This is a genomic window from Mesorhizobium sp. CAU 1741 (assembly GCF_039839275.1).
GTDB lineage: Bacteria > Pseudomonadota > Alphaproteobacteria > Rhizobiales > Rhizobiaceae > Aerobium.
Genome location: NZ_JBDOQP010000001.1, coordinates 1 through 56463 on the forward strand (window position 1 = coordinate 1; position 56463 = coordinate 56463).

The 56463-nt window shown below is 63.8% G+C and carries 56 protein-coding genes, 1 tRNA gene and 1 pseudogene (1 of these 58 only partly in view); 42 read left to right on the forward strand and 16 right to left on the reverse strand.

Annotation, left to right across the window (positions count from 1 at the left end):
* The first annotated feature begins 232 nt into the window (after positions 1-232).
* The gene (locus AAFN84_RS00005) at positions 233-1693 is read left to right on the forward strand and encodes a phospholipase D-like domain-containing protein (RefSeq protein ID WP_347512277.1); all 1461 of its coding nucleotides are present in this window, start codon (positions 233-235) and stop codon (positions 1691-1693) included.
* Here the strand turns inward: AAFN84_RS00005 and AAFN84_RS00010 are convergent.
* Positions 1667-2605, reverse strand: a complete 939-nt coding sequence (locus tag AAFN84_RS00010) for a lysylphosphatidylglycerol synthase domain-containing protein (RefSeq protein ID WP_347512278.1) — start codon at positions 2603-2605, stop codon at positions 1667-1669. The genes AAFN84_RS00005 and AAFN84_RS00010 overlap by 27 nt on opposite strands.
* A gap of 122 nt (positions 2606-2727) precedes the next feature.
* Here AAFN84_RS00010 and AAFN84_RS00015 point away from each other — a divergent pair, with 122 nt between their 5' ends.
* Entirely contained in the window at positions 2728-3534 is an 807-nt protein-coding gene (locus AAFN84_RS00015; RefSeq protein ID WP_347512279.1) for an endonuclease/exonuclease/phosphatase family protein, read from the forward strand.
* A complete protein-coding gene (locus AAFN84_RS00020) occupies positions 3522-3833 on the forward strand; it encodes a hypothetical protein (protein WP_347512280.1) in 312 nt (103 codons plus the stop codon). Before AAFN84_RS00015 ends, AAFN84_RS00020 begins: the two co-directional genes overlap by 13 nt.
* A gap of 64 nt (positions 3834-3897) precedes the next feature.
* On the opposite strand, the gene AAFN84_RS00025 is transcribed toward AAFN84_RS00020, so the two are convergent.
* The gene (locus AAFN84_RS00025) at positions 3898-4878 is read right to left on the reverse strand and encodes an SDR family oxidoreductase (protein WP_347512281.1); all 981 of its coding nucleotides are present in this window, start codon (positions 4876-4878) and stop codon (positions 3898-3900) included.
* A gap of 138 nt (positions 4879-5016) precedes the next feature.
* Between AAFN84_RS00025 and AAFN84_RS00030 the strand changes: the two genes are divergently transcribed.
* The 6 genes from AAFN84_RS00030 to AAFN84_RS00055 are packed head-to-tail and all read left to right on the forward strand — an operon-like array spanning position 5017 to position 9758.
* Positions 5017-5379, forward strand: a complete 363-nt coding sequence (locus AAFN84_RS00030; RefSeq protein WP_347512282.1) for a metalloregulator ArsR/SmtB family transcription factor — start codon at positions 5017-5019, stop codon at positions 5377-5379.
* Positions 5372-5908: an arsenate reductase ArsC gene (locus AAFN84_RS00035; RefSeq protein WP_347512283.1), complete on the forward strand. Its 537-nt coding sequence runs from the start codon at positions 5372-5374 to the stop codon at positions 5906-5908. The genes AAFN84_RS00030 and AAFN84_RS00035 overlap by 8 nt, the downstream gene beginning before the upstream one ends.
* Before the next feature lie 7 nt (positions 5909-5915).
* Positions 5916-6737 carry an arsenate reductase (glutaredoxin) gene (arsC, locus tag AAFN84_RS00040; protein ID WP_347512284.1) on the forward strand — a complete coding sequence of 274 codons (822 nt, stop codon included), beginning with the start codon at positions 5916-5918 and terminating at the stop codon, positions 6735-6737.
* Between the two features lie 25 nt (positions 6738-6762).
* A complete protein-coding gene (arsB, locus tag AAFN84_RS00045) occupies positions 6763-7824 on the forward strand; it encodes an ACR3 family arsenite efflux transporter (RefSeq protein WP_347512285.1) in 1062 nt (353 codons plus the stop codon).
* Positions 7825-7832: 8 nt separating this feature from the next.
* On the forward strand, positions 7833-8591 hold the full coding sequence (gene arsH, locus AAFN84_RS00050; protein WP_347512286.1) for an arsenical resistance protein ArsH: 759 nt from the start codon (positions 7833-7835) through the stop codon (positions 8589-8591).
* 15 nt (positions 8592-8606) lie between these two features.
* The gene (locus AAFN84_RS00055; protein WP_347512287.1) at positions 8607-9758 is read left to right on the forward strand and encodes an MFS transporter; all 1152 of its coding nucleotides are present in this window, start codon (positions 8607-8609) and stop codon (positions 9756-9758) included.
* Between the two features lie 56 nt (positions 9759-9814).
* On the opposite strand, the gene AAFN84_RS00060 is transcribed toward AAFN84_RS00055, so the two are convergent.
* The 3 genes and pseudogenes from AAFN84_RS00060 to AAFN84_RS00070 all read right to left on the reverse strand — a co-directional run bounded on the left by AAFN84_RS00060 (position 9815) and on the right by AAFN84_RS00070 (position 12534).
* Positions 9815-9891 (reverse strand) — tRNA-Arg (locus AAFN84_RS00060).
* Positions 9892-10035: 144 nt separating this feature from the next.
* Complete coding sequence (locus AAFN84_RS00065) at positions 10036-11523, reverse strand: HAMP domain-containing sensor histidine kinase (RefSeq protein WP_347512288.1); 1488 nt, start codon at positions 11521-11523, stop codon at positions 10036-10038.
* A 237-nt stretch (positions 11524-11760) separates the two neighbouring features.
* A pseudogene (locus tag AAFN84_RS00070) lies at positions 11761-12534 on the reverse strand (class I SAM-dependent methyltransferase).
* Positions 12535-12739: 205 nt separating this feature from the next.
* Here AAFN84_RS00070 and rpmH point away from each other — a divergent pair.
* The 16 genes from rpmH (at position 12740) to AAFN84_RS00150 (ending at position 28682) form a co-directional block, all read left to right on the forward strand.
* Positions 12740-12874 carry a 50S ribosomal protein L34 gene (rpmH, locus tag AAFN84_RS00075; RefSeq protein ID WP_347512289.1) on the forward strand — a complete coding sequence of 45 codons (135 nt, stop codon included), beginning with the start codon at positions 12740-12742 and terminating at the stop codon, positions 12872-12874.
* A gap of 20 nt (positions 12875-12894) precedes the next feature.
* The gene (rnpA, locus tag AAFN84_RS00080) at positions 12895-13242 is read left to right on the forward strand and encodes a ribonuclease P protein component (RefSeq protein ID WP_347512290.1); all 348 of its coding nucleotides are present in this window, start codon (positions 12895-12897) and stop codon (positions 13240-13242) included.
* 8 nt (positions 13243-13250) lie between these two features.
* A complete protein-coding gene (gene yidC / locus AAFN84_RS00085) occupies positions 13251-15083 on the forward strand; it encodes a membrane protein insertase YidC (protein ID WP_347512291.1) in 1833 nt (610 codons plus the stop codon).
* Between the two features lie 151 nt (positions 15084-15234).
* A complete protein-coding gene (gene yihA / locus AAFN84_RS00090; RefSeq protein WP_347513750.1) occupies positions 15235-15897 on the forward strand; it encodes a ribosome biogenesis GTP-binding protein YihA/YsxC in 663 nt (220 codons plus the stop codon).
* Between the two features lie 140 nt (positions 15898-16037).
* Positions 16038-17075 (forward strand): BMP family protein, encoded by a 1038-nt coding sequence (locus AAFN84_RS00095; RefSeq protein ID WP_347512292.1) that lies wholly within the window; start codon positions 16038-16040, stop codon positions 17073-17075.
* A gap of 177 nt (positions 17076-17252) precedes the next feature.
* A complete protein-coding gene (locus tag AAFN84_RS00100) occupies positions 17253-18776 on the forward strand; it encodes an ABC transporter ATP-binding protein (RefSeq protein WP_347512293.1) in 1524 nt (507 codons plus the stop codon).
* Positions 18766-19815: an ABC transporter permease gene (locus AAFN84_RS00105; protein WP_347512294.1), complete on the forward strand. Its 1050-nt coding sequence runs from the start codon at positions 18766-18768 to the stop codon at positions 19813-19815. The genes AAFN84_RS00100 and AAFN84_RS00105 overlap by 11 nt, the downstream gene beginning before the upstream one ends.
* Before the next feature lie 4 nt (positions 19816-19819).
* Entirely contained in the window at positions 19820-20764 is a 945-nt protein-coding gene (locus AAFN84_RS00110; RefSeq protein ID WP_347512295.1) for an ABC transporter permease, read from the forward strand.
* Positions 20761-22047 carry an amidohydrolase family protein gene (locus AAFN84_RS00115; protein ID WP_347512296.1) on the forward strand — a complete coding sequence of 429 codons (1287 nt, stop codon included), beginning with the start codon at positions 20761-20763 and terminating at the stop codon, positions 22045-22047. The genes AAFN84_RS00110 and AAFN84_RS00115 overlap by 4 nt, the downstream gene beginning before the upstream one ends.
* Positions 22048-22105: 58 nt before the next feature.
* A complete protein-coding gene (locus AAFN84_RS00120; protein WP_347512297.1) occupies positions 22106-22363 on the forward strand; it encodes a hypothetical protein in 258 nt (85 codons plus the stop codon).
* A gap of 228 nt (positions 22364-22591) precedes the next feature.
* Positions 22592-23572, forward strand: coding sequence for an ABC transporter substrate-binding protein (locus tag AAFN84_RS00125; RefSeq protein WP_347513751.1), 981 nt, complete (start codon positions 22592-22594; stop codon positions 23570-23572).
* A 153-nt stretch (positions 23573-23725) separates the two neighbouring features.
* On the forward strand, positions 23726-24550 hold the full coding sequence (locus tag AAFN84_RS00130; protein WP_347513752.1) for an ABC transporter permease: 825 nt from the start codon (positions 23726-23728) through the stop codon (positions 24548-24550).
* Entirely contained in the window at positions 24550-25338 is a 789-nt protein-coding gene (locus AAFN84_RS00135; RefSeq protein ID WP_347512298.1) for an ABC transporter permease, read from the forward strand. The genes AAFN84_RS00130 and AAFN84_RS00135 overlap by 1 nt, the downstream gene beginning before the upstream one ends.
* A gap of 8 nt (positions 25339-25346) precedes the next feature.
* Complete coding sequence (locus AAFN84_RS00140) at positions 25347-26408, forward strand: ABC transporter ATP-binding protein (protein WP_347512299.1); 1062 nt, start codon at positions 25347-25349, stop codon at positions 26406-26408.
* Positions 26409-26430: 22 nt separating this feature from the next.
* The gene (locus tag AAFN84_RS00145) at positions 26431-27765 is read left to right on the forward strand and encodes an amidohydrolase (protein ID WP_347512300.1); all 1335 of its coding nucleotides are present in this window, start codon (positions 26431-26433) and stop codon (positions 27763-27765) included.
* On the forward strand, positions 27762-28682 hold the full coding sequence (locus tag AAFN84_RS00150; protein WP_347512301.1) for a nucleoside hydrolase: 921 nt from the start codon (positions 27762-27764) through the stop codon (positions 28680-28682). The genes AAFN84_RS00145 and AAFN84_RS00150 overlap by 4 nt, the downstream gene beginning before the upstream one ends.
* A 15-nt stretch (positions 28683-28697) precedes the next feature.
* Here AAFN84_RS00150 and AAFN84_RS00155 read toward each other — a convergent pair whose 3' ends face one another.
* On the reverse strand, positions 28698-29873 hold the full coding sequence (locus AAFN84_RS00155) for a M20 aminoacylase family protein (RefSeq protein ID WP_347512302.1): 1176 nt from the start codon (positions 29871-29873) through the stop codon (positions 28698-28700).
* Between the two features lie 80 nt (positions 29874-29953).
* Between AAFN84_RS00155 and AAFN84_RS00160 the strand changes: the two genes are divergently transcribed.
* From AAFN84_RS00160 to AAFN84_RS00180, 5 genes are all read left to right on the forward strand, one after another.
* A complete protein-coding gene (locus AAFN84_RS00160; RefSeq protein ID WP_347512303.1) occupies positions 29954-30634 on the forward strand; it encodes a phosphoribosyltransferase in 681 nt (226 codons plus the stop codon).
* A gap of 82 nt (positions 30635-30716) precedes the next feature.
* Positions 30717-32048 (forward strand): tetratricopeptide repeat protein, encoded by a 1332-nt coding sequence (locus tag AAFN84_RS00165; RefSeq protein ID WP_347512304.1) that lies wholly within the window; start codon positions 30717-30719, stop codon positions 32046-32048.
* Positions 32049-32140: 92 nt separating this feature from the next.
* The gene (gene xylB, locus AAFN84_RS00170; protein ID WP_347512305.1) at positions 32141-33595 is read left to right on the forward strand and encodes a xylulokinase; all 1455 of its coding nucleotides are present in this window, start codon (positions 32141-32143) and stop codon (positions 33593-33595) included.
* A complete protein-coding gene (xylA, locus tag AAFN84_RS00175) occupies positions 33592-34902 on the forward strand; it encodes a xylose isomerase (protein WP_347512306.1) in 1311 nt (436 codons plus the stop codon). Before xylB ends, xylA begins: the two co-directional genes overlap by 4 nt.
* 146 nt (positions 34903-35048) lie before the next feature.
* A complete protein-coding gene (locus AAFN84_RS00180) occupies positions 35049-35288 on the forward strand; it encodes a hypothetical protein (protein ID WP_347512307.1) in 240 nt (79 codons plus the stop codon).
* A gap of 6 nt (positions 35289-35294) precedes the next feature.
* Here the strand turns inward: AAFN84_RS00180 and AAFN84_RS00185 are convergent, their stop codons facing one another.
* Positions 35295-36086, reverse strand: coding sequence for an IclR family transcriptional regulator C-terminal domain-containing protein (locus tag AAFN84_RS00185; protein ID WP_347512308.1), 792 nt, complete (start codon positions 36084-36086; stop codon positions 35295-35297).
* Between the two features lie 60 nt (positions 36087-36146).
* On the opposite strand from AAFN84_RS00185, the gene AAFN84_RS00190 reads away from it, so the two are divergent.
* Genes AAFN84_RS00190 through pcaF form a run of 3 tightly spaced genes read left to right on the forward strand, consistent with a single transcriptional unit; the run spans position 36147 to position 38744 of the window.
* Complete coding sequence (locus tag AAFN84_RS00190; RefSeq protein WP_347512309.1) at positions 36147-36863, forward strand: 3-oxoacid CoA-transferase subunit A; 717 nt, start codon at positions 36147-36149, stop codon at positions 36861-36863.
* Positions 36863-37534 carry a 3-oxoacid CoA-transferase subunit B gene (locus tag AAFN84_RS00195; RefSeq protein WP_347512310.1) on the forward strand — a complete coding sequence of 224 codons (672 nt, stop codon included), beginning with the start codon at positions 36863-36865 and terminating at the stop codon, positions 37532-37534. The genes AAFN84_RS00190 and AAFN84_RS00195 overlap by 1 nt, the downstream gene beginning before the upstream one ends.
* A gap of 1 nt (position 37535) precedes the next feature.
* Positions 37536-38744: a 3-oxoadipyl-CoA thiolase gene (pcaF, locus tag AAFN84_RS00200; RefSeq protein WP_347512311.1), complete on the forward strand. Its 1209-nt coding sequence runs from the start codon at positions 37536-37538 to the stop codon at positions 38742-38744.
* 9 nt (positions 38745-38753) lie between these two features.
* Here pcaF and AAFN84_RS00205 read toward each other — a convergent pair whose 3' ends face one another.
* Entirely contained in the window at positions 38754-39134 is a 381-nt protein-coding gene (locus tag AAFN84_RS00205; protein ID WP_347512312.1) for a RidA family protein, read from the reverse strand.
* 12 nt (positions 39135-39146) lie between these two features.
* Complete coding sequence (locus tag AAFN84_RS00210; protein WP_347512313.1) at positions 39147-39728, reverse strand: TetR/AcrR family transcriptional regulator; 582 nt, start codon at positions 39726-39728, stop codon at positions 39147-39149.
* Positions 39729-39878: 150 nt separating this feature from the next.
* Between AAFN84_RS00210 and AAFN84_RS00215 the strand changes: the two genes are divergently transcribed.
* A complete protein-coding gene (locus AAFN84_RS00215) occupies positions 39879-40175 on the forward strand; it encodes a helix-turn-helix transcriptional regulator (RefSeq protein WP_347513753.1) in 297 nt (98 codons plus the stop codon).
* Positions 40176-40189: 14 nt separating this feature from the next.
* Positions 40190-41305 carry an alkene reductase gene (locus tag AAFN84_RS00220; protein WP_347512314.1) on the forward strand — a complete coding sequence of 372 codons (1116 nt, stop codon included), beginning with the start codon at positions 40190-40192 and terminating at the stop codon, positions 41303-41305.
* On the opposite strand, the gene AAFN84_RS00225 is transcribed toward AAFN84_RS00220, so the two are convergent.
* Positions 41287-42300 carry a GlxA family transcriptional regulator gene (locus AAFN84_RS00225; RefSeq protein WP_347512315.1) on the reverse strand — a complete coding sequence of 338 codons (1014 nt, stop codon included), beginning with the start codon at positions 42298-42300 and terminating at the stop codon, positions 41287-41289. The genes AAFN84_RS00220 and AAFN84_RS00225 overlap by 19 nt on opposite strands.
* A gap of 86 nt (positions 42301-42386) precedes the next feature.
* Between AAFN84_RS00225 and AAFN84_RS00230 the strand changes: the two genes are divergently transcribed.
* Genes AAFN84_RS00230 through AAFN84_RS00260 form a run of 7 tightly spaced genes read left to right on the forward strand, consistent with a single transcriptional unit; the run spans position 42387 to position 50142 of the window.
* A complete protein-coding gene (locus AAFN84_RS00230) occupies positions 42387-43304 on the forward strand; it encodes a 3-keto-5-aminohexanoate cleavage protein (RefSeq protein WP_347512316.1) in 918 nt (305 codons plus the stop codon).
* Positions 43305-43319: 15 nt separating this feature from the next.
* Positions 43320-44333, forward strand: a complete 1014-nt coding sequence (locus AAFN84_RS00235) for a carnitine 3-dehydrogenase (RefSeq protein ID WP_347512317.1) — start codon at positions 43320-43322, stop codon at positions 44331-44333.
* A gap of 2 nt (positions 44334-44335) precedes the next feature.
* Positions 44336-45499 (forward strand): acyl-CoA dehydrogenase family protein, encoded by a 1164-nt coding sequence (locus AAFN84_RS00240; RefSeq protein WP_347512318.1) that lies wholly within the window; start codon positions 44336-44338, stop codon positions 45497-45499.
* Positions 45500-45511: 12 nt separating this feature from the next.
* Positions 45512-46234 (forward strand): DUF2161 family putative PD-(D/E)XK-type phosphodiesterase, encoded by a 723-nt coding sequence (locus AAFN84_RS00245; RefSeq protein WP_347512319.1) that lies wholly within the window; start codon positions 45512-45514, stop codon positions 46232-46234.
* On the forward strand, positions 46231-48414 hold the full coding sequence (locus tag AAFN84_RS00250; RefSeq protein ID WP_347512320.1) for an acetate--CoA ligase family protein: 2184 nt from the start codon (positions 46231-46233) through the stop codon (positions 48412-48414). Before AAFN84_RS00245 ends, AAFN84_RS00250 begins: the two co-directional genes overlap by 4 nt.
* 3 nt (positions 48415-48417) lie before the next feature.
* Positions 48418-49200: a carnitinyl-CoA dehydratase gene (locus AAFN84_RS00255; protein WP_347512321.1), complete on the forward strand. Its 783-nt coding sequence runs from the start codon at positions 48418-48420 to the stop codon at positions 49198-49200.
* Complete coding sequence (locus AAFN84_RS00260; RefSeq protein WP_347512322.1) at positions 49201-50142, forward strand: alpha/beta hydrolase; 942 nt, start codon at positions 49201-49203, stop codon at positions 50140-50142.
* A gap of 3 nt (positions 50143-50145) precedes the next feature.
* Here AAFN84_RS00260 and AAFN84_RS00265 read toward each other — a convergent pair whose 3' ends face one another.
* The 6 genes from AAFN84_RS00265 to AAFN84_RS00290 form a co-directional block, all read right to left on the reverse strand.
* Positions 50146-50988 carry an alkaline phosphatase family protein gene (locus AAFN84_RS00265; RefSeq protein WP_347512323.1) on the reverse strand — a complete coding sequence of 281 codons (843 nt, stop codon included), beginning with the start codon at positions 50986-50988 and terminating at the stop codon, positions 50146-50148.
* A complete protein-coding gene (locus tag AAFN84_RS00270) occupies positions 50989-52647 on the reverse strand; it encodes an ABC transporter ATP-binding protein (RefSeq protein ID WP_347512324.1) in 1659 nt (552 codons plus the stop codon).
* Entirely contained in the window at positions 52640-53470 is an 831-nt protein-coding gene (locus tag AAFN84_RS00275; RefSeq protein WP_347512325.1) for an ABC transporter permease, read from the reverse strand. The genes AAFN84_RS00270 and AAFN84_RS00275 overlap by 8 nt, the downstream gene beginning before the upstream one ends.
* A 10-nt stretch (positions 53471-53480) precedes the next feature.
* On the reverse strand, positions 53481-54440 hold the full coding sequence (locus AAFN84_RS00280; protein ID WP_347512326.1) for an ABC transporter permease: 960 nt from the start codon (positions 54438-54440) through the stop codon (positions 53481-53483).
* Positions 54441-54454: 14 nt separating this feature from the next.
* On the reverse strand, positions 54455-56041 hold the full coding sequence (locus AAFN84_RS00285; RefSeq protein ID WP_347512327.1) for an ABC transporter substrate-binding protein: 1587 nt from the start codon (positions 56039-56041) through the stop codon (positions 54455-54457).
* Positions 56042-56211: 170 nt separating this feature from the next.
* Positions 56212-56463 carry the end of a CocE/NonD family hydrolase gene (locus AAFN84_RS00290; RefSeq protein WP_347512328.1) on the reverse strand. Its footprint extends 1743 nt past the window's final position, so only the last 252 of its 1995 coding nucleotides appear in the window; its start codon lies beyond the right edge, outside the window; its stop codon occupies positions 56212-56214.

The following is a 56463-nucleotide window of genomic DNA, read 5'->3' on the forward strand; positions in this document are numbered from 1 at the left end:
AAACGCCGCGGAGGCTTTTTGCGTTCAAGAAGCTGCTGCCTCTTCAGCGCACCTTGACCAGAGCCCAAACCCCAACACCCGTCAAATCATCGCCTCAATCAAAAACGGACCCACACCCAAAAGCCCAACGTCCAATAGACGTGCGGGCGCTTTTTCCTGTCCGGCAAACGATCCCGGAACCTAACGCAGCTCTGCGAGTTGCCGCATAGGGCAATAAATTCCGGAACCAAGCATGAATCACGATGTCGCGGATGCGTCGCAGCGAAGCATTGTCACTCCTGGCCGCAATGCGTGGCGGGTGGAGCAGGCGACAGCGCTGGCATTTCTCGTCGACGGGCAGAATTATTTCAAGGCACTGGACAGCGTTCTCAGGCAGGCGCGGCGCTGCATCCGCATAATCGGGTGGGACTTCAACCCGGATATCCTGCTGCGACCGGGACACAGTGAGGAGACGCTTGGCGCCCTGCTGCGGAGTTTGGTGGAGGAGCGGCCGGAGCTCGAAGTGCGGATCCTGGTGTGGTCGATGGGGCCGATCTACTCCGGCCATTCGCTGAAGCTGTTTCGCGAAAGCGGCTGGTCGAGCCATCCGCGCATTCACCTGCGCTTCGATACAAGGCATGCGCTTCGCGGCTCGCATCACCAGAAGATTGTGACCGTCGACGACAGTACCGCCTTCGTGGGCGGCATCGACCTCACCGGAGGGCGCTGGGATACGCGCGAGCATAAGGCGCAGGATGACCGCCGCATCAAGCCGGACGGCGAGGCCTATGGTCCTGTGCATGACGTTCAGACGCTTGTCGCCGGGCCCGCCGCGGGCGCCGTGGCGGAGCTGGCGCGGTGGCGATGGGAAAAGGCCACCGGAGAGCAAGGCGAGGCACTGGTGCCCTCAGGCGAGCCGGCATGGCCCCAGGACCTTCCGCCCGACATGCGAGGCTGTTCGGTCGCGATCGGCCGGGCGGTGCCGGCGCTTGCCGGGATCGGCGGGCGCAGGGAAACCATCAAGCTGACGCATGATGCGATCGCCGCGGCGCGACGGCATATCTACATCGAAACACAGTATCTCGCCTCGTTTGGTGTGGGGGAGGCCATCGCGAAAAGGCTGCGGGAACCGGACGGGCCCGAGATCGCGATTCTGGTGACGAGCAGTTCCCGAGGCCTGCTGGAACAGTTCGTGATGGCGCATAATCGCGACCGTCTGCTCCGGCGCCTCAAGAAGGCCGACCGGTATGGACGTCTGCGCGTGCGCTATGCCGTGGTGCCAAGGAAGGGCGGCGGCGATTGCGAGGTGCTGGTCCACGCCAAGGTGCTCGTCGTCGACGACAGCTTCATTCGCGTCGGTTCGTCGAACCTGAACAATCGCTCCGAAGGGCTCGACACCGAGTGCGATATCGCGGTGGAAGCGGCAAGCGACGCGGAGCGCCGCGCCATCTCGGCCTTCCGCGACCGGCTTCTCGCAGAGCATCTCGACGTGTCGGTGAACGAGGTCTCGGAGTTGATGGCGAAAGGCTCGCTCGTCGCGGTCATCGACACGCTCAACACGCGTGCACGCGGCCTTCGGCGCTTCCGGATCGACCTCGAGAAGGGCGGCACCTCCCCGCTGCCGGGCACGAAGCTTCTCGATCCGAAAGAGCCGTTCCGTCCGTTCAAGAAAATCCGCGAGGCGATCTCATGGCTGGGTGGCGGAGCCTTGTGACGGAGGTTCGACGTCGCGCAGGGCATACTCGCTCGCCACAAACATCGGCACGCCCAACGCCAGCGGGATGAAGAAATAGACGACGCGGAACGCCACAAGCGCACCGATCGCCGATGATTGCGGCAGCAGGTAGAGCACCGCGGCCTCGAGCACGCCAAGCCCGCCCGGTACGTGGCTCACGATCGCCGTGACGTTTGCGACGACGTAGACGGCTGCGACCTTCAGATAGGCAACCGGCGAGAATGCGAGCAGCAACTGATGCAGGCAGGCGGCGACGAAAGCGAAGTTGACGGTGCCGATCGCGACCTGTCCCGCGGCAATGGGCAGGGACGGCAGTTCCAGCGTCCATTCGCGAAATCGCAGTTGCTTGCGCATGAATGCGGCCAGCACGAGATAGATCGCGGGTATTGCGAGGCACGCGACAGCCAGAGCGGTCAAGGCGGCGCCGTCGATAGCCATCATCCTCTCCGCCTCGGCGGGATACAGCAGAAGCCCTATGGCGCCAAGCGTCGACAATCCAAGGCCGACTGTAAGCCCGCAGAACACGATCACCTTGGCGACGTCGGCCTTTCCCAGGCCCCAGCGCGTGTAGAACCGATAACGGATCGCCCCGCTGGACAGGGCGGCGATGCCGATATTATGACCGATGGAAAGACTGGTGAACGAGGCGAGTGCCGTGCGCCGCCATGGCAAGGGCTTGCCGGCATAGCGCACGGCGAGCCAGTCGAAGCCGGTCAGGCACAGGTAGGATCCGGCGGCAAAGCCGATCGCTGCGGCTATGCGCGGAGCAGGAATGGCGGTCGTGGAACTGACGACCTCGTCCAATGTATACTGGCTGAGCGCACGATAGAGCAGGAAAAGCGCACCTGCTATCGCCACGAGGATCACAAGCTTGAACAATAGTCTCGACACCGCGGTTCTCACCCGATCCTTCATGACAGACGCCTGTCACCGGAACGGAACGCGGCCCGGCGGGTTCCCCTGTCATGGATGAAATACCGCCAGAAGCCCGACCCAGTGTGCGGACAGTCAAGATGTTGACGTACAACGTTCATTCGTGCCGGGGCGGCGACGGCAGGACGGACCCGGCGCGCATTGCGGAGGTGATTGCGGGCGAGGCCCCAGACATCGTGGCGCTGCAGGAACTTGATGTCGGACGGGCGCGCAGCGGCGGCCTGGACCAGGCGCAACTGGTGGCGACGCATCTGAATATGAAATCGCATTTCCATCCGGCGCTGCACGTGAAAGAGGAAAAATACGGCGATGCCATCCTCACCGCGTTTCCCGCCACCGTCATGAGGGCCGGTGCCTTGCCCTCGATCGGAGAACCGCGAGGAGCGATTTGGCTGTCGATCGATATTGGCGGCGCGCACCTGCAGGTCATCAACACCCATCTCGGATTGCGCCGGCGCGAGCGGCTGTCACAGGTGGCGCAGCTTCTCGGGCCCGGCTGGCTGGGAAGCGGGGAATGCAAGAACAAGCCCGCCGTACTGCTCGGCGATTTCAACGCGGTGCCTTCGAGCCTGGCCTATCGCAACATTGCGCGCGGTTGGCGTGACGCCCAAGCCAAGGCGGTGGAGCGCCCCAGTGCGACGTTCCCTTCGCGCTTCCCGCTGCTGCGGCTCGACCATATCTTCGTCGGCAACGGCGTGGAGGTCATGTCGGCGCAGGTTTGCACCAGCCTGCTGGCGCGCAGCGCGTCCGACCATCTGCCGGTGGTGGCGACGATCGGCGTGCCGATCGTGGTGCCGCGCGCAGCAAAACAAGACAGCAATATCGGCGCGGCGCGCGCGGCCGACCATCAATCCGAGCCCCAAGGAGAGACATCATGGCGTCGATAACACTCACCGACCATCAGGCGGTCCGAGACTGGGCTGCGGCGAGGATGGGCGCGCCCGCCATCGTCGACATTTCGCCCGCCGGCGGGACCCAGCCGATGCTGCGTCTGGTCTTCGACCAGGCCGCGTATCAGGATCAGGACAGGGCAGAGCGCCCGCAGAACGCCGGCGGCGTCGAGTTGGTCGAGTGGGACGAGTGGTTTGCCGTGTTCGACGAAGCCAGTCTGGCGCTTGTCGTCAACGAGGATGTGCCTGGCGTTCGCGAGAACCACTACGAACTCGTGCGACGCGACGACCGCTGAGTGTTCACACGGTCGGGCCATGCAGGCCACGGCTCCCCTTACCGCTGCCTGCCAGCCTGTCCGTTCAGTAGCCGCCGATGACGGGCAGGATTTCGCCTGTGATGTAGCTTGAGGATTGCGGCGAGGCGAAGAACACGTAAGCCGGGGCGATCTCCTCAGGCTGCGCCGGGCGTTTCATCGGCGTCTTCGCTCCGAATTGCGCGACCTGTTCGGCGGGACGCTCTGACGGATTGAGCGGCGTCCACACCGGGCCGGGCGCGACGGCGTTCACGCGTATTCCCTTGCCGACAAGGTTGGACGCGAGCGCGCGTGTAAAGGCATGGATGCCGCCCTTGGTCATCGAATAGTCGAGCAGTTCGCCGCTGCCGTCGATACCGGTCACCGATCCTGTGTTGACGATCGCGGAGCCGGGTTTCATGTGCCGCACGGCCTCGCGCGCCATGAAGAAATAGCCGTAGAGGTTGGTTTTCAACGTCATGTCGAAATGTTCGCTCGTCAGGTCTTCAAGCCCGCCTGCGTGGTACTGGAAGGCCGCGTTGTTGACGAGCACGTCAAGCTTGCCGAAGCCTTCCACTACGGCTTCGACGGCCTTGCGGCAGTAGCTCTCGTCGCGGACGTCGCCGGGCACCAACAGGCATTTGCGGCCTTCCGCTTCGACTGCGCGGCGGGTTTGTTCGGCGTCCTTTTCCTCCGCGGCGAGGTAGGAAATGGCGACATCGGCACCCTCGCGGGCAAACAGGATCGCTACGGCGCGGCCAATCCCCGAATCGCCGCCCGTGATCAGCGCCGCCTTGCCCTCCAGCTTGCCTGACCCGCGCCAGTAGGGCGCATCGTAAAGCGGTGCCGGGTCAAGCGTGCGTTCGGCGCCGGGCTTGGGCTGGTGCTGCTCGGGGAACGGAGGCTCGGGGTAGGCGCGAGCGCCGGCCTGCATGGCCTTGTCTTTCTCGCCGCTGAAGGCCCGCTTATCGGCACTGTCGACCTGCTTCTGAATGTCGCGCTGCCCGGCTACCGCGGCTGCCGAGCCGGTGTCTCGGTCGTGTTCCATCGTTAGTGCTCCTCGAAAGTCTCTCTCTTTGCGTCAAACAGCGATCGAGACCCATAGTTCCTTCCTCCCGGAGACGATGGGACTTGCGGGATGAACGTTGATGTGCCAATAACTCAATAACTGTTGAGGTATTGAGTTATGGAAGAGAAACGAGCACTCGACGCCTTCTCTGCGCTGTCCCAGGAAACCCGGCTGCGGATCGTCCGTCTGCTCGTGGAAGCTGGGCCCGGGGGACTGGCCGCCGGCGCAATCGGTAAGGCCATGGATGGCGCTTCGACGTCGCGGATGTCGTTCCACCTGGGCCAGCTCGAGCAGGCCGGCCTCGTTGCCTCGCGCCGTGAGGGCCGCTCGATAATCTACAGTGCCGCCTATGCGACCTTGTCTGAACTTGTGGCCTTCCTGATGCGCGATTGCTGCCAGGGTCACCCGGAGGTTTGCCGACCGGCGATCGCCGCGCTCGATTCATGTTGCTACCCCGAGGGAGAAATCGCCCATGCCTGAGTCCGCCTCCAAGAAAATCTACAACGTGCTGTTCCTGTGTACCGGAAACTCCGCCCGCTCGATCATGGCGGAGGCGCTGCTCAACCACATCGGTGAGGGGCGCTTTCGTGCCTATTCGGCCGGCAGCCAGCCAAAGGGCGAAGTACACAGGCTTGCGCTCGAGACATTGGCGCATTTCGACTTCCTGATCGACGGGCTGCGCTCGAAGAGCTGGGACGAGTTCGCAGTGCCAGGTGCGCCGCAGATGGATTTCGTGTTTACCGTCTGCGACAATGCGGCGGGTGAATCCTGCCCTGTATGGCCGGGCCAGCCAATGACGGCGCACTGGGGCATAGAAGACCCCGCTGCCGTCGAGCCCGAGACGGAACAGCGCGTGGCTTTCGTGCAGGCGCTGCGTTATTTGCGCAACCGCATCACGGCGTTCACCGCATTGCCCGTCGCCAGCCTCGACCGTGCCTCGCTGACGGCAAGGCTGTCGGAGATCGGCCATGGCGAGGGGTCGACGGCGAAGCGCCCGGATGTGGCGTGATCCTGACATGGACGTGACCATCTACCACAACCCCGATTGCGGAACGTCGCGCAACACACTGGCGATCATCGAGGCGGCGGGGCTGACGCCGACCGTCATCGAGTATCTGCGCGCGCCGCCCTCGCGGCAACGTCTCGTCGAACTGCTCGGTGAAATGAACATGCGCCCTCGTGACCTCATTCGCGAGAAGGGCACGCCGTTCAAGGAACTCGGGCTCGATGATCCCGCCTTGACCGACGACGAGCTGGTTGACGCGATGCTTGCCAACCCGATCCTCATCAATCGTCCGATCGTGGTGACCGACAAGGGTGCCAAGCTCTGCAGGCCCTCGGACTTAGTCCTCGAATTGCTACCTGAAGGTGCGGTGGCACTGCGCAAGGAAGAGGGCGTCCCGTTGCTGCGTGCCGTTCCGATCGAAGCCGGTCCGGAACTTGTCGCGGCGCTCGACGCGGAGATGCTTCCCGTCCAGGACGTTCACGACGAGGGACGTCACTGGTTTCGCTTCAATCGTACCGACGGAGAGACGGTCGGCTTCGGCGGGTTCGAACCTCATGGTCGCGACGTTCTGCTGCGTTCGATCGTCGTGTTGCCCGCGCACCGGGGAAGCGGCGTCGGCAAGAACATGATGCTGCTGCTGATGCGCAAGGCTTTCGACGCCGGTGGACGCGCCGGATACGCGTTGAGCAGTTCGGCCGACGGGTGGCTCGACAGACTTGGCTTCAAGCCCGTCGACCGTGCCGAAGCGCCGGAATCCATCCTTGGCACCCGGCAGGCGAGGGAACTGTGTCCCTCGACGGCCTCCCTTCGCAAGCGCTCGCTGCGCCCCTGATATCGACATGCACCGGAGCACCTCCATGGCCACGCCACCGCCGGCCTCGCGGCTTTCCTTTCTCGACCGCTACCTGACGCTCTGGATTTTCGGCGCCATGGCGCTTGGCGTTGTCCTTGGCAGCACGTTTCCGAGCCTCCCGGGAGCACTCGACGCGATGTCCGTCGGCACCACCAACCTGCCCATCGCCATCGGCCTGATCCTGATGATGTATCCGCCGCTGGCGAAGGTGAAGTACGAGGAACTGCACCAGGTCTTTTCCGACAGGCGCGTCCTGCTCCTGTCGCTCGTGCAGAACTGGCTTATCGGGCCGACGCTCATGTTCGTGCTGGCGATCGTCTTCCTGCGCGACTACCCCGAATACATGACTGGGCTAATCCTGATCGGGCTGGCGCGGTGCATCGCCATGGTGCTGGTATGGAACCAGCTCGCACGGGGCGACAGCCAGTATGTCGCGGGACTCGTGGCGTTCAACTCGATCTTCCAGATCCTGTTCTTCTCCACCTACGCGTGGTTCTTCCTTTCCGTTCTTCCGCCGCTCTTCGGGCTGGAAGGCAGCATCGTCGACGTCGGTTTCTGGACGATCACCGAGGCCGTGCTGATCTATCTCGGCATTCCGTTCTTGGCCGGCTTCCTGACGCGGCGCATCCTCATCGCGAAAAGGGGTGAGGCCTGGTACGAACAGGCGTTCCTGCCGCGCATCGGCCCCATCACACTTGCCGCGCTGCTGTTTACCATTGTCGCCATGTTCAGCCTTAAGGGTGGCGACGTGTTGCGGCTGCCGCTCGACGCACTGGTCATCGCGGTCCCGCTGACGATCTACTTCTTCGTGCAGTTCATCATCAGTTTCGCCATGGGGCGGCTGATCGAATCGGACTATCCGCGCACAACCGCGATCGCCTTCACGGCAGCCGGCAACAATTTCGAACTCGCGATTGCGGTGGCAATCGCTGCATACGGGCTTGCCTCGCCGGTCGCATTCGCTGCCGTCATCGGGCCCCTCGTCGAGGTGCCGGTACTGATCATGCTCGTGCATGTCGCTTTGCGGCTCGGTCGCCGGTGGTTCCCGGCGACGGCACCTGCCTGATGTCGACGATGGCCTTCGAACGACTGCGTGTCCTCGCCGACCCAGATCATCTTCCCGCGCTGGACACGCGGTTCGTGCAGGCGCGCCCGGCACACGGGCTGGGTCCGGACACCGACCCACCACGCATCCTTCTGCTCTACGGCTCGCTGCGCGCGCGGTCATTCTCGCGGCTGGCGACGGAGGAGGCCGCACGACTATTGTGCTTCTTCGGCGCGGACGTGCGCATCTTCGACCCCGTCGACCTGCCGTTTCCCGACCAGGCGCTGAATGACGACCACCCGGCGATCCATGAGCTTCGCGACCATGCTCTCTGGTCGGAGGGCATGGTTTGGTGCTCGCCGGAGCGCCATGGCCAGGTGACCGGTCTGATGAAGGCGCAGATCGATCATTTGCCATTGACGCTGGGCAGCGTGAGACCGACACAGGGACGCACGCTGGCCGTCATGCAGGTGTCCGGCGGATCGCAGAGCTTCAACGCAGTGAACACGCTGCGCCTGCTGGGACGCTGGATGCGCATGATCACCATTCCCAATCAGTCAAGCGTGGCCAAGGCGTGGCTGGAGTTCGACGAGCAAGGCCGCATGAGGCCGTCGAGCTACTATGACCGGATCGTCGACGTGATGGAGGAACTGGTGCGCTTCACCATCCTCACCCGTCAGCATGCCGGGCGGCTGGTCGATCGCTATTCAGAGCGCAAGGCCGCTGCAGAAAAAAACGATCCGACGACCGACCGCTCCGCGATCTCCGCGCCACGTCAAGCATCCTGACGCCGGAATCGGGACGTGAACCGCATCGTAGTCCATGCCCTCGGGCTCTACCAGATCTTCGCCTGGGGCAGCACCTATTACCTGATGGCCGTGCTTGCGGTGCCGATCGTCGAAGATACCGGCTGGCCGCTGGAATGGGTGGTTGGGTCGTTGTCGCTCGGGTTGCTGGCGGCAGGTATCATCTCGCCCCGCGTTGGCGACGCGATCGCGCGCTACGGTGGCCGTCCGGTCCTCGTGATTGGCAGCGTGGTCATGGCGTCTGCACTTCTCTTGCTGGCAGCCGCCCCCAACCTGCCGGTCTTCATGGTGGGCTGGATTGTCTTGGGCACTGGCATGGGCGCGGGTCTCTACGATGCCACCTTTTCCACCCTCGGGCGCATCCACGGCGTCAAGGCGCGGGCCAGCATCACCACGCTGACCTTGTGGGGCGGTTTTGCCAGCACGGTATGCTGGCCGTTGTCGGCGTTCTTCGTCGAGACGATAGGCTGGCGCGGGGCCTGCATGGCGTATGCCGCGATTCTGATCGTCATCTGCATGCCGCTGCTGCTGGCATTCGTGCCGCGCGTGCCTCGGTCGGGGGGTGCGGGCTCATCGAGGGCGTCCGCCAAACCCGTTCTCACCAGCGAGGAGCGAACGCGCTTCCGGCTGTTCGCGTCGATCCAGATCCTTGCCGGTCTGTTCGTCACCATCGTATCGGTGCACCTGCTGACGCTGCTTCAGGCGAGGGGCGTGACGCTCGGCGAAGCGGTGGCGCTGGGCGCGCTGATCGGGCCGGCGCAGGTCGGCGCCAGGGTGCTCGAGATGCTCGGCCGCTCGCGTCATCATCCGCTCTGGACGCTAACGGCGGCCGTGTCACTGTGCGCGGCGGGACTGGTCCTTCTCGCTTCGGGAATCGGTCTGCTTGGCACGGCGCTGGTCCTCTACGGAGCCGGAAACGGCATCTTCTCGATCGCGCGCGGCGCGCTGCCACTGGCGCTGTTCGGACCAGAGCGCTACGCCTCGCTTATGGGACGGCTGGCCCGCCCCGGCCTTATTGCGCAGGCAGCCGCGCCGCTGGTCGGCGCAGCGCTGATCTCGCGCTTCGGCCCTGAAGCGACGTTGCAGTTCGCCGCCATGCTCGGCCTGGCGAACATCGCGCTGGTGGTGGTGCTGTGGATCAAGCGATGAGGGGTGAACCCGCGGGAACGGATCGACAGCGTGTCGTGGAGAGGAATTCTCTTAAATGGCGCGCCCGAAAGGATTCGAACCTCTGACCCCCAGATTCGTAGTCTGGTGCTCTATCCAGCTGAGCTACGGGCGCGCAACATGCCGGCAGGGCCGGCAGGACCAAGACCGCCGCAGGGCGGGCTCGCTTCGTGCGGCGTTAACTAGCCACTCGTGGCGGGAATTGCAAGCGGCCATTCGCGATTCTTTCCCGACTTTCTTTCCAGCCGGCAAAGGTTGTTCAGGCCTGGTGCCGCAGCATCTTGCGGGCGAGGTGCAGGTCCACCGGCTGATCTGGAATCGTGATCTCGAAAAGCGTGCGGCCGCCGTGGCTTTCCACCAGCGCGATGGAGCCGCCATGGGCACGGACCAGCTCGTGGGCGATAGCGAGACCGAGGCCGGTTCCGCCGCTGCGGGCCGATCCGCGGAACGCCGCAAAGAGGTTCTCCCTGGCCTTGGGCGGCAGCCCGGGACCCGTATCCTCGATATGAATGCGGCACAACGCTCCCTCGCGTTCGGCCAGCACGGTCAGGCGATTGACCACGGCATCGCCGCTCTGGCCCGCCATTGCCTGGACAGCATTGCGCGACAGGTTCGAAAGGATGCGGAAAAGCTGGTCGGAGTCTGCGTCCACCTCCAGTTCCGGCGCCACGGCATTGACGAATTCGATGCCTGTTTCGGGCTCGAGGCCGAGCAGGCCCTGCACCTCCTCGACCAGTTGGTGGAGGCGGATGCGTCGCCGCGCAGGCGGCGCCTCCTGTGTGCGGCCGTAGGCGAGAACCCCTTCCGTGTAGGAGACCGCGCGGTCGAGCGCACGCACCAGCTTGGGCACCAGGTTCTGGGCGACCGGGTCCTGAACCCGCACCAGCCGGTCGGAGATGAGCTGGGCTGCGGCCAGCGTATTGCGCATGTCATGGTTGATCTTGGAGACCGCGAGGCCGAGATCGGCGAGGTGCTTGCGCTCGGCGAGGGTGCGCTGCAGTTCCGTCTGCATCGCCGCCAGCTCGCGCTCGGCGACGCCGATCTCGTCGTCGCGCTCGCCCGACCGGATGATGCGTCGTGGATCTTCCGGCGCCTCGGCGAATGCCAACATCGAACGCGTCATGGCGCGGATCGGGCCGATCATGATACGGTTGATGGCATAGAAGACGAGGGTGGCGGTGATCAGCGACAGCACCAGCGACAGGAAGGCGACGTCGCGGGCGTAGATGAGCATCGCCTTGCGCAACGCAGAGTCGCCGATGACCAGTTCGAATTCCTTGGTGCTTTCGCCGACGGTGCCGAAAACGCGCAGCACGTTGTGTCCGCCAAAGAAGATGGTGGAGAGTGCGTCGCGCATCGCCATTGGAAAGGGCGTGTTGTCGAGGTCGATATGCTGGTCGACTGACGGGGGCATCTCGGTGACGACGAGGAGCTGCGAGGATCCTTCGTCGCGCACCGCGACTGCCTTGGCGCCCAGCGAAATAAGGACGTCGTCCTGCACCTGGCGCGACAGGCTGTCGGGATCGCTCTCGACAAGTACGATGCCGACCGCTGCGGCTGTCGCCAGCCGCTCCTCCAGCCAGCGCAGCCGGAAGTCGGCTACCGAGGGAAGGAAGATGAGGATTTCGGCGAGAAGTACGAACAGGATGGTGAGAAAGAGGAGCTTGGTGGACAGGCCGCGCGTCAGCGAAACCTGCTCGCTCCTGCGGCTGTGCCCATTTTCGCCTGCGGCTGCTGTCTGGTCCACGTTCCGATTCCGGCTTCTGAGCACGCGCCACCGGTCCCCGTCGCGCGAACCGCCAGCCGCCCCGGCAGCCTGAAAATAGGATATGCCGACGCGTTTGCCAAATTCATGAAGCGCGACCCCAAGGCGCCGCGCGCCGCGTCGCATTCCCACCGTCCACCGATCTATCGTATCCAGACGTTTCATGTTCACTGTAATACGCAGCAGACGGCGTTACGGATCGGTGGCGGATCCGGGCAATCAGTCAGGCCGACCGCATTTTGGTGGCGTGAGGTCTGGCGGGTACGCCAATTGTGCTGCGACGAGCAACATCATCGGGCGTTCGATCTCGTCGCGTAGCCCGGGAGTAGCGGCGATCTGTTGGGGATCAGGTGCGAACTCAACGAGCCTTTGGATGTTGAAACCGGCATCGATCAGGGTGTTCACCGTTGTCGCGATCGTTCGATGGTGTTTGACGACGTCTTTTGCAAACCAGTCGGTAAGGCGCTCGCCCTCCACCGCATATCGGTTGACGGGCCACGTCTTGCGCCCGTGCTAATCCGTTATCCAGCCGGGATGATCGGCTGCCATGTAAATCGGATGTTCTATCGAAAAAACCAGAAACGATCCGGGCCGCAACGTTGCGGCGATACGCCGGACGAGGTCAGGAAAGTCGCGGATATAGTGGAAGGTGAGGGCGCTGTAGACGAGATCATACGCGCCGATGGGCAGGTCCAATGTCTCGATGTCGGCGCGACGGTATTCGATGGCATCGTCCACCGTGTCGCGTATGGCCCGCGCGATCATGTTGCGCGACAGGTCCAAGCCGACCACCGAAGCCGCTCCTTGTTCACGCATCCACCGGGAGGTCCAGCCGAAACCGCATCCCAAGTCGAGCACCTGCTTGCCGAGAAGGGGTGGAATCATGGCGCGCAGCGCCGGCCATTCCGGCGCGCCGGCCAGGCCTTCGGCTTGGCGGGGAAGTTTGCTGTAGCCTGCAAAGAAGTCCGGACGGTCATAGATATTCTGTGCCACGTAGATGTCTCCTCGTGTGGTCCGATGCCGCGCCCGGCTTGCTTCCCGCGCGCATTGACAGCCTTGCCCGTCAGTCCTATAAGCCCGGCCACGCTCGGGCCTTCGGTCCGGCGCGGCTTATGGCTGCGCATGGTGAAGGCGGGCGAACGCTCCTGCTCATGAAGAGTCAGATCCAAGAAGGGCCGCACACCGCGGTATTAAACAAATGAAGCGCACCTACCAGCCCTCCAAGCTTGTTCGCAAGCGCCGTCACGGTTTCCGTGCCCGCATGGCCACCAAGGGCGGCCGTGCAGTGATCGCCGCCCGCCGCAGCCGCGGCCGCAAGCGGCTTTCCGCCTGACGTGACCGAAGGCCGGACAGTTGACTAACCGGCCAACGGACAAACAGCCCGGGCGCTTGAAGAAGCGCCCGGAATTTCTGGCCGTGCGGCGTGGCGAAAAGCGCCGTGGACGGCTTTTTTTGCTTGAAGTCCTGGACAGGGCGGATGGCGGGCCGCCCCGGCTCGGACTGACCGTCACCAAGAAGGTCGGAAATGCGGTTGCGAGAAACCGCATTCGCAGGCGACTGAAAGAAGCCACGCGCGTTCATGCCGCTGGTGACATGGCGACCGGCAGCGACTATGTGATCGTCGGGCGACGCGAGGTGCTCGACGCCCCGTTCGACGAGCTCAAGCGGGAACTCTCCCGCAGGATACGCGGCGCGCGGTAAGGGAACCGATGGAAAACAATCGCAACTTCTTCATCACGATCGCGCTTTCGGTGGCGATTCTGGTCCTGTGGCAGGTGTTCTACATGAACCCGCGGATCGAGGCGCAGCGCGAAGCCGCTCAAATCGAGACCGAGAGAGCCGAGCAAGCGCAGCAGCAGAGAAATCCGCAGCCAGGCGTTGCCGGCGAGCCGGATCTTCCGGGCTCCAGCGACATGCCGTCAGACGTGCCAGGCGGGGCTTCGACCCCTGCCGGCGGTCCTCTCGGGCCGTCGCGTGAGCAGGCGCTTGCAGCAAGTGATCGCGTGATGATCGATACGCCGCGGATTTCAGGCTCGATCAACCTCACCGGCGCGCGCATCGACGACCTGGTGCTTAAGGACTACCGCACAACGGTCGAAGAGGACGCGCCCAACATCCATCTTTTGCAGCCCGCGGCATTGTCCGACGGTTATTATGCGGAAGTCGGCTATGTCGGAAACGACGACAGCGGCGCCGTCCCAAGCTGGGATACGCAATGGACGGTCGAAGGCGAGCAGACGCTGACGCCGTCGACGCCGGTCACGCTGACGTTCACCAACGAGAACGGGCTGACCTTCACGCGCACGATCGCGATCGACAACGATTACATGTTCACCTTCTCCGATGCCGTCTCCAACGAGAGCGGCGAGGCGGTGACACTTTCGAATTACGGGCGCGTCTCGCGCATCGGAACGCCGGCGACGCAGGGCTTCTACATTCTTCACGAAGGTCTCATCGGCGTCACTGGCGAAGAAGGCCTCCAGGAGATCGATTACGCGGATCTTGTTGAATCGGGCGAAATCCGGCCTGGCAAGTCGAGCGACGGCTGGCTGGGCATCACCGACAAATACTGGGCCGTGGCGATGGTGCCCTCGGGCGCCCAGTCCTACCAGCCGCGTTATGCCTATTTCGACGATGGCCGCATCCGCTACCAGGCGGATTACCTTGCCGATCCGGTGGAAATCGGAGCAGGCGAGACCCAGACGGTCGAGACGCTTGTCTTCGCCGGCGCCAAGGAGACGGCCAGGATAGACGCCTATGAGGCCGACCGCGGCATCCGGCAGTTCGACCTGCTGATCGACTGGGGCTGGTTCTATTTCATCACCAAGCCGATGTTCTACCTGATCGACTGGCTGTTCCATGCGCTGGGCAATTTCGGCCTCGCCATCCTGGCGACGACCGTCGTCGTCAAGGCCATCTTCTTCCCGCTCGCCAACAAGTCGTACAAGTCGATGGCGAACATGAAGAAGGTGCAGCCGCAGCTTCTGGAAATCCGCGAGAAGTACGCGGACGACCGGATGAAGCAGCAGCAGGCGATGATGGAACTCTACAAGACGGAGAAGATCAATCCGCTGGCCGGCTGCTGGCCGATCCTGATCCAGATTCCGGTGTTCTTCGCGCTCTACAAGGTGCTCTACGTCACCATCGAGATGCGCCATGCGCCGTTCTTTGGCTGGATCCAGGATCTCTCGGCGCCAGACCCGACCTCGGTGTTCAACCTGTTCGGACTGCTGCCCTACGACGTGCCAGCCTTCCTGCTCATCGGCGTGTGGCCGATCATCATGGGCATCACGATGTTCCTGCAGATGCGCATGAACCCGACGCCCCCCGATCCGACTCAGGCGATGATCTTCAACTGGATGCCGGTGGTGTTCACCTTCATGCTGGCGACGTTCCCGGCAGGACTGGTGATCTACTGGGCCTGGAACAACTCGCTGTCGATCCTCCAGCAGGGCATCATCATGAAGCGCCAGGGCGCGCGGATCGAACTGTGGGACAATCTGGTGGGCCTGTTCAAGAAGAAGCCGAAACCAGCGGAATAGCCCGGTTGAACGCACAAGATGGAAGGCCCGCCTTGCGGGCCTTCTTCGTATCCGGCGATTTCACGCTATGGCATGGTAGGCAAGGCTGACGGCAGGGGACGACGCATCGAAACCGTCGCATTGTCTTGGAAGGAATGACGCAATGGCTGATATGACGGCTGAAACGCAAGCGACGGCAGGCGCCCGAACGCTGTTCCAGCGCCCATGGATATTCATTCGCGGCGTGCCGTCGATGAAATTCCTGCCGCCTGAAGGACCGGCGGAGATCGCTTTCGCGGGCCGTTCCAACGTCGGCAAGTCGTCGTTGATCAATGCGCTGGTGAGCAAGAAGGGGCTGGCGCGTACGTCCAACACGCCGGGCCGCACCCAGGAACTGAACTATTTCGTGCCCGATGGCTATTCCGGCGAGGCTGGCGACCTGCCGCCAATGGCGCTGGTGGACATGCCCGGCTATGGCTATGCGCAGGCACCGAAGTCGCAGGTCGACGCCTGGACCAAGCTGGTCTTCGACTATCTGAAAGGCCGGGTCACCCTCAAGCGCGTCTATCTTCTGATCGACTCTCGCCATGGCATCAAGGCGAATGACGAGGACGTCATGGCGCTGCTCGACAAGGCAGCCGTTTCCTACCAGATCGTGCTGACCAAGACGGACAAGATCAAGGTGGCGGGCCTGCCGCGCCTGATGGCGGAGACGGCGGAGAAGGTGAAGAAGCGCCCCGCGGCGTTTCCGGTGATCCTGGCGACCTCGTCGGAGAAAACGGAGGGGCTCGACGAGTTGCGCGAGGCGATCGCGCTCGTGGTCAGTGGCGGGTGATGCCAATCTGCGGCCGACGTTAAACTGGGCAAAGTCCATGCCGGCCAATTGCTGGTAACGCGGATTTCGCCTAGCTTTGACCAAACGATAAAAAACGGACGGGATCGCAACAACAACTCGTACCTGCCAGAGGTGGCCAAATGCCTATTCTTTCCAGCAATTCCAGCAGATTGGCGGTTTCGCGCCGCACCCTTCTGAAGACGGCGGGCACGGGGGCCGCGCTCGCCGCGACCTCCGCATTGCCGGTGCGCCTCTTCGCCCAGGAGAAGCTCAAGGTCGCCGCTGTCTACACAGTGCCAACGGAGCAGCAATGGGTGAGCCGCATCCACCTCGCTGCCAATGCCGCCGTCGAACGTGGCGACATCGAATACGTCTACTCGGAAAACACGGCAAACAACGACTATGAGCGCGTGATGCGCGAATATTGCGAGGCTGGCCACAAGCTCATCCTGGGCGAGGTCTTTGGTGTCGAGCAGGCTGCCCGCGACGTGGCGCGCGACTATCCGGACGTTGCCTTCCTGATGGGCTCGAGCTTCAAGGAAGACCCCGAGGTTCCGAATTTCGCGCCCTTCGACAACTACGTCCAGGACGCATCCTATCTCAGCGGCATCATCGCGGGGGCGATGTCGCAGAGCAAGAATTTCGGCATGGTCGGCGGCTATCCGATTCCCGAGGTGAATCGGCTGATGCACGCCTTCATGGCCGGTGTGCGCGAGGTCGCGGCGGAAGCCAAGTTCCAGGTTGCGTTCATTGGCTCATGGTTCGACCCGCCCAAGGCAAAGGAAACAGCCTTCGCCCAGATCGATGCCGGCGCGGACGTGATGTATGCTGAGCGTTTTGGCGTCTCCGATGCCGCCCAGGAACGTGGCGTTCTCGCGATCGGCAACGTCATCGACACGCAGGCGGATTATCCCGAGACGGTGGTCGCGTCGGCGATCTGGCATTTCGAGCCGACGCTCGACAAGGCGATCGCCGAGGTGAAGGCCGGTACCTTCACGGCGGCGGACTATGGCGTCTATTCGTTCATGAAGGAGGGTGGGTGCTCGCTCGCGCCGCTGGGTACGTTCGAGGACAAGGTGCCCGACAACATCAAGGCGATGGTCGCCGACAAGGAAGCCGCCATCAAGGCGGGCACGTTCGTCGTCGAGATCAACGACGAGGAGCCGACATCGAACTGATCGCCGATCCCTCGCCGTTGAGGGCAGGGTGGCCCGGGCCGCGTGGGGTGAATTCCACTCTTTGGGCGATTAATGGGTGCCGAGGGCGAAAGAGCCCCCGGCGCTGACCCGCCTCTCCTCGTTAGGTAACCCTCCCCCAAACGGGGAGGGAATCCGCTCCAACCCGATCAGACAGCCATGCAGACCGTTCTTCGCATCTCCAACGTCACGAAGCGGTTCGGCCCGCTGGTGGCCAACGATTCGATCTCGTTGGACCTGAATGCGGGTGAAGTGGTCGCGCTGCTTGGCGAGAACGGCGCCGGCAAGACCACGCTGATGAACATTCTCTTCGGCCACTATGTCGCCGACGAGGGCAGTGTCGAGGCGTTCGGGCGGCAACTGCCACCGGGAGATCCGCGGGCGGCACTGGAAGCCGGGATCGGCATGGTCCACCAGCATTTCACGTTGGCCGACAACATGACGGTGCTGGAGAACATCGTGCTTGGAACCCGGAGCGCCTGGTCGTGGCGGCTCGATCGCGCCGGCGCGCGAACACGCATCCGCCAGTTGTCGCAGGATTTCGGCCTTGTCGTGGAGCCGGACCGTGCCGTTTCAGCGCTTTCTGTGGGCGAACGCCAGCGCGTCGAAATCCTCAAGGCGTTGTTTCGCGATGCCAAGATCCTCATCCTCGACGAACCGACCGCCGTGCTGTCGCCTCTCGAAGCGCAGGCGCTGTTCAAGACGCTGAAAATGCTCGTTGCCAGGGGCCTGTCGATCATCTTCATCTCGCACAAGCTGCACGAGGTGATGGCCGTGAGCGACCGCGTCGTCGTGCTGCGTGGCGGCAAGCTCGCCGGGGCGCGGGCAACCAGCGGCGCAACGCGACAGGATCTCGCTGCGCTAATGGTGGGGCAGGAGGTGGTGGCACCCACGGTGGCGCCGGTGTCGCGCGGCCCCGAAGTTCTTGCGCTGCATGATGTATCGACGGCGCGCGGCGGCGGTGGCGCGCTTCATCAGGTTTCGATGGCGCTGCATGGCGGGGTCATAACCGGCCTTGCGGGGGTTTCCGGCAATGGACAGGCTGCACTCGCGGCACTGCTTGCCGGCACGGACAAGCCGGTGTCGGGGGCTATCCGCATCGGGGGTGAAACGGTTTCCGACTGGTCGCCGCGCAAGGCGCTCGAAAAGGGCATCGCCCGAATTCCCGAGGATCGCCACGCCGTAGGTTCCATCGCCGACATGAGCGTGATGGAGAACGTCATCGCCGAGCGATACGGCTCAAAGCGCTTCAGCCGGAGTGGGCTGATGAACTGGGCTGCGGCGCGTAGCTTCGCGGAAGAGTTGATCCGCGACTATGACGTGAAATGCCCCTCGCCAAATGCCCGCATCCGCCTCCTTTCCGGCGGCAACATGCAGAAACTCATCCTGGGGAGGGCGCTCGACCCCGACCCGGTCATCATTCTTGCCAACCAGCCGACGCGGGGACTCGATGTCGGTGCGGTCGCCTATGTGCACAATCGGCTGTTGGAGGCGCGGGCGAGGGGCGCGGCAATCCTTCTCATCTCCGAGGATCTCGACGAAATCCTCGCGCTGTCGGATGAAGTGAGGGTGATGTTCAAGGGCAGGCTTTCGAGCGCTTCGGCGCGAGGCGAGCGCACGATGCAGCAATTGGGAGAACTGATGGCTGGCCACGGACTGGAGGCGGCGGCCGATGCGGCTTGAGGCAAAGCCCGCGCCCTCGCTGGCGGTGACACTCGCCTATCCGGTGGGCGCCATCGTTGCAACTTTCCTCATCGCCTCCGTCCTGGTGATGCTCGCTGGAGCCTCGCCATTCTCGGTATTTTCTCTCGTCGTGCAGGGTGCGGCGGGTTCGCAGTTCGCGCTGCTCGAGACGCTGACGCGCGCCACCCCGCTGATCTTTACCGGGCTCGCCGTTGCGGTCGCCTTTCGCGCCAAGCTCTGGAACATCGGTGCGGAGGCGCAACTCTATGCCGGTGCCATCGTCACCGTGGTGCTGGGGACAGGAGCCCTGCCGTTGCCGTCTCCGATCCTCATTCCGGTGATCATGGTGGCCGCGATGCTGGCCGGCGGTCTCCTGCTGCTTGGACCCGCGATCCTGAAGACGCGTTTCGGGGTCGATGAGGTCGTCACCACGCTGCTCCTCAACTTTATCATGCTGCTGTTTGTGTCGATGCTTCTCGAGGGCGTCCTGAAGGACCCGATGGGCATGGGATGGCCGCAGTCGCAACGCGTGATTTCGGATGCGCAGTTGCCCAAGCTGGTGCCGCGCACGCGGTTGCACCTGGGGTTCGTCATCGCGCTGGTCGCCGCCTTCAGCGTCTGGTTCGTCATGAAGAAGACGACGCTCGGTTACGAGATGCGCGCGGTGGGACACAACCCGGAAGCGTCGCGGTTTGCCGGCATCCCGGTGAACATGGTGCTGATGAAGACGGCGCTGCTTTCAGGCGGCCTTGCCGCGCTCGCCGGCTTTTCGGAAGTCGCCGGCCTCAAGGGCAACCTGACGCTCGATCTGTCGGCGGGCTTTGGCTACACCGGCATCGTCGTTGCCATGCTGGCGATGCTCAATCCGCTCGGCGTGGTGCTCGCCGCGATCTTCGTGGCCGGCATTTTCGTCGGCGCCGATGCCATGAGCCGCAGCGTCGGCGTGCCTTCCTACATTGCCGATGTGATGGTGGCGACCTCGCTCCTGACGATGGTGGTGGCAATCATGATGACGCGGTTTCGGGTGAGATGGCGGTGAGGCGATGATCGAAGCGTTCGAGATTCTGTTCACCGCTTCGTTCTGGGTCGCGGCGATCCGCATTGCCTCGCCGCTGATCTTCGCCACGATGGGCGAGTTGATCTGCGAGCGCGCCGGCGTGCTCAATCTCGGCATCGAAGGCATCATGGTCGCGGGTGCGTTCGCCGGCTGGCTGACGGTCTATCTCGGCGGCGATCTTTGGTTCGGCGTGGCCGCAGCGGCGCTCGCGGGTGCGGCGTTCGGGCTGTTGCACGGCACGCTGACCGTACCGCTCGGCCTTTCGCAACATGTCGTGGGCATCGGCATCACGCTGCTGGCGACCAGCCTCACCTATTTCACCTATCGCATCGTCCTCCCGGAGGTGACGTCGCCGCCGCGCATAGAGCCTTTCCAGCCTCTGCCTGTTCCGATGCTGTCCGAAATACCACTGGTCGGTCCAGCGCTGTTCAACCAGACGCCGCTGACCTACTTCGCTTTTGCCACGGTCGCCATCGTCGCTTGGGTTCTCTACCGCACGCCGCTCGGATTGGCAGTGCGTGCGGCCGGCGAGAACCCCTCTGCGGTGGAGGCTCAGGGCATGAGCGTCACGGCGATCCGCATGGGTGCAGTCATGGCCGGCAGCGCGCTGATGGCGATCGGCGGCGCATTCCTGACGATGTCGGCATTCAATTCGTTCTTCTTCGAGATGATCAACGGTCGCGGCTGGATCTGCATCGCGCTCGTCGTGTTCGGCTCGTGGCGGCCCGGCAAGGCGCTTCTCGGCGCGGTCCTTTTCGCCGCGTTCGACGCCTATCAGGTGCGCCTGCAGCAGATCACCGGCGGCGCGGTTCCCTACCAGCTGTTCCTGATGATGCCGTTCGTGCTGTCGATTCTCGCGCTCGTCGTCATGTCGCGACGCGCGGCCTATCCGAAGGCGCTGATGATCCCCTACCAGAAAGGTGAGAGATGAGCTTCGACCTGATCGTCAAGAGCGGCATTCTGCCGGATGGCCGACGCGCCGATATCGGCATCTCCGGAGATAAGATCGCAGCGATTGAACCGAGCATCACCGCAGACGCGGGCGAGATCGTCGATGCTACCGACTGCCTCGTTTCGCCGCCCTTTGTCGATCCGCATTTCCACATGGATGCGACCCTTTCCTACGGGATGCCGCGCATCAATGCGTCCGGCACGCTGCTGGAAGGCATCGCGCTGTGGGGCGAACTGAAGCCGCTTCTCACCCATGAGGCGGTCAAGGAGCGCGCGCTTGCTTATTGCGACTGGGCCGTCTCGATGGGCCTGCTCGCCATTCGTACCCATGTCGACACGTGCGACGACAGGCTCCTGGCCGTAGAGGCGCTGCTGGAGGTCAAGAAGCAGGTTGCGCCCTATCTCGACCTGCAACTGGTCGCCTTCCCGCAGGACGGATATTTTCGGGATCCGACCGCGAAGGCCAATACGATCCGAGCGCTAGACATGGGCGTCGACGTCGTCGGCGGCATCCCGCATTTCGAGCGCACCATGGAGGATGGCCGGCGTTCGGTTACGGAGTTGTGCGAGCTTGCGGCGGATCGCGGCCTGATGGTCGACATGCATTGCGACGAAAGCGACGATCCGCTGTCGCGTCACATCGAGCAACTTGCCTATGAGACGCAGCGCCTCGGCCTCCAGGGAATGGTGGCAGGCTCGCATCTGACGTCGATGCATTCGATGGACAATTACTATGTGTCGAAGCTCTTGCCGCTTATCGCCGAGGCGCAGGTTTCGGCGATCCCCAACCCGCTCATCAACATCGTCCTGCAGGGGCGCCACGACACCTATCCGAAGCGGCGAGGCATGACACGCGTTCCCGAGATGCTGAAACACGGCATCCGGGTCGGCTTCGGGCAGGATTGCGTGCTCGACCCTTGGTACTCGCTGGGCACCGCCGACATGCTCGACGTCGCGTTCATGGCGCTGCATGTGGCGCAGATGACGAGCCCCGCCGAGATGCGCCGCTGCTTCGACATGGTCACCACCAGCAGTGCCGCCATCATGGGGCTCGATCATCTCGGCCTCGACGTGGGCAAGACCGCCAGTATCGTGGTGCTCGATGCGGGAACCCCGGTCGAGTCGATCCGCCTGCGTGCCGAGCGGGTGGCGGTCATTGCAAAGGGCAAGCTGGTCGCCTCGCGGCCGCGTCGCGACATGGCGCTGTCGTTGCCGGGGCGTCCGGACCGCGTGCATCGGCGGCATCGGTTGCCTGGCACTTGACATAGGCTTGCCTCGCTCGATCTTCCCCTGCATCCACACGAGACATGACGAGTCTGCGATGAGACCGACAATCCCCGCAATATTTCTCCTTTCCGTGATGGCCGGTTGCACGACGATGACCCCGGAAGAGCGCAGGGCGGCCGATGAGGCGGTTTGCTCCGACTACGGGTTCCGAAACGGCAGCGAGGCCTTCGCCGAATGCCTCCAGCGCATCGAGCTCGACCGCAGGGCCGAGCGCCGTGCCAGCATGGCGTCCTTCGAGAGAAGCCGCCCGATCGTCGTCTACCGTCCGGTGCCGCTCCGGCGTCGCGACTGACGGGACCACCACGGCATGCCGCTGGGGAAGCGGTCTGGCGGTGCTTTTTCTGGGCATGAGCACGTGATGATGCGCTCTTGCCCATTGTTTGGGCTTGCGGCCCCCAAGCATCGAAAATAAGCTTTTGTCACAAGGCGGCTTGGGAACGGTCCACCCAAGGCCATGCAAGAGAGGCTTCAAATGAATATTGTGCGTAACACGATCCTGGCCGCCGCGTCCGGCCTGGCGATGTCTGTCGCGTCGGCTCAGGCCGAGACGCTGACCATTTCCTGGTGGGGGTTCAACGGCGAAAAGCTGGACCAGTACATCGTCCAGCCATTCCAGGAGCAGTGCGGTTGTGAACTGGTGTTCGAAACCGGCAACAATGCCGACCGCCTCAACAAGGTGAAGATCCGTGGCGGCGCCGGCGTGGACGTCATCTACCTGACGGATTCCTTCTCGCAGCTCGGCATCGAGGAGGGCCTGTTCCAGAAGATCGACCGCTCCAAGGTTCCCAACATCGAGGGTCTCTATCCGCTGGCGCAGGATCCGCAAGGCGGATACGGCCCGGCCTACACGATCGGCCGCGTCGGCATCGTCTACGATTCCGAAAAAGTCGATCCCGCGATCACCAAGTGGTCTGATCTGTGGCGTGAGGATCTGGCAAGCCAGTTGTCGCTGCCGGGCATCACCACTACGGCCGGCCCGATGGTCGTCATGATCGCCGGCGAGAAGGCTGGCACCAACGCATTCGACGACGCCGATCCGGCCTTCGCCGAGATCGAGGCGATCAAGCCGAATGTTGTGAAGAACTACAACACCGGTTCGGAAATGATCAACCTGTTCTCCACCGGTGAGATCAGCGTGTCGTTGGCGCAGGACTTCGCGCTCGGCCAGCTTCAGGCCGCTGTGCCCACCGTGGTCTGGGCCGATCTCGAAGATGGAGCGATCGCGACCCTCAACACGGTCAACATCCCGACCGGCGCGGCTAATGTCGATCTCGCGCACGAGTTCATCAATTTCATCCTCGATCCGGAACTGCAGGCGACGCTCGCCAAGAACGGTGTCGATGCGCCGGTGGCGACCTCGGTGGAACTGACGCCCGAGGAAGCGGCGCAGTGGACATATGGCCAGGAAATGGTGGACGGGCTGCAGCGCGTCGACTACTCCAAGATGAACGCCGCCAAGAACGCCTGGGTGGATCGCTGGAACGAAATCTTCGGCATGTAGGACTGGAGAGGGGCTCGTTCGGCAAGGCCGGTCGCGCCCCTCGCGCCGCTGCTGGGTCGTTCATCCTTCGAGGCGAGCCTCGCAGGATGAACGACGCCGTTTTCGATCCGCAGGCCCGGGACGAGTGATGATCCAAGGGAAAAAACCGCAGTGCTGAACCGCTTCGCCGGCTGGACGCTCTCGACGCCAGCCACCATTCTGGTCGTGGTGTTTCTCGTCCTGCCGGTCGCGGCGACGATCACGGCGACCTTCATGGAATCGGCGGGACTGCTTGCGCCCTACACCGACTTCTTCTCCAGTGGCTTCCGGCGCACGGTGCTGTGGCGCACGCTGCAGATCGCGTTGGCGACGACCGCCATATCGCTGGTGGTCGGCTTCCTCACGGCCTATGTCGTGGCCCGCTCGCCCGGGCGCATCAAGAGCCTGCTCATCATCGCCGCCGTGTTTCCGCTGTTGACGGGCGTCGTGGTCCGCTCCTTCGCGTGGCTGATCATCCTCGGCCGCAATGGCATCCTCAACAATTTCCTGATCTCGATTGGGGTCACCGACGAGCCGTTCTCCATGCTCTATACGCAGGGGTCGGTGATCGTCGCGATGGTCTATCTGTTCGTGCCGCTTATGGTGCTCACACTCGTCGGCGTTCTTGAAAACATCCCAGACGACCTGATCCAGGCTTCGGCGTCGCTCGGGGCATCCCCGTCCGCGACCTTCCGGCAGGTGGTGTTCCCGCTGGCGGTGCCGGGCCTGATCGTCGGCGCGGTGCTCGTATTCACCGGCTCCTTCACTTCGTACGCTACGCCGCAGCTCCTGGGCGGCGAAAGCCAGATGGTGATGGGTACGCTGATGTACCAGCAGGCGATGGTCGCCTTCGACTGGGTCACGGCCTCGACGATCGCGGCGATCATGGTCGTCGTCACCGTTGCCATCGTTCTCCTCATGACGCGCGTCGCCCGCCGTCTCAACCCGATGACGACCTGATGACCACGCGCCTGCACCCCGCACTGATCGGCTTCGCCGTCATCGTCTACCTCTTCCTGATGGGGCCGCTGGTCATCGTGTTCGGCGCCGCGCTGTCCGACACGACGTATCTGACGTTTCCGCCGCAGGGGCTGACGCTGCATTGGTTCGAACGCATCTTCGAGATCGGCGCATTTCGCCGGACGATCGTCACCAGCATCCAGATCGCGTTTCTCGCCACCGCGTTGGCGCTGGCCATCGGGATTCCGGCGGCCTACGCGCTCAATCGCTATCGCATCCAGCTTCCGGCCTGGCTGTCGACGCTGTTCGTGCTGCCGATCCTGGTGCCCGAGATCGTGCTCGGCTTCTCGCTGCTGCGTTCGGTGGCTGTGGGGCAATCGGCGCCAATTTTCCTGACGCTGCTGATCGGACATACGCTGCTGGTGCTGCCCTATTGCGTGCGCGTCATTTCCGCCAGCCTCGCATCTTTCGATTTTTCCATCGAGGAAGCGGCAATCAGCCTTGGCAGCCGTCCGCTCAAGACCTTCTTCACCATCGTGCTGCCCAACGTCCGATCGGGCGTGATAGCGGCGTTCATCCTCGCCTTCATCACGTCGATCAATGACGTGTCGGTATCGCTCTTCCTCACCGGCCCGGGTGTTTCCACCCTGCCCATCCAGATTCTCGCCCATGTCGAGCAGTTCTTCGATCCGGTCATCGCGTCGGTCTCGGTGCTGCTGATGATGCTCACCGTCGCCGTGATGGCGATCGTCGAGCGGACGCTGGGCCTGACGTTCCTCGCCAAGTAGAAATTGCCATGACCGCTCCGCTCACCGTCGAACATCTGACCGCCCACTACGGCACGACCAAGGTGCTGGACGACCTCTCGCTGAATGTCGGCGCAGGCGAACTCGTCTCTTTGCTGGGTGCGTCGGGCTGCGGCAAGACGACGACGTTGCGGCTCATCGCCGGTTTTCTGGAGCCGACCGAAGGCGCGATCCGGCTTGGCGATTCCGACCTGACCAGGCTGCCCGCCTACAAGCGCCATATCGGCCTGGTCTTTCAGAACTATGCGCTTTTCCCGCATCTCTCGGTGCTCGACAATGTCGCTTTCGGCCTCAAGCAGCGCGGCATCGCGGCGAGCGAACGCGACAAGCGCGCGCGGGCCATGCTGGAGCGCGTCGGCCTCGACCAGCTTGCCGACAGGCTTCCCGGTGCGCTTTCAGGTGGGCAGAAACAGCGTGTGGCGCTCGCCCGCGCGCTCGTCATCGAGCCGCCGCTGCTGATGTTCGACGAACCGCTGTCGAACCTTGACGCCAAGCTGCGCGTCGACATGCGGGTGGAGATCCGCAAGCTGCAGCGCGCCAACAACACCACCGCGGTCTACGTCACGCACGACCAGGAGGAGGCGTTCTCGATCTCCGATCGTGTCGCGATCATGCATCAGGGGCGCATCATGCAATTTGATACGCCGGAGGTGCTCTACCAGCAGCCGGCCAATGCCTTCGTTGCGCGCTTCGTCGGCTTCGAGAATCTCGTGCCGATGCAGGTGACGGCGCGAGAGGGCGAAATGGTGACGGCGCAGGCGCCGGGCGGGGTCGCCCTGTCGCTGCCGGTTGGACGATTTGGCGGCGTACCGGACGAGTTCGTGCTGGCAACACGCGCCGACGGCCTGTTGGTCACCGCGGATCCCGACGCGCAAGGCATCCCCGCCACGCTTGGCCTGCGCACCTATCTCGGCCGTGCCTACCAGTATCAGTGCGAGACGGCCGCTGGCCCGATTATCGCCAACGGCCCCCTTTCGGCGCCTTTGGAGCCGGGCTCCACGGCGCGGCTGGTGCCAATGCTGGACCAGTGCTGCGTGCTGGGGCCGGAATGAGCGCGCGGCAGATGCGGCCCGCATGACCATCCTGATCCACAACGCCACGCTTCTCCCCTGCACGCCGGACATGCCGGTGCTGGGGAACGGCTGGATCCAGGTGGACGGGGCCACCATCACCGCTACCGGCAGTGGGCCGGCGCCAGACCTTCCGGACGCCGAAATCATCGATGTCGGCGGTGATGTCGTGATGCCCGGCATGGTCAACCCGCATTGCCACATGGCGATGACGCTGTTCCGGGGCCTTGGCGAGGATGTCGACGACCGGCTCTTCCGTTACATCCTGCCGCTGGAGCGCAAATTCGTCACGCCGGAGATGGTGCGCGCGGGGACGGCGCTGGCAGCGCTGGAAATGATCGAGGGCGGCGTGACCACCGTCGCGGACATGTACTACTTCGAGAGGCAGGTCGGGCAGGTGGTTGCCGAGGCCGGAATGCGCGGTGTCGTGGGCCAGACCATCGCCGATTTCGATCCGCCGGACCACAGGACGATCGACGAGGGTTTCGCGCTGACGGACGCCCTGGTGTCCGAGTTTTCCGGCCATCCGCGCGTTACGCCTTCCATCGCGCCGCACGCGCCGTATTCAACCGGCATGTCGGTGATGCACCGCGTTGCAAGGTGGGCCGACGACCATCCGGGAATACCCGCGCAGATCCATCTGGCGGAAATGGATTCGGAAATGGAGTGGTGCGCGAGCAATCATGGCCTGCGTCCCGTCGAGCTCGTTGAAAGGACGGGCTTGCTGCGCAAGGGCCTGATCTGCGCACATTGCCTGCAAGTCAATGATCGCGAGATCGAGATGATGGCGCGTGCCGGGGTCGGCGTGGCGCATAATGCCCGGTCGAATGGCAAGGCGGGACGCGGTATCGCGCCCGTCGAGGCAATGCGCAAGGCAGGCATTCCCGTTGGTATTGCCACCGACGGCGCAATGAGCGGCAACACGCTCGACCTGTTCTCGCAATTCGCTCCGGTGTCGATGTTCCAGAAGCTGCTGGGCCGCAGCCGCAAGCCGATGCCGGCGAAGGAGGTGATCCGCATGGCGACCATGGAGGGTGCCAGGGTGCTCGGAATGGATGAGCACATCGGCTCGCTGGAGGCCGGCAAACAGGCGGACCTGATCCGGATCGATCTTTCCGCGCCGCGCATGCAGCCGATCTACGATCACTATTCGACACTGGTGTTCGCCACGATGCCGGGAGACGTTCGCGACGTCATGGTCGCCGGCCAGTGGCTGATGCGTGGCCGCGAGGTGGTCACGCTCGAACGCAGGAAGGTGTTGCGCGATGCCCTGCAGGTCGCGGCGCAGTTCAAGGCGGAAATGACACGGATCGATGAAACCGGAGACGGTGCGCCATGAGCGATGCAGTCATCCGCGCGGTAATCGACACGGATCCCGGCCTCGACGACGCGGTGGCGATCCTGCATGCGCTGTCGTCACCCGCCTTCGACATCGTCGGAATCATGACGGTGGCGGGCAATATCGGCATCGACGTCACGACCCGTAATGCCGGGCGCATCCTCGCGCATGCCCGCCGCTCCGACATACCCGTGGTGGCCGGGTCGGCGGCGCCGCTGTCTCGGGCCGGGTTCGACACGATCGACATTCACGGCGATGACGGACTGGGCGGAGTCAGCTTTCCCGAACCCGCAGTGCCGCCGCATGCCGATGCGGTCGAATGGCTGGCGGACCTGCTCCTGCGGGAGTCCGCAATGTCGCTGACCATTCTTGCACTCGGGCCGCTGACAAATATCGCGCGGTTGGTGCTGGACCATCCAGAGGCTGCGGCGCGCATGGCCCGGCTCATCGTCATGGGCGGTGCGATCGATGAGCCCGGCAATGTCGGTCCCCGCTCCGAGTTCAACATCGCCGCCGATCCCGAGGCCGCCGACATCGTGTTTCGCGCAGGCATTGCGACCGTGCTGGTCCCGCTCGACGTGACGCGCAAGGTGCGCGCATCACGCTCGTGGACGGCCGGACTGCGCGAGACCGGGGTGCCGGCTGCCGTCGCGTCGGCCGATCTCGTGGACGCCTATTTCCAATCCTCGTCCGGTCGAGAGAGCCGTCCGCTGCACGATCCTTGCGTGATGCTCTATGCTGAAAGCCCCGCGCTTTTCACCTTGGAGCGCCTGCCGATTGCCGTCGAGCTTGAAACCGACGACGACGTCGGCGCACTGGTGATCGACGACAAAGACGGTGTTCTGCTCGACGTGACAATGAAGGTCGACGCGGATGCGGCACTCGGCCTTCTGGCGCGGCGGCTGTCGGGCGGGTGACGGTTGTGCGGCGGGTTATCCCGCCTGCAATTCCCGCTCTACCAGCGTGGTCCAGAACCGTATGCCCGGTTCGATCGCGGCGTCGTTGAAGTCGTAGCGGGTATTGTGGTGAAGCGCGCCGTCTTGTGCCGGCCCGTTGCCGAGCCAGACATAGGCGCCGGGGACAAGACCTGAAAATATCGCGAAGTCGTCACCGGCGGTGGACGGCGGATATTGCGTCATCACCTGTGTCTCGCCAAGAGCGGCACGCGCGGCCTCCGTGGCGCGGATCGTCGTGTCCGCGTCGTTGATCACCGGGGGCATGCCGCGACGATACTCATAGGACACGCCGATGCCGGCTGCCGCGGCGATACCGCGCGCGAGTTCACCGATCCGCGCTTCCAGCATGTCTCGCACCGCATGGCTGTAGGCTCGCGCCGTGCCGCCGATGCGCACGTCGTCGGGGATGACGTTGAGTGCGTTGAAGTCACCCGCCGAAATGGCGCAGGCGCTGACGACGGCGGCTTCCACCGGATCGACATTGCGCGAGACGATGGTGTGGATCGCGCTCAGGAACTGGCCGGCAGCCACCGAGGGATCAAGACCCAGATGCGGCTTTGCGCCATGCGTGCCGACGCCCTTGAAGACCACCTCCCAGCGGTCAGATGACGCAAGCTGCGGGCCGGGAACGACCGCCATCTCGCCGATGGCGATGCCAGGCATGTTGTGGAGCCCATAGAAGCGGTCGATAGGGAAGCGCTGGAAGAGCCCATCGTCGACTATCGCCTGTGCGCCGCCGCGTCCTTCTTCTGCAGGCTGGAAGACGAAATGTACGGTGCCGGAGAACGCGCGCCGGCGCGCGAGCGCCATGGCGGCGCCAAGCAGCATCACCGTGTGACCGTCGTGTCCGCAGGCATGCATCTTGCCTGGAACGGTTGATCTGTAGGAGCGATCTTCCGCCATCTCCGGCATGGCCAGCGCGTCCATGTCGGCACGCAGCGCGATCGTGCTGGTGCCATTGCCGAGCTTGAGCGTCCCGACCACGCCGGTCTTGCCGAGACCATCGTGAACCTCGATGCCGCATTCAGCGAGGAAACGTTTCACGATGGCGCTGGTGCGCACTTCTTCGAAGCCAAGTTCGGGATGGGCATGGAGATCGCGGCGAAGGGCGATCAACGCGTCGAGTTCGGTCTGGTCGAGAATTTCCGCCATGTCTGGACAGGTCCGGTCACAAGGGTAGAAAGGGCGAGGCCAACGGACTCGCCCGTTTCACTTCCGAAAGCAAGACGCCCATGCTCGCCCCGCATCAGTTCTGGCAGGAAATTCATGCTCCGGGCACCTTCTCACCCGATCCCGAAGCGGGGTTTGTCGATCTTTACCCGGCGCTGTTTCACGATGGGCGGCAGCTTGCTTTGCCGATCCGCGTGCTGCCGGGCGGAGCCGATCGCGCCGTCGCCTCGCTGATCATCAACCAGGCGAGTTTTGCTGTCGAAGATGCGCTGGGGGCGGCGATGGCTGAGCATGCGCGCGCGTTTGCGCCGGATGTGATCGTCGGCGTTCCGACGCTCGGGCTGCCGCTGGCGGCCAATGTCGCCCGCAGGCTCGGCCACACCCGCATGGTGGCGCTGGGGACGTCGCGCAAGTTCTGGTACGATGACGATCTCTCGGAGCCGCTGAAGTCGATCACCACGCCTGGTGGGGAGAAGCGCATTTATCTCGACCCGCGCATGTTGCCGCTGCTGGAGGGACGCCGCTTCGCGCTGGTCGACGATGTGGTCAGCACCGGCGCATCACTCGCCTCCGTGCTGCGGCTGCTGCGTAAGGCGGGATTGTCGCCGGAGGCGGTCGTGGTCGCAATGGTGCAGGGACGGAAATGGGAGGCCCAAGCGGCCGGTGTTTCCGTCCGAGGGGCAATCGAGACCCCTTTGTTGAAGCGCGAGGCTGACGGGCGGTGGCGGCCGGATGCCGCATAGAACTGACCTCGCGACATAACCATGGAACGAGGGCGGGCGATCCTGTAGGCTTCGTCTTTCAGTCCGCGCACAGGAGTACTCCTTGGCTCTCACCGACAATCTCGGCCTTGCCGTCTCCGGCGCCAGCGTGAAAAGCCTGGACCTGTATGGCGAAGCCCTGCGCGGCCTGCAGCGCTTCGTCGGAGATCCCATCGCGGCCTTGGACAAGGCGGTCGGAGCCGACCCGGCGTTCGTGATGGCGCACGTCTTGAAGGGCTATCTCTACGGGTTGTCGACGGAGCGGCCCGCGGTGCCCGTAACACAGGCCTGTTTCGAGGCGGCACGCCTGCTTCCGGCAACCGAGCGCGAGGCACGCCATGTCGCCGCACTGGTCGCGTTGGCCGCAGGAAACTGGCATCGGGCCTCGGCAATCCTCGAAGACCTGACCATCGACCATCCCCGCGACGCGCTGGCGTTGCAGGCCGGGCACCAGATCGATTTCTTCACAGGCAATGCGCGCTTGCTGCGCGACCGTATCGCGCGGGCGCTCCCGGCGTGGGACGGAGCGATGCCCGGCTACCATGCGATACTCGGCATGCATGCGTTCGGCCTGGAAGAGACCGCCGACTATGCCCGCGCGGAAGCGCAGGGGCGGCGTGCCATCGAACTGGAGCCGCGCGACGGCTGGGCGCAGCATGCAGTCGCCCATGTCATGGAAATGCAGTGCCGGCAGCGGGACGGCATCGCATGGATGCGCGCCAACACCGATAACTGGACGAAGGAGAGTTTTCTCCAGGTCCACAACTGGTGGCACCTGGCGCTTTATCATTTCGAACTCGGCGAGACAGACGAGGTGCTGGCACTCTATGACGGGCCCATCTTCGGAGACCGATCGACCGTTGCGCTCAACATGGTCGATGCCTCGGCGATCCTCTGGCGGCTGCATCTCGCAGATGTCGATGTCGGGGACCGCTGGCATGCGGTTGCGGACAATTGGAAGCCGCATGCGGACGCGGCCAACTATGCCTTCAACGACGCCCATGCGATGATGGCGTTCGTCGGCGCGAACCGCATCGATCTCGCGCAACGGCTGCTTGCCGCGCAGGACGAGGCGATCGCTGGTGTGAGCGACAATGCGGCGTTCACGCGCGACGTCGGCGCGCCGGTGGCGCGTGCGATCCTCGCGTTCGGCAATGGCGACCATGCCGAGACAGTGCGGCTCCTCAAGCCGATAAGGGCCATTGCCCACCGCTTCGGCGGCAGCCATGCCCAGCGCGACGTGATCGACCTGACCCTGATCGAGGCGAGCCTGCGTTCCGGCAATTCCGCTCTGGCGGCAGCGCTGGCTGCGGAGCGCAGGGACGCACGGCCAGACAGCCCGTTCTCGCACCTTATTGCCCGGCGCGCAGGACTCGCGGCAACCCCAACGCACTAGATTCGATTTTTTGCGGATTGCGAAATAAATCGAAATTGCGCTAAGGTGCTCCTGTTGCGGACCCTAGAAGTCCGCTCGGGAGGAGCGTTCATATGTATCTCGGGCTCGACCTCGGCACGTCCGGCGTCAAGGCGCTGCTGATCGATGACGATCAGCGGCCCATCGCGTCCGCAACCGGATCGCTCGACGTGTCGCGCCCGCATGACGGGTGGTCCGAGCAGGACCCGGCGCATTGGATTCGCGCTACGGAAGAAGCCCTCGACGCGCTCAGGCTCTCCCATGCCAGGGATCTGGCGGCGGTCAGGGGGATCGGCCTTTCCGGCCAGATGCACGGCGCGACGCTGTTGGGCAAGGGCGGGGAGGTGCTGCGACCCTGCATCCTGTGGAACGACACGCGCAGTCATCGCCAGGCCGCAACGCTCGATGCCGACCCGCGATTTCGCGCGATCACCGGCAACATCGTCTTCCCGGGGTTCACTGCGCCAAAGCTCGCCTGGGTAAGGGACAACGAGCCGGACATCTTCGGACGCGTCGCGAAAGTTCTTCTGCCGAAGGACTATCTGCGTCTCTGGCTGACCGGCGAGTTCATTTCCGAAATGTCGGACTCGGCCGGAACGGCGTGGCTCGATGTCGAGAGCCGGACATGGTCCGACGATCTCCTGGCGGCGACCGACCTCGACGTCTCCCACATGCCCTCTCTCGTGGAAGGCACGGATCGGGCCGGAACGCTGAAGGGAAACCTCGCCGCGCGCTGGGGCATGGGAGGCGGTGTCGTTGTCGCCGGCGGTGCGGGAGACAACGCGGCATCCGCCTGCGGCATGGGCACCGTTCGCGCCGGCCAGGCCTTCGTCTCGCTGGGCACCTCGGGCGTGCTGTTTGCGGCCAATGCCAGCTACCTTCCGAATCCTGAAAGTGCTGTCCATGCCTTCTGCCACGCCTTGCCGAACGCATGGCACCAGATGGGTGTCATTCTTTCAGCAACCGATTCCCTGAACTGGCTCGAGGACATAACCGGCAAGAGCGCGGGCGACCTGACCGGCGAGCTCGGTGACACGCTGCGCCCGCCGTCAGCGGTGACCTTTCTTCCGTATCTTTCCGGCGAGCGCACCCCGCACAACGACGCATCGATCCGCGGCGCGTTTGTGGGCCTCGCCCATCAATCCGGCCGCGAATCGCTGACCCAGGCCGTGCTCGAAGGTGTCGCATTCGCCTTTCGCGACAACCTCGAAGCGCTGAGAGCCGCGGGGACCGAGTTGAGGGCCGTTACGGCGATCGGCGGCGGCTCGCGGTCCCGCTACTGGCTCAGGGCAATCGCCACGGCGCTGGACATCGCGGTCGAGATCCCAGCCGACGGCGATTTTGGAGCGGCGTTCGGCGCCGCGCGCCTTGGCCTGATCGCCTCCGAGAACGCCGATCCGATCGCGGTCTGCACGCCGCCCGCGACGGCCGAGAGCATCGAGCCCGACAGCGCGCTCGCAGCTGCCTACGGCGATGCCTATGAACGCTATCGCGCGCTGTACCCTGCCATCAAAGGAGTTTCATCGTGAGCACCGGTTTCTTCGGCGACATCAAGTCCGTCACATTCGAGGGTTCCGAAAGCACGAACCCGTTGGCCTATCGTTTCTACGACCCCGACGAGGTCGTGATGGGCAAGCGGCTCGAGGACCATCTGCGCTTTGCCGTTGCCTATTGGCATTCCTTCGCGTGGCCGGGCGGCGACCCGTTCGGCGGCCAGACGTTCGACCGGCCGTGGTTCGGCGATACGATGGAACTTGCGCGGTTGAAGGCAGACGTCGCCTTCGAGATGTTCTCGCTGCTCGGCACGCCTTACTTCTGCTTCCACGATGCGGACGTGCGCCCGGAAGGCGAGACGCTGAAGGAGAGCATCGCCCGGCTCGACGAGATCGCCGACTATTTCGGCGGCAAGATGGAGACCACCGGGACGAAACTTTTATGGGGCACGGCAAACCTGTTTTCGCACCGGCGCTACATGGCGGGTGCCGCGACAAACCCGGACCCGGACGTCTTCGCCTATGCAGCCGCGACGGTGAAAAGCTGCGTCGATGTCACAAAGCGGCTTGGCGGCGAAAACTACGTGCTGTGGGGCGGACGCGAAGGCTACGAGACCCTGCTCAACACCGACATGAAGCGCGAGCGCGAGCAGGCGGGCCGCTTTCTTTCGATGGTCGTGGACTACGCAAAGAAGATCGGCTTCGACGGCACCATACTGATCGAGCCCAAGCCGCAGGAGCCGACCAAGCACCAGTATGATTACGACGTCGCGACCGTCTACGGTTTCCTCAAGGATTTCGGTCTCGAAGGCGAGGTGAAGGTCAATATCGAGCAGGGCCACGCGATCCTCGCCGGCCATTCCTTCGAGCACGAACTGGCGCTGGCCAATGCGCTCGGCATCTTCGGTTCGATCGACATGAACCGCAACGACTACCAGTCCGGCTGGGACACCGACCAGTTCCCCAACAATGTACCGGAAATGGCGCTGGCCTATTACCAGATTCTGCTCGGCGGCGGGTTCAAGACGGGCGGGACGAATTTCGACGCCAAGCTTCGCCGCCAGTCGCTCGATCCGGAAGACCTGCTGGCCGCGCATGTTGGCGGCATCGACTGCTGCGCGCGCGGGCTCAAGGCTGCCGCCAAGATGATCGAGGAAAAGGCACTGATCGAGCCGCTGGAGAAGCGCTACGCCGGCTGGGAAGACAGCGAGGCCAAGGCAATGCTTGCCGGCGAACGCACGCTGGATCAGATTTCGGAACGCGTGCTGTCGAAGGGAACCGAGCCGCAGCCGCGATCCGGCCGGCAGGAGTGGCTGGAGAACGTGGTCAATCGCTACGTCTGACCGGCGGCTTTTGGCGCGATCAATGTAGGGACGCGCAACCGTCGTTTACCAATTGGGCGGATCGGGAACGAAAAGTCTCCGAACCGCCTCGGCTTTGCCGCGGTTCTGTCTTCGTCGCGTCATGGCTGATGCGCTATCCTTGCGTCATGGAACGGGATCAACCAAACACGGCCATCGAGCCGCGGGACGACGCGATCGTCGAGGCGCTGCTGGCGCCCGGCGAAGGCTCATTCGTCGACGCGCTTCTGACGCTCGCAGACGAGAGTGCACGCCATGACGGCCCGGCCGATGCCCGCCATGCCCTGTCCGGTGGGTTCCAGGCGGCGTTGGCGCGGCGCATGCGCGAGGTCATCGCCAAGGACGACGCTTCGAGGGACGCGGCGTGACCATGTTTACTGAACGACGAAATAGTCCTCGATGGCTGCGGCCGCCTCTTTCAGATGCGGCAGGAACTCCTTCTCCATCTCGGATACGGAAAACCGCGCCGACTGCGTTGAGACGTTGATCGCAGCGACGATGCTGCCCGACCGGTCCCGGACCGGCACCGCGATCGACCGCAGACCAAGCTCCAGTTCTTGATCGACCATGGCAAAACCCTGCAGCCGAGCTTCCGAAACGAGACGCGCCAGCGTGACGGTATCGGTGATCGTCTTCGGCGTATTCGGGCGTATGGTGGCCCTGGCCAGAAACGCATCCAGTGCTTGCGGGGTGAGGTCGCTGAGCAGCACGCGCCCCATCGACGTGCAGTATGCCGGAAGCCGTGTGCCAACGTGCAGTCCTACCGAGACGATGCGCCGGCCGGCGACGCGGGCGACGTAGACCACATCCTCGTCTGCGAGAATCGCCGCTGAACACGATTCATTGAGCTTTTGCGAAACCGCACGCATGAACGGCTCCGCATAGGTCCACAACGTCGAGCCGGATATCCACGATCGCGCAACAGCAATCAGTCGAGACGAAAGCAGGAAACGCCTGCCGTCCTGCACCGCGTAACCGCTGCCGACGAGGGTAAGCAGGAAGCGGCGCGCTCCGGCACGGGTTAGCCCAGCTCTTTCTGCGGTCTCTGTAAGCGTCAGTCCCTGCGGGTGTGCGGCCAGGATTTCCATCACCTGAAGGCCGCGCGTGAGCGAGCCGACCTGATCGCGGCCGGCGGCGGGTTCGATTGACTCAAGGGGCGAGTTCATCTAGGCATGTATCGCATACAGAACAAATGTTCGCAATGCGAACTTTTGATGGGAGCGAAAATGAACAAGGTCTGCCAGAGCATCGAGGCTGCGGTCGCGGATATCCAGGACGGCATGGTGGTGATGATCGGCGGTTTCGGCGGGGCGGGCGCCCCGATCGAACTGATCGACGCCCTGATCGACCGCTACAAGAAGACGGGCTCGCCTGGTTCGCTGACGATCATCAACAACAATGCCGGCAACGGTGCGGTCGGCATCGCGGCGATGATCTATGCCGGCATGGTGGCCAAGATGGTGTGCTCGTTTCCGCGTTCGAGCGACCCCAAGGCGTTTACCGACAAATACCTGGCTGGAGAGATCGGCCTCGAACTGGTCCCGCAGGGCACGCTGGCAGAGCGCATTCGCGCCGCCGGAGCCGGCATTCCGGCATTCTACACACCCTCGAGCTACGGCACGCAGGTGGCGGACGGCAAGCCGATCGCGGAATTCGACGGCAAGCATTATGTGCAGGAACGCTGGCTGAAGGCGGATGTGGCGCTGATCAAGGCGCAGCTCGCCGACCGCAAGGGCAATCTCACCTATCATATGGCCGCACGTAACTTCTCGCCGCTGATGGCGACTGCCGCGACCATGACGATCGTACAGGCGAGCGAAATCCTCGAGCCCGGCGGCATCGATCCAGAGCATGTGGTCACGCCTGGCATCTTCGTCGACCGCATCGTGGAAGTTGCCGAGCCGAAGCAGGAAGAAGCATTGTTGCGCGAGGGAGCGAAGTGATGGCCGACAAACTCTCCAACGCCCAGATCGCGTGGCGCGCCGCGCAGGACCTTCCTGACGATGCCTATGTCAATCTCGGCATCGGCTTTCCGGAGATGATCGCCAAGTTCAAACCCGACGGGCGCGAGGTGATCTACCATACCGAAAACGGCATTCTCGATTTCGGCGAGGCTCCACCGGCCGGACAGGAAGACTGGGATCTCATCAATGCCGGCAAGAAGGCTGTTACACTGAATCCAGGTGCGGCATTCTTCCATCACGCCGACAGCTTCGCCATGGTGCGCGGTGGCCATCTCGATATCGCCGTGCTCGGCGCCTACGAGGTTGCGGAAAATGGCGACATCGCCAACTGGAGCACAGGGCCGGGGTCGGTTCCCGCCGTGGGCGGCGCGATGGACCTGGTCCACGGAGCTAAGCAGATCTGGGTCGTCACCGACCATGTCACCAAGAAGGGCGAACCCAAGTTGGTGAAGGCTTGCACCCTGCCGCTGACCGGCGTGGGCTGCGTGACGACCGTCTATACCAGCCTCGCGGTCATCGACATCGTCGACAAGCGTTTCGTGCTGCGCGAGAAGCTGGCAGGCATGAGCCTGGAGGAACTGCAGGCCGTGACCGGTGCCGAGCTGGTCGTCAATGGCGGCATCAAAGATCTAATCGTACCGGAGGTTTGAAATGGCCGAAGCCTATATCTGCGACTATGTCCGCACTCCCATCGGCCGTTTTGGCGGATCGCTCTCGTCGGTGAGGGCTGACGATCTTGGCGCGGTGCCGTTGAAGGCGCTCGTGGAACGCAATGCCGGTGTCGACTGGGACGCGATTGACGACGTCGTCTATGGCTGCGCAAACCAGGCTGGCGAGGACAATCGTAACGTTGCGCGGATGGCGCTGCTGCTGGCCGGCCTGCCGACCGTGGTGGCAGGCTCCACTGTGAATCGTCTGTGTGGCTCGGGCATGGATGCCCTGACGATCTGCGCGCGCGCCATCAAGGCCGGCGAGGCGGAGATCATGGTCGCGGGCGGCGTCGAATCGATGAGCCGTGCGCCGTTCGTCATGCCCAAGGCCGATACGGCCTTTTCGCGCAATGCGGAGATCTACGACACGACGATCGGCTGGCGTTTCGTCAATCCGCTGATGAAGAAGCAGTACGGCGTCGATTCAATGCCGGAAACCGGCGAGAACGTCGCCGAGCAATTCGGCGTGACGCGCGCCGACCAAGACGCCTTTGCGGTGCGCAGCCAGGAGAAGGCCGTCGCTGCGCAGGCCAATGGCCGGCTGGCAAAAGAAATAGTGGCGGTGACGATCCCGCAGCGCAAGGGCGATGCGGTCGTGGTCGACAAGGACGAGCATCCGCGTGCCGGCACCACTGTCGAAACGCTCGCCAAGTTGCCGACGCCATTCAAGAAGGAAGGCGGCACCGTGACCGCCGGCAACGCTTCAGGTGTCAATGACGGTGCGGCGGCGCTGATCGTGGCCTCCGAGGCGGCGGTGAAGAAATACGGCCTCACCCCCATCGCGCGTTTCGTCGGCGGGGCGGTCGCAGGCGTCGAGCCGCGCATCATGGGTATCGGCCCAGCGCCGGCAACCAAGAAGCTGTGTGCGCGTCTCGGCATTTCGCCGTCCGACTTCGATGTCATCGAACTCAATGAAGCCTTCGCCTCCCAAGGCATCGCCGTGCTGCGCGACCTCGGTATCGCCGAGGACGCGCAGCACGTGAACCCGAATGGCGGCGCGATTGCGCTCGGGCACCCGCTTGGCATGTCGGGCGCGCGTATCTCCGGTACAGCTGCGCTCGAACTGCACGAGCGGGGCGGCAAGCTTGCGCTGGCGACAATGTGCATCGGCGTTGGGCAGGGCATCGCGGTGGCGCTCGAGCGGGTCTGACGCGAACGCCTATTTGACGGCGATCGCCTCGATCTCGACGAAGAGGTTCGGCGCGGCGAGGCCCTTGACGATCAGCAGGGTCGTCGCCGGTGGCGGGGTGGGAAGCGTTCCTCCCGCCGCCATCATGAACTCGCCGATATGCGCTTCGTCGGTGAGGTAGATCGTCACCTTGGCGAGGTTCATGGTGTCCATGCCGGCCTCTGCCAGCATGGCATAGACATTGGCGACGGCCAGCTTCGCCTGCTCGCCGACTGTGGCCGGTACGCTGCCGTCTGCGGCGACCCCGACCTGGCCGGATACGAACAGCGTCTTCTGTGGCCCGCTCGCAAGCGCGGCGTGGCTGTATCCCATGGGGGGCGGCAAATCCCGGTTGTTGAGCATCGTGAGCATTTCAGTGTCCTCTCATTGTTTCGTTTTGCGAGTTGCGTTCAGCCGGGCGAACAGGTCCCGGATCGAGCGGCGGTGCTCTTCGGCAAGGACGCCGGAGCGGGATAGAACCAGCATTCCGTGATAGACGAGCGTCAGGTGGGTGGCCTCCCGCTCGCCCTCCTCGTCGCCAAGCTCACGCAGAAGGACCGTGCGGATACCCTGCGCCGTGATGGACATTCCATCGGCGATCTTCTCGCTGGCGAAAGGCGGCGCGTTCGGCCCGAATTCAATGGCGCTGTTGGTGACGAGGCAGCCGAAGCCATCCGCCTGCGGCATCTCCCAGATCGACATGAACAGATTTTCGAGATCGTCCAGCCCGGCTTCCGGACCGGCGAAGGCTTTGGCGCGCCCCTTGATCACGATCTCGACGTAGTGGTCGAGCGCGGCGCGGAACAGGCCTTCCTTGCTTTCATAGCTGTTGTAGAGGCTGCCCGAGGTTGCGCCCGTCGCCTGCTCCAGGTCCTTGATCGAGACACGCGCGTAACCCTTGGTGCGAAAGCAGTGCATCGCTGCGGACAGGACTGCATCGGGATTGAAGATGCGGGGGCGTGCCACTAGAAATCCTTTTTAAAACGGTCATTATATAATACATATTCTATAAAGTGCCGCAACACGTTTCTTGGGGCGGCCGGCCCCTGGTGGAAAAAATCCGGCGTGCCTCTCGAATTTCGCCTTCGAGCGATCCACATATCGGGAATGGACGATATGGTTCCCGACCGAGACTTAATCCTGAAGGCGCTTGCCCACCCCGTGCGGCGAGACATGCTTGCCTGGCTCAAGGAACCGGAGCGGCATTTTTCCGGCCAGTCACATCCGCTCGGGATGGGTGTGTGTGCCGGCAGTTTCGAACGGTGCGGACTGTCGCAGTCGACCGTATCGGCACATCTCGCCGCACTTTCGGCGGCCGGTCTTGTGACAACCCGCAAGGTCGGACCATTCGTCTTCTACACCCGTGACGAGCGCACGATCGGCGCCTTTCGCGCCTCCCTCGCAGACCTCTAGAACGAAAGCTTCCCATGTCCACCTTGTTTGATCCCATGACGGTCGGTGACCTTGATCTTCCCAACCGCGTCGTAATGGCCCCACTGACGCGCAACCGCTCGCCCAATGCCGTGCCAACCGATCTTGTCGTCGAGTACTACTCGCAACGCGCATCCGCCGGGCTCCTGATCACCGAGGCAACCGCGATCAGCCATCAGGGGCAGGGCTATGCGGACGTACCGGGTCTGTATGGCGAGGACCAGCTGGCCGCGTGGAAACGCGTCACGGACGCGGTTCACGAAGCCGGCGGGCGGATCGTCACGCAGATGTGGCATGTCGGGCGCATCTCCCATACCAGCCTTCAGCCCGACGGTGGCAAGCCGGTTGCGCCATCCGCCATCCAGGCCAAGTCGAAGACCTATCTGATCAATGGCGACGGGACGGGTTCTTTCGCCGAAACATCCGAGCCACGTGCCCTGGAACTCGGCGAGATCCCCGGCATCGTCGACGACTACCGTCGCGCAGCAAAGGCAGCGGTGGAACAGGCTGGATTTGACGGGGTCGAAATTCACGCGGCCAACGGCTACCTGATCGACCAGTTTCTGCGATCGGGAAGCAACCACCGCGACGACGCCTATGGCGGTCCGATCCCGAACCGGGCCCGGCTGCTGTTCGAAGTGGTCGATGCGGTAGCCGAGGCGGTCGGTTCGGGCAGGGTCGGCATACGACTATCCCCTGTCACACCTGCAAACGACGCATCCGATCCGGATCCGCAGCCACTGTTCGACTACGTCGTGCGCGGGCTTGCTTCGCGCGGGCTGGCCTATATCCACACGATCGAGGGTGCCACTGGCGGCCAGCGCGACTATCAGCAGGGTAACGAGCCCTTCGACTATGCGGCCTACAAGGCCGCCTACCGGGACGCCGGCGGCGAGGGCGCCTGGATGGTCAACAACGGGTATGACGGTCCTCTCGCGAAATCGGCAGTCCAGAGCGGACGTGCTGATCTCGTCGCATTCGGCAAGCTGTTCATCGCAAATCCCGACCTCGTCGCGCGTCTGCGCGATGGGCTGCCGCTCAACGAGCCTGACAAGGCTACGTTCTACGGCGGCGGCGTAAAGGGCTACACGGACTATCCCTTCGCCGCCTGAGCCGCCGGCACCGGCAAGCCGCGCCGCATCTGGACGGGCGGCTTGCCGAAGGAACGGGAAAACGCCCGGGAAAAGGCGGCTGCAGAGGAGAAGCCGGTGCGCGCTGCGATATCGGCCATCGGTTCTACGGTGTCGAGTACCAGACGGCGCGCCGCGTTCAGTCTCAGGCGCAGATAATAGGCGCCGGGCGTTTCGCCGATCGCTTTGGTGAACGTCTTTTCGAGCGTGCGGGTGGTGACGCCGGCGCGCTTGGCTATGGCGCCGATGGTGAGCGGACGATCGATGCGGCTTTCCATCAGTCGGATTGCCTGCGCGATGCGGGCGTCATAGCCATCAAGGCGGCCGAGCGAGACGAGGGGCTGCGCGTCGGTGGCCGCGCGCGCCTGATCGTAGATGAAGACGCTGGCGACATCGAGCGCCACGGCCATCCCCAGCCGCGAGCGGATAAGGTGCAGCATCAGGTCGAAGACGGGCGATGCCCCACCGGCAGTGAGGATCGGGCCATCGATGACATAGCGGTCGGGCCTGACATTGCAGCCTGGGAAGCGCGCGGCGAAATCCTCCAAATCCTCCCAGTGGGTTGTCGCGGCGCGGCCTTCCAGCAGGCCGGCAATGCCGAGCAGCCACGCGCCTGCCTCCACCCCGCATATCGCCTTCGCAAGGCGCACCGTACGCCGCAACGCGGCGAGCAAGGCGGGCGTTGCCTGAAGCCTCGTGCCGAAGCCGCCTATGATGACGAGAAGATCGGTCTCAGCATCGCCCTGAAAGCTTCCCTCCACGGCGATCGGCAGCCCGGCCGTCGTCAGAGGTGGCTTGCCATCGGCGGACACGATGGTCCAATCGAAGAGCTTCGAACCGACGACACGGTTCGCCGCCCGTAGCGGATCGATGGCGGATGCCACGCACATGACCGAAGCGCCGGAAAACACCAGAAAGGTCAGCCGCAGAGGAGAGGGGTTGGGCTGGAAGATTGAAGGGTGTTCGCTTTGCATCAATCTGCATTCGTAAATCGTCAACCACGGTTCTGCAAGTCAGGCATGCTTGATGAAAGTCCAAGCAAAGCCTTATCGGAGGAACTTGAATGCCACTGGCCATGAACCTGGACGTCTTCATCACCTGCGCCGTGACCGGATCGGGCGGTACCCAGGATCGCAGCCCGCATGTGCCGCGTTCGCCAAAGCAGATCGCAGACGCCGCTATCGATGCCGCCAAGGCTGGTGCTGCGATCGTCCATTGCCACGTGCGCGACCCTGAGACAGGCGCACCGCGCCGCGACGTAGCACTCTACCGGGAAGTGACCGAACGCATCCGCGACGCCGAAGTCGACGTGGTGCTGAACCTGACCGCCGGGATGGGCGGCGACATGGTGTTCGGCTCGACCGAGGCGCCGCTGCCGCTGAAGCAGAACGGCACCGACATGGCCGGCGCATCCGAGCGCGTCGAGCATGTGCGCCAATGTCTGCCGGAAATCTGCACGCTCGACTGCGGCACGATGAATTTTGCCGAGGCAGACTATGTCATGACGAACACGCCGGGCATGCTGCGCGCCATGGGCGGCATGATGACGGACATGGGCGTGAAGCCGGAAATCGAGGCGTTCGACACCGGACACCTCTGGTTTGCCAAGCAACTGGTCGAGGAAGGCGTGCTGAAGCCGGACGCGCTCGTGCAATTGTGCATGGGCGTACCCTGGGGCGCGCCTGACGATCTCAACACCTTCATGGCGATGGTCAACAACGTTCCGAAGGAATGGACTTTTTCGGCTTTCGCGCTCGGCCGCAACCAGATGGCCTACGTCGCCGCGTCGGTTCTGGCCGGCGGTCACGTCCGCGTCGGTCTTGAGGACAATCTCTGGCTCGGCAGGGGCCAGCTTGCGACGAACGCCCAGCTCGTCGAGCGCGCCGTCACCGTCGTCGAAAATCTCGGTGCGCGGGTGATCGGCCCGGACGAGGTGCGTGCCAAACTCAACCTGACAAAGCGCGCGCCACTGGCGGGCTGACTGGAGCGAACCGACATGAACGAGATCACCAAGGCCGCCTGCATCGGCGGCGGCGTCATCGGAGCGGGCTGGGTGGCCCGGCTGGTGCTGAACGGCATCGACGTGGCGATCTACGATCCCGACCCGGAAGCCGATCGCAAGGTCAACGAGGTGATGGCGAATGCGCGCCATGCCTATCGGCAGATGTCGCCCGATGGACTGCCTTCCGAAGGGCGCATCACCTATGTAGGATCGATCGCAGAAGCCGTGGCCGATGCCGACCTCATCCAGGAGAGCGTGCCGGAGCGGCTCGACCTGAAGCACAAGGTGCTGGCCGCGATCGACGCGCATGCGCGTGCCGACGCAATCGTCGGTTCGTCGACCTCGGGAATCAAGCCGACCGACATGCAGCCGTCAATGTCCGCGCATCCCGAGCGGCTCGTCGTGGCGCACCCTTTCAATCCCGTCTACCTGCTGCCGCTCGTCGAGATCGTCGGCGGCGAGAAGACGACGCCCGAATGTGTCGACAAGGCAAAGTCGCTCTACGCTTCGATCGGCATGAAGCCGGTGGCGATCCGCAAGGAGATCGAGGCGTTCGTCGGCGACAGGCTGCTCGAAGCGATGTGGCGCGAGGCGCTGTGGCTCATCAAGGACGGCATCTGCACCGTCGAGGAACTGGACGACATCATGCGCTATTCGTTCGGCCTCCGCTGGGCGCAGATGGGCATGTTCCAGGTCTACCGCATCGCGGGCGGCGAGGCCGGGATGCGCCACTTCATGGCACAGTTCGGCCCCTGCCTCTCCTGGCCCTGGACCAAGCTGATGGACGTACCCGAGTTCAACGACGAGCTGGTCGATCTCATCGCCACGCAATCCGACGAGCAGTCCGGCAAACACTCGATCCGCGAGCTGGAGCGCATCCGAGACGACAATCTCGTGGCGATCATGGGCGCGCTCGGCAAGCAGAATGGCGGGCAAGGCTGGGGCGCGGGCGAGTTGCAGAACGACTATGTTCGGAGACTGGCTGGATCGGTGAAGGAGAACGGCTGACCATGCATTTCGGCCTTTCCGAAGAACAGCGCGCGATCGTCGAAACGACCCGCGCCTTCGTCGAAAATGAACTCTATCCGCACGAGGCGGAAGTGGAGCGCACGGGTGTGCTGCGCCGCGACCTGATCGAGGAGATCAAGGCCAAGGCGATGGCGGCAGGGCTGTATGCCGCCAACATGCCGGAGGACGTCGGCGGGGCAGGGCTCGATACGCTGACTTGGCTGCTCTACGAGAAGGAGCTTGGCCGCGCCAACTACGCGCTGCATTGGACCTGCGTTGCGCGGCCATCGAACATTCTTCTGGCGGGCACGCCCGAGCAGCGTGAGAAATATCTCTACCCTTGCATGCGCGGCGAGACGTGGGACTGCCTCGCGATGACCGAACCAGGGGCGGGCTCGGACTTGCGCGGCATGAAGGCAACGGCCGTGAGGGATGGAGACGATTGGGTGCTGAACGGCACCAAGCATTTCATCAGCCATGCCGATATTGCTGGTTTTGCCATCGTCTTCATGGCAACCGGCGAGGAGGAGACGCCACGCGGCAAGCGCAAGCAGATCACCGCCTTCTTCGTAGACAAGGAAACACCCGGCTTCACCGTGCGCGATGGCTACCGCAACGTGTCGCATCGCGGCTACACCAATGCGGTGCTGGAATTCGACGACTGCCGCCTGCCCGCCAGCCAAGTGCTTGGCGAGGTCCACAAGGGCTTCGAGGTTGCCAATTCGTGGCTCGGCGCGACGCGTCTGCAGGTAGCCGCAACCTGCCTGGGACGGGCCGAACGCGCGCTCGGCCATGCGGTAGATTATGCGGCGCAGCGCCAGCAGTTCGGCCAACAGATCGGCAAGTTCCAGGGCGTGTCCTTCAAGCTCGCCGACATGGCGACGGAGTTGAAGGCGGCGGAACTGCTGACGCTCGAAGCCGGCTGGAAATATGACGAAGGCTCGGTGACCGACGAGGACATGGCGATGGCGAAGCTCAAGGCCACCGAGATGCTCGCCTTCGTTGCCGACGAGGCAATCCAGATCCATGGCGGCATGGGGCTGATGGACGAGCTTCCGCTCGAACGGATATGGCGCGACGCGCGCGTCGAGCGCATCTGGGAAGGCACGAGCGAAATCCAGCGGCACATCATCTCGCGCGCCCTGCTGCGCGCGGTCGGCGGCTAGACCGGCGGCGGCATGGCGAAGATCGGCATCAGGGAGACCGACCTCTATCTGCCCGTAAAGCGCGTGCTCGAAGGGCAGGGCTACACCGTCAAGGGCGAGGTGGGATCGGCCGATGTCGTTGCGATGCGCGAGGGCGAGGATCCGGTGATCGTCGAGCTGAAGGCAGGTTTTTCCCTGTCGCTCTTCCACCAGGCGATCCAGCGCCAGGCAATCAGCAATGCCGTCTATGTCGCGGTACCGCATGGAAGCGGCAGGGCATGGCTGAAGGCGCTGGTCGACAATCGCAAGCTGTGCCGGCGGCTTGGCTTGGGGCTCATCACGGTCAGGCTCGCGGACGGCTTCGTCGAACTGCATTGCGACCCCGAGCCCTACAAGCCGCGGCAGTCGAAACAGCGCAAGGCGCGTCTGCTGCGGGAGTTCGCCCGTCTCGTCGGTGATCCCAACAGCGGCGGCATGACCCGCCGCAACCTCGTCACCGCCTATCGGCAGGAGGCACTGGTGTGCCTGCGGCTGCTCGGTGAGCTTGGGCCGACCAAGGCGTCGAAAGTGGCGGCGGACAGCCGTATCGCCCACGCAAGACGGCTGATGGCCGACAACCACTATGGTTGGTTCGAGCGTGTCGAGACCGGCATCTACGCCCTGAGCCCCAAAGGGGCGAAGGCGATCGACGAGTATGCGACCGAGATCGCGAAATTGGCAGCGGCGATGTCGAAGCAATCGGAAAACCCATCATGACCGCCAGCCGCGACCTGACCCGACTGCTCAGGCCAAAATCCATTGCGGTGTTCGGTGGCGGGTTCTTCGCGCCGAATGTGGTCAGGCAGTGCCTTAAGATGGGTTATGCCGGCGAGATATGGCCGGTGCACCCGACGCGCGACGAGGTGGCCGGGGTTAGAGCCTACAGGTCGGCTGACGATCTGCCTGCTGCTCCCGATGCCGCCTTCATCGGCGTGAACCGCTTCCTGACGGTCGACATCGTTCGCGCGCTCGTGCGGCGCGGCGCCGGCGGCGCCGTTTGCTTTGCCGCCGGGTTTCTGGAAGCCGGGGCCGACGATGCCGATGGAGGGCGGCTGCAATCCGAACTTGTCGCGGCTGCCGGCGACATGCCGATCATCGGCCCGAATTGCTACGGCCTGATCAACTATGCCGATGGCGCGCTGCTTTGGCCGGACCAGCATGGTGGCGTCCGCCTTCCAGAAGGCCAGCGCGGCGTGTCGATCATCACCCAATCCTCCAACATCGCCATCAACATGACGATGCAGAAGCGCGGCCTGCCGATCGCCTATCTCCTCACCGCCGGAAACCAAGCGCAGACGGGATTGTCGGATATGGCATTGGGGCTGATCGAGGACGATCGCGTCTCCGCGCTCGGGCTGCATATCGAAGGCTTCGACTCGGTGGAGGGTTTTCAGCGCCTCGCAGCCCGTGCGCGCGAACTGCAAAAGCCGATCGTCGCGATGAAGGTCGGGCGCTCGGAACAGGCGCGCAAGGCAACGATCTCCCACACTGCATCGCTGGCCGGATCGGATGCCGCCTCCGACGCATTTCTCAAGCGGCTCGGGATCGCGCGTGTCGACACTATTCCGTCCTTTCTAGAGACGCTGAAGCTGCTTCACGCGGTTGGACCGCTGTCCGGCCGTCGCCTGTCGTCGATGAGCTGTTCGGGTGGCGAGGCATCTGTCATGGCGGACGCCGCGCAAGGCCGGCGTATACACTTTCCGGCCCTTGGTGAGGCACACAAGGCGCAGGTGCGCGAGGCCCTCGGGCCGCTGGTGGCGATCGCCAACCCGCTCGACTACAACACTTTCATCTGGAACGACGAACCTGCCATGACGGCGACATTTTCGGCGATGGTGTCCGGTGGGTTCGATCTCAACATGCTGGTGCTGGACTTCCCCCGCGCCGACCGCTGCGCGGACGTCGACTGGTGGCCGACGGTCGATGCTTTCGAGGCAGCTCTGAAACAGCATTCCGCAAGCGGCGCGATCGTGGTGTCGATGCCGGAAAACCTTTCGGAAGAATATGCGAACAACCTGATGGCGCGCGGGATCGTGCCGCTTTTGGGCATCACCGAGGCCATGGACGCGGCGACGGCGGCGGCGTTTGTTGGTGAGGCGTGGAAATCGCGCACTCCCTCCCCCTCGAGGGGAGGGTGGACGATCACCGAAGGTGATCGGACGGGTGGGGTCGCCACAGGAGGGCACACCGTCGCAACGACGCAGTGCGCTGCCGCGATGACCCCCTCCGCCCGCTTCGCGGGCACCTCCCCCTCAGGGGGGGAGGAAGGGTGGCCTGACGAAGCCGCTGCCAAGGCACTGCTTGCATCCTTTGGCCTGCCCGTGCCACCGGGCCAGCGCGTGTCCACCGTGGCGGAAGCTGTCGACGCCGCGCGAGCGCTCGGCTTTCCAGTCGCACTGAAGGCGCTGGGACTTGCGCACAAGTCGGAAGCCGGCGCGGTACGGCTTGGGCTCGAAAACGAAAAAGCGTTGAAGGCCGCTGCGCTTGAACTGGCCAACATCGGCACCGGGTTCTATGTCGAGCGCATGGTGCAGGGGGGCGTTGTCGAGCTCATCGTCGGCGTCGTGCGCGACCCACTGTTCGGTCCTGTGATGACGATCGGGACCGGTGGTGTGCTGGTTGAGCTGCTGAAGGATTCGGCCACGTTGCTGCTGCCGACAAGCCGGGAAGAGATCGAGGCCGGCGTGCGGGGCCTGAAGCTGTTTCCGCTGCTCGACGGTTATCGTGGCAGAAAGAAGGCCGACCTCGACGCTGCGACCGACTCCATTCTCAAGATTACCGATTTCGTCTCCGCACATGCGCACATTATCGACGAGCTGGACATCAACCCGCTGATCGTATGCGGGCAAGGAGAGGGCGCATGGATTGCCGACGCGCTTCTCGTGACAAGGGAGTAGACAATGACCGAAGTCGTAAAGACGCGCCGCGACGGCGCCATTCTCGAAGTGACGCTCGACCGGCCCAAGGCCAATGCCATCGATCTCGAGACCAGCAGGCTGCTGGGACAGACCTTCAAGGCGTTTCGGGACGACCCGGAACTGCGTGTCGCGATCATCAAGACCGCAGGCGACAAGTTCTTTTCCGCAGGCTGGGACTTGAAGGCTGCAGCCGGCGGCGACGCCGTCGACGGAGACTATGGCGTTGGCGGGTTCGGCGGGCTGCAGGAATTGCGCGATCTCAACAAGCCGGTGATCGCCTGCGTCAACGGCATGGCGGTTGGCGGCGGGTTCGAGCTCGCCCTGTCGTGCGACCTGATCTACGCCTCCGACACATCATCCTTCGCGCTGCCGGAAATCCGCGCCGGGACGCTGGCGGATGCAGCGACGGTGAAACTGCCCAAGCGCATGCCGTACCACGTTGCCATGGATCTGTTGTTCACGGGACGCTGGATGGACGTTCTGGAGGCCCATCGGTGGGGCCTGGTCAACGAAGTCCACCCTGTCAGCCAGTTGGAGGAGCGGGTGTGGGACGTGGCGCGGCTTCTGGCGGATGGCCCGCCGCTGGTCTTCGCAGCGATCAAGGAAGTCGCGCGCGAAGCAGAAGCGATGACGTTCCAGGACGCGATGAACCGCATTACCAAGCGCAGATTCCGCACCGTTGACGAACTCTATGATTCCGAGGACGGCCTGGAGGGGTTCCGCGCCTTTGCCGAAAAGCGTGATCCGGTTTGGAAGGGTCGCTGAATGGCCGATTACGAAAAGCTCATCGATGCCGAGACCTGGGCGTTCATCGAGAGAACCAACAGCTTCTATCCGCCCGACACGATCGATTTCACGATTGAACAGCAGCGCGCGATCTATGACCGGATGTGCCAGGCGTTTCACGCCGGCAATCCGCACGGCGTGTCGGCACACACCGGCGCGATCGAAGCGGACGGGCGCCGCATTCCGATCCGCACCTATCGCAGGGATAATCCAGACAATGCGGCTGTCGTGCTCTACTTCCACGGAGGTGGCTTCATTCTCGGCGGCCTGGAGAGCCACGACGACGTCTGCGCCGAATTGTGTGATCGCACCGGCTACGAGGTCATCTCGGTGGACTATCGCCTGGTGCCGGAGCACACGCACCCGGCGGCATTCGACGACGCGCTGGCGGCCTTTGACTGGACGGCAAAGTCGTATGACCGTGCGATCGTGCTGGCAGGCGATTCCGCCGGCGGCAATCTCGCAGCGGCAGTGGCTCACGCGACGCGTGGGCGAGCGAGGCATGCTGTCGGACAGGTGCTGATCTATCCGGGGCTGGGAGGCGACACGTCACGCGGCTCCTATGTCGAGCATATCGACGCGCCGATGCTGTCGGGCCGCGACCTGGAATTCTACGCGCGCATGCGTGCCGGTGGCCGTGACGTGAGCGGCGACGCGAGTTTCGCACCCCTGGCCGATACCGACTTTTCCGGACTGCCTCCGACCGTGCTGATCACCGCGCAATGCGATCCGCTATCGTCTGACGGTGAGACCTATCGCGACGCGCTGGTGGCCGCGGGCGGAAAGGCGACATGGATCGAGGATATGGGATTGGTGCATGGTCACCTGCGCGCCCGCCACACGGTGTCCCGTGCCCGCGAAAGTTTCGCGCGTATCGTTGAGGCGGTAAAGGCCCTGGGCCGCGGTGAGTGGCCATACTGACGGTCAAGCCAGGAACGGCTTCGCCTTCATCGTTTCGGCCGCCGGTACGCCGAGGCGTTTGAGGATCGTCGGCGCGAGCTGGAGCTGGTCGAGCAGGTCTTCCTCCGCCGCGAGCGCGGAGCCGCCGCCGAAATAATAGAGCGCGACGTCCTGCATCTCGTCATCGTGGCCGCCATGGTGGCCACGCTGGGTCTGGCCATGGTCGGCAGTGACGATCACTTCATAACCCTGTTCGCGCCAACGGGGCAGGAAGCCCGCAAGGCTGGCATCGAGTGTGTAGAGGGCGTTGTCCATCTCAACGCAATCTTGGCCGTAGCGATGGCCCATCGAGTCGACGGTGCAGGTGTGCAGGATGCCGTAATCGATGCGGTGGCGCTCGGTCAGCATCGTCAACGTAGCGAACAGGTCGACGTCGCTCGGCGTCATGCCATTGGTGTGGCCATAGCCGCTCATCGTATGGAAGCGGCCATGATGGATCGGGCCGTCCGGTTCGTCATATTCGATGTCGCGAGCCGGATCGAACGGATAGCGGTTGAAGAACTCGGACCAGTAGGAATGCGTCACCGCGCCTGACTTGCCGCCGGCCATGGCGACTTCCGAGAAGATGTCCGGCTGGGTGACCCGGCGTCGGAACTCGTTCGAGCCGATGCCGTGCTCTTGCGGGGAGACGCCCGTATGGATCGAGGCGTAGCAGCATGCGGAGGTGGATGGCAGCACCGAACGCATGCGCCATTTCCGCGCTTCGCCGGATTGCACCCACCCTTCGAGATTGCCCATGAAGGGCTTCCAGTTTCGCCATGGAAGCCCGTCTAGGATGATCAGCAGCAGCTTCGAGGAAAGCGGCAATTAGTTCCCCGCGCTCTGCATGCGGCGGTTGCCGATCGCCTTCTCCAGCCAGCCGATTTCCATCTCCGGAACCGAAGAGAGCAGAAGGTCGGTGTAGTCGTCGAAGGGCGGCGCCAGCACCGTCGATTTCGGCCCGTAGCGCACCACTTCGCCGCGATACATCACCGCGATCGAGTCGGCGATGGATTTCACCGTCGCGAGGTCGTGGGTGATGAACAGATAGGCGACGTCCTCTTCCGCCTGAAGCTCCAGCAGGAGTTCGAGAATGCCGTGGGCCACCAGGGGATCGAGAGCGGAGGTCACCTCGTCGCAGATGATGAGCTTGGGCTTGGCCGCCAGCGCGCGTGCGATGCACACGCGCTGCTTCTGCCCACCGGACAACTCGGCCGGGTAGCGGTCGGCGAAGCCCTTGCCCATCTCGATCTTGTCGAGAAGTTCGGCCACCCGTTCGTCACGCGCCTTGCCGCGCATGCCGAAATAGAACTCGAGCGGCCGGCCGATGATGGTGGCGACGGTCTGGCGCGGGTTCATCGCCACGTCGGCCATCTGGTAGATCATCTGCAGTTCGCGCAGGTCGTCGCGTGATCGATCGCGCAGGCTGTTGGACAGCGTGCGTCCGGCAAACGTGATCGATCCTTCTTCAGGCGGCAGAAGGCCGGTAATCGCGCGGGCGAGCGTCGACTTTCCTGAGCCGGATTCACCGACCACGGCCAGTGTTTGTCCGGGATGAATGTCGACCGAGACATCCTTGAGCACCTTCACGGAGCCTGTGTATGACGCGGTGACGTTCTTGACCGAAAGCAGCGGCGTGCCGCGCGGCAGCTTCTCCTCGTGCTCGATCTCGTGCACCGAGACCAGCTTGTTGGTGTATTCCTCGCGAGGTTCCTTGATGATCTGGTGGGTGCCGCCCCACTCGACCAGCTTGCCGTGGCGAAGCACCATGATCTCGTCGGCGACCTGCGCGACGACGGCGAGGTCGTGCGTGATATAGAGCGCGGCGACGCCCGTATCGCGGATCGCGTCCTTGATCGCCGCGAGCACGTCGATCTGGGTGGTGACGTCGAGCGCGGTCGTCGGCTCGTCGAAGACGATCAGGTCAGGCTCCGAGCACAGCGCCATCGCCGTCATGACACGCTGCAACTGGCCGCCCGAGACCTGGTGCGGGTAGCGATTGCCGATGGTGTCGGGATTGGGCAGGCTGAGCTTGCGGAACAGTTCCCTGGCCCGCTTCTCGGCTTCGGCCCGGGTGGCTGTCCCATGCTCGACGGTCGCCTCCACCACCTGGTCCATCAGCTTGTGGGCCGGGTTGAAGGCGGCGGCCGCCGACTGCGCGACGTAGCAGACTTCCTTGCCGCGCAGCTTGCGGACGCCGGACTTGCCACCCTTGAGAATGTCACGTCCGTTGAGCAGGACTTCACCCCCGGTAATGCGCACGCCGCCGCGGCCATAGGCCATGGAGGAGAGCCCGATCGTCGACTTGCCCGCGCCCGACTCGCCGATCAGGCCGAGGACCTTGCCGCGTTCCAGCGTAAGGGAGACGCCGTGAACGATGGTGACGTTCTTGGGGTCTTCGCCGGGCGGGTAGACGGTCGCCTCGATCTTCAGGTTGCGGATGTCCAGCAGGGTTCCGTCGTGCTGCTTCCTGGGCGCCTTAGCCATTGCCGCGTCCTCCCTTGAGGTCGGTGGTGCGGTTCAGCACCCAGTCGGCGACCAGATTGACGGAAATCGCCAGCGCCGCGATGGCGGCGGCGGGGATGAGGGCCGCGGGAATGCCGAACACGATGCCTTCCTTGTTCTCCTTGACCATGCCACCCCAGTCGGCCTCCGGCGGTTGAACGCCAAGACCCAGGAACGACAGCGCCGACAGGAACAGCACCGCGTAGATGAAGCGCAGGCCCAGTTCCGAGATGAGGGGGGAAAGGGCGTTGGGCAGGATCTCGCGGAAGATGATCCAGCCCATGCGCTCGCCGCGCAGCTTTGCCGCCTCGACGTAGTCCATGACGTTGATATCCACGGCTACGGCGCGTGAAAGGCGGTAGACGCGGGTGGAGTCGAGGATGCCCATGACGAGAATGAGCGTCAGGATGGTGGAGGGCAGCACCGACAGAACGACAAGCCCGAAGATCAGCGTCGGGATCGCCATCAGGAGGTCGACGAAGCGCGACATCAGGGTATCGAACCAGCCACCCAGAACCGCGGCGCTGAAGCCGAGGATCGCGCCGAGCGAGAATGAAAGCGCTGTCGACATTGCGGCGATGAAGACCGTCGTCCGCGCGCCATAGATCATGCGCGAGAGAAGGTCACGGCCGAGATTGTCGGTACCAAGCAGATATTGCGACGACATCGGCTCCCAGACGTCGCCGACGATCTGCGCCTTGCCGTATGGGGCGATCCACGGGGCGAAGATCGCCGCGAACAGGAAGAGCGCGGTGAAGAAGAGGCCTATCCAGGCCCCCAGTGTTACGCGTTTCAAATCGAACATGCCGCGCCTCTCATCTCGGATGCCGCAGACGCGGGTTGGCAAGGATGGCAGCGATGTCGGCGATGATGTTGAGGCTGATGTAGACAGCCGCGAAGATCAGGCCGACTGCCTGCACCACCGGGACGTCGCGCTTGGTGACGTGATCGACGAGATACTGACCCATGCCGGGATAGACGAAGATCACCTCGATGACGACGACGCCGACGACGAGGAAGGCGAGGTTGAGCATGACGACGTTGACGATCGGCGCGATGGCATTCGGGAATGCGTGGCGGCGAATGATGTCGAACTGCGACAGTCCCTTGAGTTCCGCCGTCTCGATGTAGGCAGACTGCATGACGTTGAGGATCGCCGCGCGCGTCATACGCATCATGTGGGCAAGCACGACAAGCGTGAGCGCGGTTGCTGGAAGCGCAATCGCGCGCATTCTGTCCACGAATGGCATGCCCTCATAGACGGTCGAGATGCCAGGCAGCCACTGGAGCTGGACGGCGAAGAAGTAGACCAGGACATAACCGATGAAGAATTCCGGCAGCGAGGTCGATGCGAGAGCGAAGCCGGAAATCGTCTTGTCGATCGCACCATTGCGATAACGCACCGCAAGAAGCCCGAGTATGATGGCCAGCGGGACGGAGATGACGGCCGCCCAGAAAGCGAGGAACAACGTGTTCCAGAGCCGACCGCCGATCGCGGTGGCGATGTCCTGCCTGCTGGTAAGCGCGGTGCCGAGATCGCCCTGGAGTATGCCGCCGAGCCACTGGAAGTAGCGCATGATGGCAGGCTCGTTCAGTCCGAGCTCTTCACGCAGGTTCGCAAGCGCTTCGGGCGTCGCGGACTGGCCAAGGATGGACTGGGCGACGTCGCCGGGCAGGATCTGCGTGCCGGCGAAAATCAGGACCGAAACGGCCAGCAGGAGAAGGACGCCCAGCGCGATGCGCTGGGCGATGAGCTTCAAGATGGGTGACCCCATGTGACCGGCCCCAATCAGGAGTTGAGCCAGCACTTGGACAGCGCGTAGCCGCCCATCATTTCCTGATTGCCGTCCTTGACCCAACCGCCGACGCTCTCGGCGGTCGCGTCGATGAAGTCATTGAACATCGGGACGATGACGCCGCCCTCTTCGTTGATCATGACATTCATGTCGCGATAGATCGCCTTGCGCTTGGCATCGTCCAGTTCCGCACGCGCGGTGAGGAGCATCTTGTCGAAGTCGTCGCGGAAGAAACGGGTGTCGTTCCAGTCTGCCGTCGACAGGTAGGCGGTCGTGAACATCTGGTCCTGGGTCGGGCGCCCGCCCCAGTAGGATGCGGAGAACGGCTGGACGTTCCACACTTCCGACCAGTAGCCGTCGCCCGGCTCGCGGCGGATGTCGAGGGTGATGCCTGCGGCGGCAGCGCTCTGCTGGTAGAGCTGTGCTGCATCGACGGCGCCTGGGAAGGCGACATCCGAGGTACGCAGCAGGACCGGGCCTTCATGTCCCGACTTCTCGAAGTGGAATTTGGCCTTGTCCGGATCGTAGTTGCGCTGCTCGAGATCGTCGGAGAACAGCGGATAGGAGGCATTGATCGGCGTATCATTGCCGATGGAGCCGTAGCCGTGAAGAATCTTCTCGACCATTTCCTCGCGGTTCATCGCGTATTTCAGCGCAAGCCGCAGATCGTTGTTGTCGAACGGCGCGGTGTTGCAATGGGCGATGAAGACGTAGTGGCCCTTGCCCGCGACGTTGCGGATCGTCACGCCGGGCACGCGGCTGATCATCGAGACGATGCGCGGCTCGACGCGGTTGATCATGTGGACCTGGCCGCCCTGCAGCGCGGAGGTGCGGGCCGTCGCATCATTGATGACGATGATCTCGATCTGATCGGCAAAGCCGCGGTCTTCGCGCCAGTAATTGGCGAACTTCTCGCCGACATGGCGCACGCCCGGCTCGTTCACGGCCACGGTGTAGGGACCGGTGCCGACGCCTTCGGTGGGGTTATCCTTGCCGCCGTTAGGCTGGATCATCAAATGGTAGTCATCGAGCATGTAGGGAAGGTCGGCGTTGCCTTCCTTCAAAGAGATGATGACCTCGTTGCCGCTAGCGCGGACGTCGTCGATCGCACGCATGATGCCGAGCGCGCCGGACTGGGAATCCTCGTTTGAGTGGCGCTCCAGCGTGGCGACGACGTCTTCTGCGGTGACCGTCTTGCCGTTGTGGAATTCGACGCCCTGCCTGATCTTGAAGGTCCATTCCTTGGCGTCGTCGGATGCGCCCCACTCTTCGGCAATGCATGGCTCGACGGTGCCGTCGGGCGCGAGCTGCACCATCTGCTCGCCCCACTGGCGGCCAAACTTGTAGGGCACCTGGCTCTGCCACGTCGCCGGGTCGAGGCTGTTGGTGGACTCACCACCCTGCATGCCGGCCTTGAGCGTTCCGCCGCGTACGGGCTCCTGCGCCATGGCCGAGCCGGATATGAGCGAGTTGGCGAAGGTCGCGGTGACGCCGAGTGCGGCAGCACGGCCAAGGAAGTCTCGGCGGGAGAGCTTTCCAGCCACGACTCGACCGCTCAAATATTTGAGTTCGTTTGACATTTACTGTTCCTCACTCCGTTGGAATTGTTCGGACCCATCTAGCAGGCATCGTTGGATGTGCCTTGTTTGGGCCATAATGGCGACAAAGCGCAACCCCCAGAAGCCAATTTGCGACATTGCATGGCGTAATTGATGCGGCTCATCTGACATAATGCCGTTGCGGCATCACCCTAGACGAAATTGCGCGGTATTTCCCGGTCAAACCGTCTTTCGAAGACTTGTTGTTCGCTTTCGAATGCCACGATCTGTCCGGCAATTCGGAAGCTGTCGCGTGTCGATGACATCGTCGTGAACGTCTCGATACGGACCGCCCAATCGTCGCGGCGATAGGTCTGCGTCCAGTGCGTCTTTCCATGCGCGGAGAGCGGATCGCCGGGGTCGATCGACCACCGTTCGCGGGCGATCTCGCCATGTACGAGCCC

Coding starts and splice junctions, on each gene's coding strand:
- AAFN84_RS00005 (WP_347512277.1), top strand. CDS start 233: ATGAATCACGATGTCGCGGATGCGTCGCAGCGAAGCATTGTCACTCCT.
- AAFN84_RS00015 (WP_347512279.1), top strand. CDS start 2,728: ATGTTGACGTACAACGTTCATTCGTGCCGGGGCGGCGACGGCAGGACG.
- AAFN84_RS00020 (WP_347512280.1), top strand. CDS start 3,522: ATGGCGTCGATAACACTCACCGACCATCAGGCGGTCCGAGACTGGGCT.
- AAFN84_RS00025 (WP_347512281.1), bottom strand. CDS start 4,878: ATGGAACACGACCGAGACACCGGCTCGGCAGCCGCGGTAGCCGGGCAG.
- AAFN84_RS00030 (WP_347512282.1), top strand. CDS start 5,017: ATGGAAGAGAAACGAGCACTCGACGCCTTCTCTGCGCTGTCCCAGGAA.
- AAFN84_RS00035 (WP_347512283.1), top strand. CDS start 5,372: ATGCCTGAGTCCGCCTCCAAGAAAATCTACAACGTGCTGTTCCTGTGT.
- arsC (WP_347512284.1), top strand. CDS start 5,916: ATGGACGTGACCATCTACCACAACCCCGATTGCGGAACGTCGCGCAAC.
- arsB (WP_347512285.1), top strand. CDS start 6,763: ATGGCCACGCCACCGCCGGCCTCGCGGCTTTCCTTTCTCGACCGCTAC.
- arsH (WP_347512286.1), top strand. CDS start 7,833: ATGGCCTTCGAACGACTGCGTGTCCTCGCCGACCCAGATCATCTTCCC.
- rpmH (WP_347512289.1), top strand. CDS start 12,740: ATGAAGCGCACCTACCAGCCCTCCAAGCTTGTTCGCAAGCGCCGTCAC.
- yidC (WP_347512291.1), top strand. CDS start 13,251: ATGGAAAACAATCGCAACTTCTTCATCACGATCGCGCTTTCGGTGGCG.
- yihA (WP_347513750.1), top strand. CDS start 15,235: ATGACGGCTGAAACGCAAGCGACGGCAGGCGCCCGAACGCTGTTCCAG.
- AAFN84_RS00095 (WP_347512292.1), top strand. CDS start 16,038: ATGCCTATTCTTTCCAGCAATTCCAGCAGATTGGCGGTTTCGCGCCGC.
- AAFN84_RS00100 (WP_347512293.1), top strand. CDS start 17,253: ATGCAGACCGTTCTTCGCATCTCCAACGTCACGAAGCGGTTCGGCCCG.
- AAFN84_RS00105 (WP_347512294.1), top strand. CDS start 18,766: ATGCGGCTTGAGGCAAAGCCCGCGCCCTCGCTGGCGGTGACACTCGCC.
- AAFN84_RS00110 (WP_347512295.1), top strand. CDS start 19,820: ATGATCGAAGCGTTCGAGATTCTGTTCACCGCTTCGTTCTGGGTCGCG.
- AAFN84_RS00115 (WP_347512296.1), top strand. CDS start 20,761: ATGAGCTTCGACCTGATCGTCAAGAGCGGCATTCTGCCGGATGGCCGA.
- AAFN84_RS00120 (WP_347512297.1), top strand. CDS start 22,106: ATGAGACCGACAATCCCCGCAATATTTCTCCTTTCCGTGATGGCCGGT.
- AAFN84_RS00125 (WP_347513751.1), top strand. CDS start 22,592: ATGTCTGTCGCGTCGGCTCAGGCCGAGACGCTGACCATTTCCTGGTGG.
- AAFN84_RS00135 (WP_347512298.1), top strand. CDS start 24,550: ATGACCACGCGCCTGCACCCCGCACTGATCGGCTTCGCCGTCATCGTC.
- AAFN84_RS00140 (WP_347512299.1), top strand. CDS start 25,347: ATGACCGCTCCGCTCACCGTCGAACATCTGACCGCCCACTACGGCACG.
- AAFN84_RS00145 (WP_347512300.1), top strand. CDS start 26,431: ATGACCATCCTGATCCACAACGCCACGCTTCTCCCCTGCACGCCGGAC.
- AAFN84_RS00150 (WP_347512301.1), top strand. CDS start 27,762: ATGAGCGATGCAGTCATCCGCGCGGTAATCGACACGGATCCCGGCCTC.
- AAFN84_RS00155 (WP_347512302.1), bottom strand. CDS start 29,873: ATGGCGGAAATTCTCGACCAGACCGAACTCGACGCGTTGATCGCCCTT.
- AAFN84_RS00160 (WP_347512303.1), top strand. CDS start 29,954: ATGCTCGCCCCGCATCAGTTCTGGCAGGAAATTCATGCTCCGGGCACC.
- xylB (WP_347512305.1), top strand. CDS start 32,141: ATGTATCTCGGGCTCGACCTCGGCACGTCCGGCGTCAAGGCGCTGCTG.
- AAFN84_RS00180 (WP_347512307.1), top strand. CDS start 35,049: ATGGAACGGGATCAACCAAACACGGCCATCGAGCCGCGGGACGACGCG.
- AAFN84_RS00185 (WP_347512308.1), bottom strand. CDS start 36,086: ATGAACTCGCCCCTTGAGTCAATCGAACCCGCCGCCGGCCGCGATCAG.
- AAFN84_RS00190 (WP_347512309.1), top strand. CDS start 36,147: ATGAACAAGGTCTGCCAGAGCATCGAGGCTGCGGTCGCGGATATCCAG.
- AAFN84_RS00195 (WP_347512310.1), top strand. CDS start 36,863: ATGGCCGACAAACTCTCCAACGCCCAGATCGCGTGGCGCGCCGCGCAG.
- pcaF (WP_347512311.1), top strand. CDS start 37,536: ATGGCCGAAGCCTATATCTGCGACTATGTCCGCACTCCCATCGGCCGT.
- AAFN84_RS00205 (WP_347512312.1), bottom strand. CDS start 39,134: ATGCTCACGATGCTCAACAACCGGGATTTGCCGCCCCCCATGGGATAC.
- AAFN84_RS00215 (WP_347513753.1), top strand. CDS start 39,879: ATGGTTCCCGACCGAGACTTAATCCTGAAGGCGCTTGCCCACCCCGTG.
- AAFN84_RS00220 (WP_347512314.1), top strand. CDS start 40,190: ATGTCCACCTTGTTTGATCCCATGACGGTCGGTGACCTTGATCTTCCC.
- AAFN84_RS00230 (WP_347512316.1), top strand. CDS start 42,387: ATGCCACTGGCCATGAACCTGGACGTCTTCATCACCTGCGCCGTGACC.
- AAFN84_RS00235 (WP_347512317.1), top strand. CDS start 43,320: ATGAACGAGATCACCAAGGCCGCCTGCATCGGCGGCGGCGTCATCGGA.
- AAFN84_RS00240 (WP_347512318.1), top strand. CDS start 44,336: ATGCATTTCGGCCTTTCCGAAGAACAGCGCGCGATCGTCGAAACGACC.
- AAFN84_RS00245 (WP_347512319.1), top strand. CDS start 45,512: ATGGCGAAGATCGGCATCAGGGAGACCGACCTCTATCTGCCCGTAAAG.
- AAFN84_RS00250 (WP_347512320.1), top strand. CDS start 46,231: ATGACCGCCAGCCGCGACCTGACCCGACTGCTCAGGCCAAAATCCATT.
- AAFN84_RS00255 (WP_347512321.1), top strand. CDS start 48,418: ATGACCGAAGTCGTAAAGACGCGCCGCGACGGCGCCATTCTCGAAGTG.
- AAFN84_RS00260 (WP_347512322.1), top strand. CDS start 49,201: ATGGCCGATTACGAAAAGCTCATCGATGCCGAGACCTGGGCGTTCATC.
- AAFN84_RS00270 (WP_347512324.1), bottom strand. CDS start 52,647: ATGGCTAAGGCGCCCAGGAAGCAGCACGACGGAACCCTGCTGGACATC.
- AAFN84_RS00275 (WP_347512325.1), bottom strand. CDS start 53,470: ATGTTCGATTTGAAACGCGTAACACTGGGGGCCTGGATAGGCCTCTTC.
- AAFN84_RS00280 (WP_347512326.1), bottom strand. CDS start 54,440: ATGGGGTCACCCATCTTGAAGCTCATCGCCCAGCGCATCGCGCTGGGC.
- AAFN84_RS00285 (WP_347512327.1), bottom strand. CDS start 56,041: ATGTCAAACGAACTCAAATATTTGAGCGGTCGAGTCGTGGCTGGAAAG.